Raw genomic sequence first — 57,671 nt, 5'->3', positions numbered from 1 at the left:
CCGATAACTTCCCGATCTGGTCCCACCAATCCTCCGGGATGCATCAGCTCGTTGTCTGGACCGCCCTTGAATCAGAAGGCCTCGGAGCCTCCCTTCAGCATTACAACCCGCTGATCGATGAAGACGTGAAGAACGAATGGAGCCTCCCGCAAAGCTGGAAGCTCATCGCCCAAATGCCATTCGGTAATCCGACAGCCGAGCCGGGTGAAAAGCAGTTCCAACCGCTTGATGAACGCGTGAAGTTTTATAAATAAGACAGATGCACAGCGATCCGGATGATCGCTGTGTTTTGTTTTGTTGATCTGCAGAAGGAACCATACTCCCTATCCAGTAGTATAGCGAAATCCGACGACTCCCGAATAAATAAGAGTCCAAATCGAGATACTGTAGAGGTCACCCAAAACGACCCACTATGCATTCCCGCTAGAAAACTGACGACCGTAAATGGGTATCCCATAAACGTATTACCATCCCCCCTCTTCCCAACCTTCATAGTGCAGTGCAGCGGAGGACGGCCGACTCCTTCGGAAATAGAGGCAAAGTTGAGACCCTGCAGGCGCAGCAGAAGCGGCTCAACTGACTCCCCGAGGAAAGCGGCCGGCCGCAGCGAAACGGAACGATCTCTCTACCACCACTTTCCACTCCAACAATAAGAAATAGACATGTGCGGTTACTCAGAGCCAATCATCGAACAGTGCAGTGCAGCGGAGGACGGACGACTCCTTCGGGAATAGAGGCAAGGTTGAGACCCTGCAGGCGCAGCCGAAGCGGCTCAACTGACTCCCCGAGGAAAGCGGCCGGCCGCAGCGAAACGGAACGATCTCTCTACCACCACTCTCCACTCCAACAATAAGTAATAGACATATGCGGTTACTCAGAACCACCCATCAATTGTCGAACAGTGCAGTGCAGCGGAGGACGGACGACTCCTTCGGGAATAGAGGCAAAGTTGAGACCCTACAGGCGCAGTCGAAGCAACTCAACTGACTCCCCGAGGAAAGCGGCCGGCCGCAGCGAAACGGAACGAACCTCTCACTCCTTCTCCCTCATTAAAAAGTGGCCGGGGTTCCTGACTGAAACCGTCCATGCATGTATCCTCCCCTCATAAAGCACCTGCCGAATCAAAACAGAGAACCCTTCCTCCCTTCTCACCTACAAAAAAATATGCAAATTCACTTAAATCCCCGATTCCAGCACATACTAACCGAAACAACCCCATCCAATTCAATGGACAAAATTCGCCAGCCACCACGATTTTCTGTTACAATAAGTACATAAGTTATCTTTTTATCCAACCGTTTGAAAGGGGTTACATATAGTGGAGGACCGACAAGAACTTCACCCTAAAGTAGAGAAAAGCTTCGAACTGATCGGTAAAAAATGGACCGGCTTGATCATTTATGTTTTAATGAGTGGACCAAAGCGCTTCAGCGAACTGAGCGAAGCCATCCCCGCCCTGAGTAGACGATTATTGACCGAGCGCGTCAAAGAATTGGAAGAACACGGGATTGTCATCAGGGAAGTCATAGCGGATCGGCCGATACGATCGGAATATTCACTTACACAAAAGGGGATCGAACTGGGTAACATCCTCGGACCTATCAGCAAATGGGCAGAAAGCTGGGTCCATGACTAACCTCTAATAGAAAGGGTTGACATCATGACCAACGTTCTCTATATCACCGCTCATCCACTCAGTGAAACTGAATCCCTCAGCATGGCTGTTGGTAAAGAATTTTTCGATACATACAAACAGTCTCATCCCGAAGATGAGATCGTTCACCTGGACCTGTATCAAAGTGATATCCCCTTCCTCGACAAGGATGTTTTCAACGGATGGGAAAAGCTCCGCTCCCAAGCATCGCTTGCCGACCTCTCTACCACCGAACGCCTTAAGGTCGGACGCCTTGCCGAACTTGGCGGGCAGTTCCTGCTGGCGGATAAATATATCTTCGTCACGCCCATGTGGAACTTCTCCATTCCCGCCATCATGAAGGCCTACATTGATGCCGTCACCGTATCCGGAAAGACGTTCATCTACACAAAGGACGGAATCCAGGGAATGCTTGCAGGTAAAAAGGCCATCCATATCCAGTCACGGGGTGATATATATTCCGAAGGGCCGGAAGAACCGCGTGAGCTTGGTCATCGGTATATGGAAGTGATGATGGAATTCTTCGGAGTCGCTTCCTTCGAAAGCATCATCATCGAAGGCCAGATGAAATATCCTGAAAGAACGGAAGAAATCAAGGCCAAGGCGATGACAGAGGCTCATGAGAAGGCTCAAACATTTTAATGGACAAAGACACCCGGATTGGGTGTTTTTTATTTATGTAATCTTTGATGGAACACGATTTTAATCTATTACACATTAAAAAGTCGGTACTAAAAAAACACAAAAAACGGGAGGCAAAATGCCCCCCGTTTTCGTTTTTTCTATTAACCTCTTCCTGCTTGGAAAGAAGGATATTTCGTCATACCACCATCTGCGAACAGTGTGATACCAGTTACATAGCTAGCTTCTTTAGAAGCAAGGAATGCCGCAACGGATGCTACTTCTTCCGGTTTACCGATGTAACCCATTGGAATCATGCTTTCAACGTCAGCACGTTGTTCTGGATCGTCGAATTTCTCAGCGTTGATTGGTGTATACATCGCACCAGGTCCGATGTTGTTCACGCGGATGCCTTTAGGAGCATATTCAAGAGCAAGTGTTTCGGTCATCAATTTGATTCCGCCTTTACTTGCTGCATAGTGAACGAATAGCGGCCAAGGAATCATTTCGTGGACAGAAGACATGTTGATGACATTCCCTTTGATGTCGTTTTCTACCCAGTATTTGATTGCTTCACGGCTACCAAGGAAAGCACCAGTCAAGTTTGTGTTGATGACTTTGTTCCAGTTATCAAGAGAAAGTTCGTGAGATGGAACAGGATTTTCGATACCTGCATTGTTGACCATGACGTCAAGCGTACCGAATTCTTTTACAGCTGTTTGTACAAGGTTGATGACGTCTGCTTCTACAGTCACGTCACCTTGGACGATGATGGCTTCCCCACCGGCAGCTTCTACTTCGTTTTTCGCTTCGATTGCTTCTTCTTCGTTTACATAGTAGTTGATGACAACTTTCGCTTGTTCTTGACCGAAACGGACAGCCATTGAGCGTCCAAGACCAGTTGATCCACCAGTGATAGCAACTACTTTACCTTTTAAATCTTCATACATAATAAATTCCTCCTTAGATTGTGTTGATGCTGTACCTATGGATGATTATTGGCTTTTCGTGATTCCGAGAAGGACACCGCCGATGATGATCAGGATGATTCCGAAGATGATTCCGACCATTTGACGTTTGGTTTTCTTCTCACCTAGAAGGAAGATTCCTCCGAGTGTGGAAATAACGATACCCATTTGTGAGAGGGAGAAGCTTGTTGCCACTCCGACTTTCGGTTGTGAGATGAAGAGGAACATATTCCCCGCAGCCCAGATCAACCCTGGAATGATGTTTTTGATTGCATATTTGTTGAATGGCTTATGTCTGTAAGTAAGAATGATTCCTCCGATGAACATCCCGATTGCTTGTGGGAATAGGGCTGTCCAACCATCAACGTCGAATAGACGTGCAACGACAACATATACAAGGTAACCAATGGTTGAAACGATAAGCGTGATGATCGCTTTCTTGAATTGTTTTGAATTCTCTTCGTTCTTTTGTTCCTTGCTCTCCAGTGATGTCAGTACGATTCCGACGATGATACAGATAAGGGCAATGATTCCTAATATGACAGTGACCGCTGTGGACCACTCATTAAATACAATGACACCGAACAATGCAGTTGAAACAAGCTGCATACCGGTTGAGATCGGCATTGTTTTGGAAACACCGATATATTCTATCGTTTTGAGCTGGTTACTTTGACCTACGGCCCAGAATAGACCCGAAACGATTCCGACGATAAAGATGGTTGGTGTTAGAACCGGATGAACAACCAAGAAGATGACAGCTGAGAAGATCAGCGCACCGATTGTTGTTCCTAGTGTCTGGCTATAAGCGCCTCCACCGAGTTTCACATTGAAAAGTACAATGCTCCCCCAGAATATCGCAGGAAGGATGGCTAAGAAAATATCCATGAATGTGAACCTTCTTTCCTAAACTGTTGATGTATTTGTGAGCGACTATTTGTTCACTCAATGTTACTAATAGTAACTAGGTAGAAAAAAATAGTCAATCGATTGAGCTCCTTTTTTTTCTTACCCATTTTCGTAAATATAAACCCTTTCATTTGTGAAATGTTGAGCGTACGCAACAAACCTTGTCATGCTAAGTAATTCAGGATTTGTCAGAAAAAACGGTGATTCCATTTCCTTACATAAATGTGATAATACACGTAATACTCTGACTACTTAAAGTAACCGTTTTCCTTGAAATGGCGCGGTTTTCAGGGGATTTCAAAAGGTTCGAATCACCGGGGAAAACGTAAAATGTAAGCGTTCGATTCTGTCACAAATAAAAAAAATCCACAAAAAAAAACGACCTTTTTTGGAAGGTCGCTACTCTGAAGAAATTGAATTTTTTTGATATAGAGGATGATTTTACACATAATGCATACGTTTATTCGGCCTGATATGGCTTGGCAGTGTGATTGGTTGTCGTGAGTTCATTTACTTATTCCGATCCCCATTTTCAGGACTGCAGCCACGTCCCTAGATGCACGTTCCAGAAGATGCGTTGCCTGACTGAAAGCCTCGGGCAGTTCCATGATCCCGGATACGATTGAAAACAGGGCATCGATGCCGTGGTCATAGACGACCCTACTGTCATCCGTGAGGGAACCGGCGATACCGATCACGGGAATCCCGAACTCCTTGGCAGCCTTTGCGACTCCGATCGGTGTTTTGCCATAAATGGTCTGTCCGTCGATGCGCCCTTCTCCTGTTATGACGAAAGAAGCATTCTTGACGTTCTCACTGAACTTCAAGGCCTTTAGGACAATATCGATACCGCGATTCAGCTCGGCATTCAGGAAAGCAAGAAGGGCAAAACCGAGTCCTCCAGCAGCACCGGTGCCTGCTTTGCTGGCGATCTCTTCACCGCTTGGCGCAATGGAGGCTAGATGGGCAAGGTTTTGGTCAAGGATATCAACCATTTCCGGATCTGCTCCCTTTTGAGGTCCGAAGATCGCAGAAGCACCGGTGGGACCTATAAGGGGGTTGGTGACATCGCATGCCACTTCCAGCTTGACGGAGTCCAACCTGGAATCCAGCAGACTCAAGTCAATGGAACTTATAGCAGAGAGTGCTCCGCCACCCGGGCCGATTTCTTGCCCGTGTTCATTCAAGAACCTGCCTCCGAGAGCCTGTGTCATACCCACACCGCCATCGTTGGTGGCACTGCCGCCAATCCCCACGATGATATGGCTGACGCCTTCATCAAGAGCTGCACGGATAAGCTCGCCGGTTCCCCTAGAGGTCGTGAGCAGGGGATTTCGTTTCGACGGCTCCACTAGATGAAGACCTGAAGCTGCTGCCATTTCAATGACCGCCGTTTTACCGTCACCCAGTATTCCGAAGAAGGCCGGGACGTCCTCACCCAGGGGTCCTGTGACGGAACGTTCCCTGATGGTTCCACCAGTGGCATCCACAAGGGATTGGACGGTCCCTTCCCCACCGTCGGCCATGGGAAGGAGCTGGTACTCAGCATCTGGAATGACGGCTTTCATGCCTTTCTCAATGGATTGCGCCGCTTCCAGCGCGGTCATGCTTTCTTTGAACGAATCAGGTGCGATGACGATCTTCATCATTTTCTCTCCTCTCAGGTTAACCGAAAATCTTGAATACGCCGAACACTAAAGTCGACAGAATGGCCAATGTGAGTCCGACAAGGGATTCATACGGCATGAGTTTAAGGCGCTCTTTCATGCTCATATTCACGCTACCTGCCGTCGCATGGAAGAAGCTTCCGTGCGGCAAATGATCCAGTACGGTGGCTCCTGCATGAATCATGGCCGCTCCGGCCAGGGCGGACACACCCATTTCAAGGATGGTCCCACTGAATACGCTACTTGCAACTGCGGTACCAGCCGTCGTCGATGCCGTTGCTGCCGACATGAAGATCCCAGATGCCGGTGCGAGGAGATATGCTGGCAGACCCGATGCACTGAGGCCATTGATGATGACATCCTTAAGGGTCGAATTCGCAATGATACCAGCAAGCGTTCCCGTTCCAAGAAGCATGATTGCCACTCCCGACATTTTTCCAAGGCCGGATACTGCGTAGTCGTTGATCTTTCTTGTCTTCTTCATAGCAATGGCCCCGATGATCCCGCCAATCGGCAGGGCAACCATCGGATCGATATTGATATCGAACAAAGGGCGAAGGGCCAATAAGAGGATGGCTACAAGTGGTGCCACAAGTGCTGTAATAAAAAGAGGCATGTTCGAGGCGTCAACCACAGCGCTCTCTTCTTGGATGAAGGTTCCTTTACGGGCAAGCTTCTTGGCCACCATGTAGGTGACTGCGAGACCGAATAGAGCCGGAATGATCCCTGCCATCATGATGGATGTAAGGGGAACACCGAACGCATCCGATGCCGCGATGGCATTCGGGTTCGGTGACATGATGTTCCCTGCCTTCCCTCCTCCGATCATGGCAAGGAGAATGGCCGTCCTGGACAGCTTTGCCCGTTTTGCGATGGCAAGGGCAATCGGTGAAACGGTGATGACGGCAACATCTACAAACACTCCGACTGCTGTCAGGATCATGGTGGCGAGGGCAAGGGCAAGGAGTGCTTTTGATTCACCAAGCTTTTTCACGATCGTTTCGGCAATGGACAGTGCAGCGCCTGACTCGATCAGGACACCTGCGAGAACCCCGGCTGCCAAGATACGAAGGACGGCTGGAATGATTCCCTTTGCTCCTTCCATCATAAGATTGACGGTATTGGCTATATCCACTCCACCGATGAGACCACCGATCAGCGCGCCGGCAACCATCCCATAAGCGGGCGGGACTTTTTTAAGTATTAATATGATAGCGATGACAAGGGCACTCACTGCTCCTAAAGCGCTTACAGTAACATCCATTTCTACTCCCCCTCAGACGAATTATTCTCTATGTGATTAATTGTAAGCGTTTTCTAATTTTGATTCATTGGGCAAACGAACAAAAAAATCCAAATATCCTGTCTGGATATTTGGACACTTGCACAGTTAATGTGATTCGTAAAATAGCTTCGCTATGTAGAGCTCCATCAGATCCCTGATCTTACGGGGATCCTTGCACGTCCACTGGTGAATCTTATCCAGCCGATAGCGCAGCGTGTTTCGGTGAATAAAAAGGCGTTCAGCTGTCCGATTGAGTTCACCGTTTTCCTGGATATAGGCATCCAGCGTTTCCATTCCTTCTGTATGTTCTAGCAGGGGGACGTAAAATGAAAAGCGCTCCATATCAGGATTCCGCTCCATCATTTGCAGCAAGAGGACCTCGATCCGGAACTCTTCGTAGGAATAAACCGGCAATCCCGGCCGCGATCTCCGTCCTAATCCAAGAGCATGCTTTCCTTGCTCATAGGATCGTCGCCACTCCCTTGAACTGCTTGCCACCCCTCCGATCCCGACACCACCCGCTACCGACCTGAGACGCCGCGGAACCTTCAGACCTCTTTCCGCCACTTTGAAAAGGATGATTTCATTAGAAGGAGTGACGCCGAGCACATCTCCTTTATCGAGCTCGAATTCTATAGAGCGAAGGAGTTCCTGCCCCGTCGGATCTGTACGTGCTTCCATCACAATGGCGGCACGGGGAAGATCCAGGTCTATCCCCAATGAACCTGCCTTTTCCACGACGGAATCCCCGCCGGTGCCTGTAATCAGTTGGGTGATCATATCGTTTTGGATCCTTTGCTTCCATTGAAATTGCTCAAGAAGGAAGGACTGCTCAAGGACGAGTTCCGCCGACATCTTGATCAGCTCCGCGAAGGCTTGAATCTCTTCCGGCTCACCGGTGATACCCACGACCCCGACAATTTGGCCGTTAAAGGAGATGGGAAAATTGATTCCCGGCTTTACGCCCTCCCTCTCTTCCTTCACTTCGATCTTCCTTTTCTCCTGGAGGACAAGGAGTGCTCCTTGGTGGACATCCCCGATTCTGTTCATATCACCTGAACCGATGATGACGCCTTCTTCATTCATCACGTTGATGTTCCAATCAAGGATGGCCATCGTCCTGTTGACGATTTCCTGAGCCAGTTCCCGGGTCATGACAGCCATATGTTTCACTCCCTTACTTCTTCTTCCTTGCACTCACAATACCTTGCACCACCGGGAACCGCCAGCTTCCTGCAATGAAAACGACCATTCCGACAAGGATCCCTGCGGAGGTGACAATCAGATCGATTCCTTTTTCCCCCATCGTAGAAGGTACAGCGGCCTCTACACCCTTCTCAACTACCAAGACGACCGCAGCCATGACGGCAGTGATGAGTGCGATGGGAACCAACGAAAGAATCAACTTCCTGAAAGAGAGCCCGACTGCCTTCTTGATATGAAGGAGTGTATACAAGACCGATACGCCCATCCCCGCATAGGTCGCGAGGATCGGTCCAACTTCTTTGAACGGTGGCACAAGAAGGATGTTCAGTCCGACTTTTACAGCGATTCCGACAGCAATGGCCCAAACGACTTTCTTCTGCTCATTGATTCCCTGCATGGTCGCAGTCGTCACCGTAAACAGGGCAATGATGATGGCCGCCGGCGCATACCATTCAAGAATGATGCCGCCGAGGACAGCATCGGATGAGGAAGGAAACATCAGCCTGAAGAGATGGCTCCCCACCACACTGAGTCCGATGGCAGCAGGGAAGGTAAAGAACAACACCAGCTGGAACGTCTGATCGATGCTATCCCTTACTTCCTGGATCCTCCCGCTTTCAAACGATGACGTGATCCTTGGGATCAAGGTCATACCAAAAGCAGTCGCCAGTGAGACGGGAACAAGGACGAGGATCTGGGCGATCCCGATATTCCCATTGATAACCTCGACTTTTGAAAAGGCATAGCCGATGTTCATGAACAGGCGATTGATCGTGAACGTATCGATGTTCTGATAAATCGGGATCGTCAAGCCCGTGATCACAAAGGGGATGGCATATCGCGTCAGCTCCTTGAACATAGGAAACACTGCAATCCGCGCATTGCCTACACTTTCATTCATTTGCCTGCGGATCAGGCGGCGTCTTTTCCAGAAAACCCATAAAAGAAGGACAAGTGAGGCCAGCCCCCCGATGAAGGCGGCAAATGTGGCAATCCCAACGGCCCCTTTTACCGTCCCATTCAACACGTTCAGGATGAGGTAGCCCCCGGCAAGGATGAAGGCAATCCGTACCACCTGCTCGATGACCGTACTCATGGCCGATGGCCCCATGGAATCACTCCCCTGGAAGTATCCCCTCATCAAACTCATGGGGGGCACGACGAGCAAAGCGAAACTGACGAGCCGTACAACATAGATCATATCATCCCGTGAGTTCCCTCCTCCCCCTTCACCGAATGCCACCACCACCCAAGGTGCAGAGACGTATAATAGTAGAAACGAAACGATACCGCTGATGATCATGGCAATCAGGCCATAACGGAGCAGGTTCAGCCCTGCGAGGTAGTTGCCCCTTTCGTTGTATTTCGCTACGAACTTGGAAACGGCAAGGGGCAAGCCGACCGTCGACAGGCTGAGCAGGATCGTATACGGTCCGTATGCGTATTTGTACAGGGCATATCCCGTATCCCCTACCAGCAGGGTGAATGGGATGATGAATAGAAACCCGATGATTTTTGAGATAAAGGTGGCAGAGGTCAGGAAAAATGTCCCCCGCATCATCTTCTTGTCCATATGATACTCCTTCTGTGCTCACATCATGAAAAAGGAAGCCCTCCGCAAAGCGAAAGACCCCCTTTCCTAAATCGCTTCCGCTTTGATGACGAAGCGATGCTGACTGGCATGAAAATATCCATCTTTCTCAATCGTGCGATGGATTTCCTCCAGTTTATCCTGAAATCCCTCTACTGTAAATCCCGGGACCTGCCACGGGATCGCCTTCAAATAATACTGAAGGGCACCGATATCATAAAATCGCTGGCCGGCGGTTTCTTCCCGCTTCCAGATCACCTTGAAGCCGTTGGATTCCAGCTCTTTTACAGCCTGCTCCAGATTCCACCCGGAAAATTCTGAATTCAATGGCACCGCGAATGCATCGTTCAGCTCAAAGCAGTCGCAGCCTCCCACCTGCTGGGTAAGGAAAGTGCCTCCGGTCCGAATCACCCTTCTCACTTCACGTGCAGAAAAGGATTCGTGTTGATTGATAATCAAGTCAAACTCTCCTACGTCAAACGGAAGATCATGATCAGAATCGTAAGCACGCACGTCCACTCCGAGCGGTTCCAGTCTCGCTTTCGCCACGGGTACGTTCGGCGGGTAGCCTTCTGTTGCACATATCCTGGGTGGGAATGGCTTCAGCATAGAGAGGAACTCTCCTCCGCCGGTCCCCATATCCAGCATGGCCGAAGCCTCCCGCATCAGGGGAAGCACCATGCTTCCATACGACCAGGAAAGCCCGTCACTCTTCATTCGACCCGTTTCGGTTATATAAGAAAAATCCCAGCCTTCAAAGGCCTCATCTTGTTTCATCCATTGCTCCATCTTCATATCAGATTCCCTCCATTTTTTTAATCATACCGGGGTATTCCCCAGCCCTGGAGGTCCTCTGATCCATAGACAGCGTTGTTATGGCTCGTACTGATTCGGCATATTGGTCGCTCCTTCATTACATTTATATTTTGGTAGTGAAATTGATTAAGTCCGTCAACTATCGGTTAGTACAGTGGATACAAAAATCAAAACGCCCCATTCTTTGACTCTCCCTTTACTAGGTAGAAAAGTGGATATTATCTACGCAATAAGAAACCAAGCCTCATCTTTTGCACAAGTGCAGTGCAGCGGAGGGAGGCCGACTCCTGCGGGAATAGAGGGAAGGTTGAGACCCTGCAGGCGCAGCCGAAGCGGCTCAACTCCCTCCCCGCCGGAAAGCGGCCTTCCGCAGTGGAACGAAACGTCTCAATATTTCACTAATACTCCAATAGAAAGATTATTTAGAAAAATTATACCAATCCAATCTACTTAACTCAACACCGAACCACTCACCCGCTTTTTGGCTTTAAGGCCGAATAGTCCGGTATAAACCAAGGCCGTACCGATCATGACAAGCGCGCCCATGTAGACCGACATCATGGTCGGGATCAGGAAGGCACCGAGTATGATGGTGGAGCGGGCGATAAGGTCGGCTCCGCTGAATGAAAGGTTCGAGAAAGCGGAGTAAGAGCCACGCTTATCGTCCGGGATCATATTCGCCTGCTCGGCATTCCGGATCGGTGAATAGATCAGCTCTCCGATCGTCGCAATCAGATTGAACAGGATCAACACGTACCAGGTGTTAGCCGATGTGACCACTGCATATCCCAATCCGTAGATCAGGAGACCGATGAGGATACCCTTCCGCTTCGAAATTTTATCGGTCCACCTGTTGACGAAGAAAGTCAAAAAGACAACTAGAAGCATGTTTTCAATGTTCAAGAAGCTAAGCATCCTGACCCCTGCAACTTCAAAGCCACCGACCGTGACGCTCCTGAACTCTTCAGCAAGACGGATACCGATATAACTGTTCAGTGAAAACTCTGCAGCCAAGATGAAGGTGGTGCCTGCGACCACTTTCACGAACGCAGAATCTTTGAACGCAATCCGATAATTGTTGATGAGGTCGACCAGTACATTCTTGTGCTTTTTTTCCAAGAACCCCTTGAACTCGTCCTTCAGCCAGATGCCATAAGCGACGGGAATGATGGTTGAAGTGACGGTCAGCATGATGAACAGTTCCTGTTTATGATGAAGGTATAGCAGCCCTCCAAGGGCGGCGCCGATTGCCATGGATAGGTTGATGAGCCAGTAGTCGAGTGCATAGACGGCCTTCCGGTTTTCAGGAGTCGTCGAATCGATGATGATGGCGTGCATGGCGGGCCAGCCTAGACTGCTCGTGATAATGAATAAGATGTACGCTCCTGCAAACACGATGATCCATTTCTCTTCAGGGAAAAGGCTGACGGTCATAAGGAGGAAGCAGGCTGCATTCAGCCACGAGGTAACGAGGAGCACCCTTTTGCGTGAAAATCGGTCAGATACATATCCGCCAATCAAATTGACGATGAAACCGATGATGACGGTGGCAATCAGGAACATTCCCGCCCATATTTTGTTCATTTCGGTAGCAAAGAATAGGGCCATGAACGGCATGACGGCAGATGAAACGGCACGATTAAAGAACGATGTAATCATCCGTACTTTGATGTTTTGTGGGTATTCCTTCCAACTCATATTGTTCCCTCCTCTTGTTTCTTGTATAGTAAACGAGACAGAGAAAGTTAAAAACGGACAGTTTCCTAGCCACATGTCCCCTTTTAAGGAGGAAACCGATGAATCAGCTCTTATTGAAGCTATGGAAAGCATGCCCCACGGGGGAGGTTCGCATGGAAGAAGTAGCAGACATCCTCGAACTTAGTCGCAAGCAAACGACGAGAAAAATAAAAAAATGGGAAGAAGACGGTTTCCTGATGTTTTCTCCGGGTAAAGGACGTGGACATCTTTCACAACTTGAGTGGAAAGTGAATGTGGAAGAGAGCTTTGAATTGGAAGCCATGAATCGCATGGAGCATGAACCGGTGGAAAGCTTGTCGGCATACTTCACGTACGACTGGTCACCGGATACACGCCATCGTCTCATGGACCAATTCGCCACAAGATTCGGGTATAGCCAGGAAGGACGCGACAAGCTGATCATTCCGAGGCGGCATTTGTTCCGTTCCTTCCATCCTCTGGAGGCCGCCGACGCCCAAAGTGCACATCTCGTCGCCAATATCTATAATCGCCTTGTATCCATTACGGAAAACGGAGAGTGTCTGCCGGAGCTCGCACACAGCTGGGATGAGTTTCCGGATAAGCTACGTCTTTATTTAAAGAAGGACGTACGATTCCATGATGGGTCTACAATGAAAGCAGAGGATGTCCAGCGCTGCCTCGAAAAAATGGGCAAGCACCCTGTCTACCGGGAGTTATGGATGCCTGTGGAAAGGATCTCAATTCCTGGACCGCTGATCATCGAGATCCACCACCCTAAAGGATGCTCCTATGCCTTGCAGTTACTGAGCATGATGTGCGCAAGCATCTATAAGGAGACGGCAGAAGGGCCGATCGGGACGGGCTGTTTTTATCTTGTGGAAGATACGTTGGATAAGACTGTCCTTCTTGCGTTCAGGGATCATTTCAGGGAGCGGCCGCTCCTGGACTCCTTGGAATTCGTCAAGGTGGAGCCGGACTTCCCCGTCCAGTACCAATCTCAAACGGAGGATCCCGCATCCATCGAAGTCGAGAGCGATTCCGGCTTTGGCATTATTGTCATGAACGCTTACAGGGATACCGATATCCGCCGTCAGGAAGTCAGGACCTACCTTCATCACATTTTAAGATGGCATCGCGACCGGATCGTTGACTTTCATCCGAGGATTACACCGATTCGAGGCGGCTGTCTGAAAGGACACGAAGTGAATCCTGATCTACCTGACGTTTCACGTCCCACGTTCACGGCACCGTTGATCATCAGAGCAACAGGCTATACGACAGATTCTACCCGCTGGCTCCAGCAGGTCTTTGATGAAGAAGGGGTACCCTATGAAGTACACTGGTTCACCTTTGATGAGGTGGTCACCAATCACCCCCGGGCATTGGAGTCGGATCTTTTTATCCATGGTGAAATCTTCGAAGAAAATGAGGATCTTTCATTCTATCATTTTCTCATACATGGCTACTCCCCACTCCACCCGGTTCTAAAGCCTCTTGGTGAATGGAAGGAGAGACTGGACGTATACAGCCAGACCCCTTTCACGGAATGGAGAGCCCTTCATGAAGAGAATGAAAGGAAGCTCATGGAAGATTCCCTCATGATCCCCCTTTACTATGTGAAGCGGGCGATCCCATTTTCGACGGATCTTATGAATATCCACATCCGGCATTTCGGATATGTGGATTTCTCCAAGATGTGGATACGCCCCTCTGTACAGGCATGACCATATCCAGAAACATAGCATTACCCACCTGCAGGAAAACGTGATAGATTGGACATACATTACCCAATAGGAGAGATGAATCGTGAGAGTACTGTTTGTCACCCTCCCCCTTGCCTCCCTCCTCTTCACCGGAGGCTGCAGCCTCTTCGAAGAAGGAGAAGAACCGGCTGCACCTATTGTGGAGCAGGAGCTTCAAGAAGCCGAAGGGGTGTTATTCTATGAAAATCCAAAAGAGAAAAAAGCCCTCATCGTGGATGAATCATTTGATGAAGACGATCTGAACCTCCCATTGAAGGAGATCAAGAAAAAATATGATTTATGGTATGTCACGATTAAAGAGCCTGTGATGCTGAAAGATCTGCCTTCTGGCTCACATGTGAAGATCCGCTATCAGGAGATGCTCGGGTCTGATCCTAAATCTACTGCAGCCGAGGAAATTGATGTCGTTCCTGGCTCTTGAGAACACTCTTTTACCCATTACAGTACTGTTTGGATTAGACAAAATTATTAATAAGGAAGTGTTCCATGATGGTTTCTATTCAACTGAGGGAACTGCGCCAAACGGACTGGCAGGCGGTGCACCGGTACGCTTCCATGGAAATCGTCAGCCGGTATCAGCCTTGGGGACCGAACAGCGAGGAAGAGACCCGGCAGTATGTGGATGAGGTTCTGCGGGATGCAGCGAAGAAAGACCGGACGCGTTTTACCTTTGCCGTCATTCTGGAAGTTGAGCTGATCGGATGCGGGGAGCTTACCATTTGTGACCGCGCCAACCTTACTGGGGAAATCGGCTACATTCTCCACCCCGAGCACTGGGGGAAAGGGATTGCGACCCTCCTGGCCAAGAAGCTATTGAACATCGGCTTCCACGAACATGGTCTGCACCGAATTCAAGCCACCTGTGATCCGGCCAATGCCGGCTCCATGAGGGTGTTGGAGAAATGCGGAATGACACGTGAGGGCAGGATAAGGGATCACCTTAAGATGAATGACGGATGGCGGGATTCACTTCTATTCGGCAAGCTGGAGCACGAATAAGGCTGTGCACCCATGGGTGCACAGCCTTTTATTCTTCTATACGATCAATCGATCCGCTGCCTTCTCATCCACTGGGTCGCGGCCCATTTGTCACCGATGATGACGGGTCCTCCACCGTGAAGGGTCATGTCATTGAGCTCCTGGTTATCATAGAAGTACTCGAAGTAGACCGCCATCCCTTTTTGCGGAGACACGGAAAGGTTCAGTTTAGGAAAATACGTTTCTCCCCCTTGTTCCACATCGTTCAGATACATCACAAGGGTACTGATCCGAGGGTTCTTCACCGGTCGTGATGAAGAGAAAAAGTCAAAGTGGGCCTTGTATTCCTGGCCGATTTGATAATTGAGGATCTGTAATCCTTCTCCGTGGCTTTCAGGGATGTTCATGATCTGGGATACGCGTCTTGACACCCGCGAGACCACTTCATTCTCCCCTTCTTCAAGGAACGTACTGCTGCTCGTGCGGATTTGATCCACTTCGCGGACCTTCCCGATCTTGGATCTGTCCATCCGGTCCTTTGATACCTTGATGAGTTCATCGCATTCTTCATGGCTCAGGACGTTCCCGAGAATGACGACAAGCGGCTCTTCTACTCTGGCAATAATGGAAATCTCTCTGTCTTCTGTTACGATCTTATTCCCTACATGAGGGAAGATCGTCTGTTCTTTAACCCCTATTTCCTTTGTGTGCATGATCATCGTTCTCCCTATTCAAATTTCACAAAGACGGCACGCCGCTTTACTAAAAAGCGCTTTCAATTCTAAGTTGAAAGCAGGCCTCGATTCCCCTCTGTACAGGAGGGTAGAGATTAACTTTATTTTACTTCTACCGGAAGATTATGACTATGGTTTTCTTTAAAATAATCAATGACTACTAGGGATTGCTCATGAGGTTGTAACATTTCCAATGTAAAAAAGCATGGTGGCCCCATGCTCATTCTTTGCATTCACCACTCCACTCGCCAAACCATCCGCCTTCTTTTTCAATACTCGGTAATTTGCCGCTGCTGTAACAAGCATCGGCGAAGGCATCTATTTCCTTATGGACCGTATAACTATGGAAAAAGGCATTTCCCATAAAAAAGAAGATACCTAAGGAAAGGACCAATCCCCATTTCTTATCCATTCTCCACTTAGTTGGTTTGATCAAAACCATCATCCTCCACTATTTATGGATATTTATCCCATCATAACATAATGGCACCGTCTATGAAACATTATCTTCCATCTGCCACAATGTGAATATCCATGTTGGAGGACTCCCTCATGATGCGATTGATGATGGACCCTTTGCGGATTTCCTCCCAACGCGACCGTGCGGATTGGCCTAATAGAATCTGGGTGACGTTGTGTCGGAAGGCTACATCCACGATGACGGTCGCTGCGTGTCGTTTCCCTCCATCTTCCACGATCATGATGGCTCCGAACTGATTGGCAAGGGTATGCCACTCCTCGATTTTCTTTTTCTGTTGTGGCGAGAGGGTACTGGCTTCAACGACTGTGAGGATGACCAATTCTGCCTTTAAACGATCCGCCATCCTCCAGCCCCTTCTGATGAGTTTTTCTGCTGTCGGACCATAGTGAACGCAGACAAGGATCCGTTCATGGACGCCGGTCGGGGCGCTCCCCCCTTTCATCCGTCCGTCCACATCATCTGCAAGCTCTCGAAGAGACAGTTCTCTCAGTGCTGATAGATTAGAAGAAGTAAAGAAGTGCGACAGGCTTTGTTCGATTTTCTGCGGGGGGTAGATCCTTCCTTCCCTCATGCGCTTCCTGAGCGTCTCAGGCGTGATATCGATGAGCTGGATTTCCGCCGCCTGCTGAATGAAGGTGTCCGGCACCCTCTCCCGGACCGTGATGCCTGTGATCCTCTGAACGATGTCGTTCACACTTTCAAGATGCTGAATGTTCATGGCGGACCATACATCGATGCCTGCCTGAAGGATTTCTTCCACATCCTGATACCGTTTCACATGCCTCGCACCCGGGACGTTCGAATGGGCCAACTCATCGATGAGGACGATTTCCGGTTTACGCTCCTTGATTCCGGTTACGTCCAGTTCGTGGAACACTTTCCCTTTATACTGTACCTGCTTAAGCTGGACCTGCTCCAGACCCCCGATGACGTCAGCCGTTTCCTTGCGGCCATGGGTTTCGATGAGGCCGACGACTACATCCCTTCCGTCCCGCCTCCACTGGGCAGCATCCTGCAGCATCTTGAACGTCTTCCCCACACCGGGTGCAGCTCCCACATAAAGCTTCAATCTTCCCAGGGAGGAACGGTGGATCTCCTCAAGGATTTCCTCCGGTCTCTTCTTCCTGAAATATGGATTCATACACTTCCCTCCATAAGGATGATCATTCCTTTTTCAGTGCCAGGTTCAACAAGAGCACGTTCACCCGCCTCTCTCCCAGGAACCCCAACTCTCTTCCTTCTGTGTGATCTTCTATCAGCTCTTTGAGCCTGCTTTTGGATATGGATGTAGCACCCGCAATACGATCAACCTGGGCCAGGGCCGCTTCCGGACTGATATGAGGGTCAAGGCCCGATCCGGAATCGGTCATAAGATCCATCGGGACTTGATCGAGCGGCACGCTTGGATTCTCCTTCTTCCATTCTTGCAGGGTTCCCTCTACACGCTTGATCAGTTCCGGATTGGAAGGAGCATAGTTGTTGGAGCCCGATGCCGCTGCATCATATTCAATAGCCGATACCCTGCCGTGAAACAATCCGGGATCTTGAACGTTTTGTCCGATGAGCGCAGAGCCAACCGGGTGGCCGTTTTCATAAATCAGGCTTCCATTCGCCCTTTCAGGCATCAAGAGTTGGGAAATCCCCGTCGCGGCAAGGGGATAAAGCAGCCCCCCAAGGATCATCGTCATGATGCTGACCCGGATGATCGGGCCAGCCAATCGTTGTTCTACCATTTTTCACGCCTTCTTCCGAATAGATTAGATTACAAGGGACATCATCAAGTCGATTACTTTTATTCCGGCAAATGGGGCCAGCATCCCACCGATTCCATAGATCAGCAGATTCCGTCTCAACAGGATATCCGAGCGCACCGGCTTATACGCCACCCCTTTCATGGCCAAGGGCACGAGAAGGGGAATGATGATGGCATTGAAGATCAGGGCTGACAGGATGGCTGCGACGGGAGACGATAGCTTCATGATATTCAGTGCTTCCATCTCTGGGATGGCCGTCATGAACATGGCCGGGATGATGGCAAAATATTTGGCCACATCATTGGCGATGCTGAAGGTCGTCAAGGCTCCCCTTGTCATGAGCAGCTGTTTGCCGATGGAAACCACCTCGATGATCTTCGTCGGGTCAGAGTCCAGATCCACCATATTGGCCGCTTCTTTCGCCGCCGTGGTCCCGCTGTTCATGGCGAGTCCGACATCGGCCTGGGCGAGGGCAGGCGCATCATTCGTCCCGTCCCCGGTCATGGCAACCAGCTTGCCCTGTGACTGTTCAAACCGGATCACCTCGATCTTATCTTCCGGTTTACACTCGGCAACGAACTCATCCACTCCCGCTTCCCTGGCAATCGTTGCCGCCGTCAGCGGGTTATCACCTGTACACATCACAGTCTTGATCCCCATCTTCCTCAGCTGCTCGAATCGCTCCTTCATACCAGGCTTCACGGTATCTTTCAAATAGATCAGTCCGTAAATCCGATCATCCATGGCAACGGCAAGGGGAGTCCCGCCTTCCCCGGCTATGGCTGTCGATTTCGCCTCCAAATCGGCTGGAATGGATCCACCTTGGGCTTTCACCCAGGCCTTCACCGCATCGACTGCTCCTTTTCTTACCCTTCGACCGTCAGGAAGATCCAACCCGCTCATCCTCGTCTCAGCCTTGAAGTCGATGAATGTACCACCTGTGACCTCGGGGATGACGACTCCTCTTCCCTTCAAGAGCTCCAGCACCGACCGTCCCTCGGGCGTCTCGTCTTTCAGGGAACTCATTCCTGCCCAGTAAGGAAGCTCTTCTTCCCCTTCCCCAGCCGGAATGATATCACTTGCCATCCGGTTCCCGAATGTGATCGTCCCTGTTTTATCAAGGATGATCGTGTTGATATCCCCGGCTGCTTCCACCGCCTTACCGGACATGGCCAGCACATTGAACTGTGTGACCCGGTCCATCCCGGCGATTCCGATGGCCGATAACAGCCCGCCGATCGTCGTCGGGATCAGGCATACGAGCAGGGCAATGAGGACTTCGGTATCTATCTGGAACCCAAGGTAGTTCGTGAAGAACGGGAGGGTCATCACCACGAACAGGAAGATCAATGTCAAACTGGTCAGGACGGTATTCAAGGCAATTTCATTCGGTGTTTTTTGACGCTCGGCCCCTTCCACAAGGGAAATCATCCGGTCCAGGAAGGATTCTCCCGGGTTGCTCGTAATCCGGATGGTGATGCTATCACTGACAACCCTCGTTCCTCCCGTCACGGAGTTGAAGTCCCCTCCTGCTTCCTTCATCACGGGAGCTGACTCCCCGGTAATGGCGGATTCATCCACCGATGCGATGCCTTTGATCACTTCTCCGTCCCCCGGTATCCATTCCCCCTGGGATACGATGACAATATCGTCGACTTTCAGTTTGTCAGAAGGCATGTGGCGGATCGATCCGTCCTTCATCCTGACGTTAGCGATCATATCCTGCTTGGACTTCTTCAATGCCCCGGCCTGGGCCTTCCCCCTCCCTTCGGCCAAAGCCTCGGCAAAGTTGGCAAACAATACCGTAAAAAGCAGGATGAGTGCGACCGAGAGAGAGAACCATATTCCCGTCCCTCCTGGGCTTTGTGGTAAAAACACCTGGATGAAGGAGATGAAGAACCCGATTTCCACTACGAACATGATGGGATTCTTGACCATCCTTCTAGGGTCCAGCTTCATGATTGATTCTTTAAGTGCGTTCCATAGTAACGATGAGCCCTTGCTATTCTTTTCAACAGAAGGCGACGGCACCTCTCTTGCCGGTGAGATGATGTCCTCCTCCTGATCCTTCAACAAATGGTTTCCCATTTCTTATCCCTCCAGCTTATAGTGTTAAATATTCTGCAACAGGTCCCAGCACGAGGACCGGAAAAAACGTCAGCGCTCCCACGATCATGATCGTCCCCACGAAGATGGTGCCGAATAGGGGAGAATCTGTACGGAAGGTTCCGATGCTTTCCGGAACAAGCCGCTTCTTGGCCAGGGATGCAGCGACAGCGAGCATGGTAATGACTCCGAAGTACCGCCCGATGAACATGACGATCCCCGTGGAAATGTTCCAAAATGGCGTGGCATCCCCCAGGCCTTCAAACCCTGATCCATTGTTGGCAGCAGACGACGTGAATTCATACATGACTTGCGTCAGTCCGTGGAACCCTTGATTGGAGATGGCATCCGTCCCTGCATGAACATAAAGGGCGATGGCCGATGCACCAAGTATGAGGAGCGGTTGGATCAGCATGGTGACGGCTATGAGCTTCATCTCGCTGGCTTCGATCTTCTTACCAAGGAACTCCGGAGTCCTGCCCATCATCAATCCCGATAGGAAAACGGCGATCAGGACATACATGATGACATTGAGGAACCCGGCACCCACACCACCGAATACGGCATTGAGGAGCATATTGGACAGAGCCAGCATCCCGCTCAAAGGCGTAAGCGTATCATGCATGGTATTGACCGCACCCGTCTCTGAAGCCGTCGTCACCATGGCATACAGGATCGACTCCCCGGGACCAAACCGTACTTCCTTCCCTTCCATGCTCGCCCCATGGATCCCGAGAGCATTCAATTCCGGGTTCCCATGGGATTCCGCCACCATGGCCAGAGAGAGCATGACAACGAACATCATCATCATCGAGACGAATAAGAGACGCCCTTGTTTCTCATTCCCGATCATCCTTCCATACGCGAAGGGAATCGCCGTAGGCAGAAGGAACATCAAAAGGATTTGGAGCATATTGCTGAACGACCCCGGATTCTCAAAAGGATGAGCCGAGTTGACTCCGAAGAATCCACCACCGTTGTTCCCGAGCTCCTTGATTGATAAGAATGAGCCTACGGGACCCCGTGCTATCTCCTGACTCCCACCATCCACGGTCTGCACGGTAACAGATGGTGAAAGCGTCTGTGGTACCCCAAGTGCCACGAAGATCAAGCCGGTGATGAACGCGAGGGGCAATAGCACCCTGGTGATGGAACGGATGAAATCAACGAAGAAATTCCCCGCCCCCTTTCCGGCTAACAACCGGATAAAGGCCATCACCCCGCTCAACGCGGTTGCAGGTGCCGCGAACATCATGAAGAGAACGCCCGCCATCTGGGCGAGATACGACAAACCGGTTTCACCGCTGTAGTGTTGAAGATTGGTATTCGTCATGAAGCTGATGGCCGTATTAAAAGCAAGGGACGCATCCATCCCTTTGATCCCTGCCGGATTCAGGGGAAGTACCCCCTGAAGTCTGAAAACCAGGTACACAAGCGCGATCATGAATACGTTCGTCAGAAGCAGGGAAGCAGCATACCTCTTCCAAGTCTGATTGATCGCCCGGACACCACCGAGCCGGAAGAGGATGTTCTCTGCCGGGAGGAATACCCGGTCAAGGCGCGTCCGCTCCGTATTGAATGCCTGTGCAAGATAGAGCCCTACAGGCTTTGCCAATAGAATGACAATGAACATGATAAGTACAACTGAACCAATCGTGGAAACCACTTTCCTTCACCCCATATCAAAATTTCTCTGGATTTAGCAACACATAACACAGATAGACCACCAGGATCAGAGCGATCGCCAACATCATCATTTCTCTTCATCCTTTCCCGGTTCTGCAATGGATCCGGACCATTTCAAGAGCCCTGCCATCGCCATGGTAAGCAAGCCCATCATGACCATCATCCACAGATCCCCCATCTTGATTCCTCCTTTACTTTTTGGCCCAGACCGAAAAAAATAGACCAACGCACACTTCTTCCCCATGTGAAAATCATGAACATGATCTTCATAGAATTGGAGAAAAAGCACACATTGGTCTACTTAATGCCCAGCAGGCTTCATGCCTTCTTTGCATTCTGTCTTCCACGTATTCTTTTTCGTATAGGCATAATAAAAAGACCTACATACACAGGCTGCCCCTCACGTCACAGATGTCTGCAACAAGAGATGCCCCCTGATTAAGGCGGTCTTGTGGACCTCCTTCGCTTTAGCCGACGAAGTTAGCTGACGGGTAGGATGGCGAAAGAGTTTTCTCATCCCTTCTACACAGTAGAATTAACCCCAAAAAATTGGTTCCTCCGCTCTCTTTCGAGATTAGGCCGGTTGATGCTGTTGTTTATGAAATTGATATTACTCCGAGTTCATTCCGTTGTAAACGAGCAAAAACCTGATAAAACAGTCAAATTCAATCAATACAATAAAAATAACTTCATTTTACTCCCTATTACTCACCCATTCTCATTATTTCTATTCTTTTAAAACATAAAAAATAGGATTGACTTCCCCTACCTTATGGACGTACGATTGTCGTTGAAAAGACGCACGCGGAATTCAGGAGGATCATATGGCAACGAAAAAACGATTAGAGGCCGAGCTGAGCGAAGCCTTCATCAAGCTCCAAAGGGAATTGATCGGGAGGGGACCACAGGAGACGAGGACCTACATCGTCGAAGATATGGTGATCGCACGATTCAAGGGCGTCCTCACCGTAGAAGAAAAGCATCTGGTGGAACATGATAATGGACGGAAGCTCGTGAAGCAGATGAGGCAGATCCTCCGGGAGATGTACGGGGAAAAATTCGAAGCCGTCGTGGAAAAGCTGACGAACTGCCACGTCCTTACAAGTCATAGCGATATCAGCACCAGGTCCGGTGAAAGGATCGAAGTGTTCGTCCTTGACCGGAACCTCGAGAAAGAACTGACTCAATAAAAAAAGCCGCAGGGAACGATCCCTGCGGCTGATTCTGCGTTATTGGTTACCTTGCTTGACCCAGCCAGCGACGGTGACGGTACGTTTTGCCTGATGCTTCACGGCAGGCTCCACGTTTTCGACCATATTGCCTTCCTGGTCGACGGTCACACTCGTACCGTATGGGTTTCCTCCTGTTGTAAAGAGAACAGGATCTGTGTATCCAGGGGATGCCACGATTGCTCCCCAGTGGTGCATCGTCGTGTATAGAGACAGGATGGTTTGCTCCTGGCCTCCATGTGGATTCTGGGCTGATGTCATGGCGCTGACCACTTTGTTGGCAAGCTTCCCGTTGAACCACAGTCCACCAGTCGTATCGATGAACTGTTTCACCTGTCCGGGCACGTTCCCGAAGCGGGTCGGGATGCTGAAGATGATGGCGTCGGCCCATTCAAGATCGGCAAGCGTCACTTCCGGAACATCTTTCGTTGCCTCCACATGTGCTTTCCAAGCTGGATTGGATTCAATGGCACCTTGTGGCGCTGTTTCAGGCACCTTCAGTACTTTCACTTCTGCGCCGGCTTCCTTCGCCCCTTCTTCTGCCCATTGGGCCATCTTGTAGTTGGTACCTGTTGAACTATAATAAATCACTGCTACTTTTACGTTTTCCATCGTTGTTTCCTCCTTTTGTTGTGTTCCGAATAGTTTACTGAAAAATCCCATGTTCATTCTCCTCTGACTCTAGATGTGCTTCCTTCAGTCCGGTCGTTTGATTGTGAAGGTTTCACCGACCCTGGCATAGTCATTCCCCGCCAGACGGCTGACAGCCTGGAGCTTCTCCTTATCGATACGGCCTTTTTCATACAGGTCCTCGCGGATATGGAACTTGACAATCCGACCGATGACAAGATCGGCTCCCCCGGCAGTGACGATCTGCTCCAGCACGCATTCCATCCGTACTTTCGTTTCCTCGACACCTGGGACCCCCACCACCTCACTCTGGATCGGGGTTAATCCGGCAAGCTCCACTTCACTCTCATCCGGCTTCAAGCTGGCTGCCGTTTCATTGATCTTGCTTACGTTGCCTTCATCCACGATGTGGACGACAAATTCCTTTGTTTGTGCGATATTCCTTGCTGTATCCTTCTGTTCACCCGCTTTGCGCTGGACGGCAATGGATACCATCGGCGGGTCCGCCGAAACGACATTGAAGAAGGAAAATGGTGCTCCGTTCACCGTTCCTGACGGCGACTGGGATGTCACGAATGCAATCGGCCTCGGGATGATGCTTCCGATGAGGAACTTGTAGTTATCCTTGGCCGATAGCTGCGATGGATCAATGGAAATCAATGAAATCACTCCCCGATTATTCTAGCTCTTTCACTTCGATCGGGATCAGGGCCTGCTCAATCCTGTCCCTGTGCCCTTCATACTGCTCAGGCAGCATGAGCTTCTCTCCCATTGTTTCCACCGTTTCATCATGCGCAAACCCTGGTGGGTCCGTCGCGATCTCAAAGAGGATTTCTCCATGCTCACGGAAGTAGATCGCGTTGAAGTAGTTTCGGTCCTTCACTTCAGTGACGCCATAGCCGCTTTCGCCGACAAGGCGCTGCCATTGGAGCTGGTCTTGGTCATCTTCCGCCCGCCATGCGATATGGTGGACCGTCCCCACTCCAGAGCGTCCACGGCCGACGGAGGTTTTCTTCACGTCGATGAGGTTTCCGATGTCAGCCGTAGATCGGAAGCGGATATAGTCTCCTTCCTCGCCTACCTTCTCAAGACCCATCACCTGCTCCAGCAATTCAGCCGTTTTTTCAGGGCGTGCAGATAGAAGGATGGCTCCACCGAACCCTTTGATGGCGACGTCGGAAGATACCCCTCCGAACGACCAGCCGTTGTTCTCCCCGCCTTCTCGCTCCACGATTTCCAGATGAAGGCCGTGTGGATCATCGAACGTCAGATACGTTTCGCCGAAACGCTGTGATTCTTTTGCCTCAATGTTGAACGTCTTCAGGCGCTCTTTCCAAAATGCCAGGCTTTCTGCTGGTACGGCATAGGTGGTGACACCTACTTGCCCATCGCCGATCACTCCTTGGCGTGCTCCTGCCCATGGGAAGAAGGTGATGATGGTTCCTGGACTTCCGCCTTCGTCTCCGAAGTAAAGATGATAGGTGCCCGGGTCGTCGAAGTTGACGGTTTGTTTGACGAGGCGAAGTCCGAGGACGCCTGCATAGAAGTCGATGTTTTCCTGTGGATGGCCGACGATGGCGGTGATGTGGTGGATTCCAGCTGTTCGTTTTTGCATGGTGGATCTCCCCTTTGGTTCGGAATGGTTTATATGAATTTTTTGTTGTGAAGTTCATGGTGGATAGATTCGTCCGTTCGTGTTCGCTGCGGGGTGCCGCTTTCCGCGGGGCGGGCGGTGAGCCGCATCGGCTGCGCCTGCTGGGTCTCACCTGCCCGCCTTTCCCGCAGGAGTCGGCACCCCTCCGCTACCACTCACTTTTCGTTGAAATGAAGAGAATGTGTTCATAACAGACTTGATGGGTGTAACTCATTCAAAAACGATTTCTGATTTCTTTTCTGAAATGATCCTGCTCATTCCTTCCACTCTTTCGCAACTGAGATGATACCCAGAGTGCATTGGAGCGGAAGGTACTTGACTCCTACGGGAATAGAGGGATGATCGAGACCCCGCAAGAATGAGGAGGCTCGACTTCCTCCCCGTGGAAAGCAAGTGCCTGCAGCGGAAAGAAACGGTCTTCGTCGTATTTATACTATTTTCAATATTTGCTTCTGTATTCCTTCTTTTGTTTTGAATTAAAATATCTTTAATTCGAGATAATTATATGATGGATGCTCTTTCGATGTCAATGGTTTGGGAGAAAAAACTTTTAATTCGAGATATTTTCTTGTAGGTTTGCTCCTTATTTACTTGGAAAAAGCGTTTATCTTGTATGAATAAAAGGAATCTTATTAGGTAGGTTCTTTTTAAAGGGGTACTTATTGGATAAGAAGGAGGTAAGTAATGATACGATTTGAGAATGTTTCAAAAGTGTTTGACGGAAATAAGAAGGCCGTGAACTCAGTCAGTTTCACTATTCCAAATGGGGAAATCTTTGTGCTGATCGGTCCCAGTGGATGCGGAAAGACAACGACGCTCAAAATGATCAACCGACTCATTGAGTTATCTGATGGAACGATTTATATCAATGATGAGAAAGTCAGTACATACAATGTGCACGAGCTGAGATGGAACATCGGGTATGTGCTACAGAATATCGGACTGTTCCCACATATGACCATCGAGGAGAATATCGCCATCGTCCCTGAGATGAAGAAGTGGCCTAAAGAAAAGACAAGCAAGCGTGTGGATGAGCTTTTACGGATGGTGGGTCTTAAACCCACTGACTATAAAGACCGTAAGCCCGGTGAATTATCGGGTGGTCAGCAGCAGCGGATCGGAGTCGCGCGCGCCCTTGCGGCAGACCCGGAATTCATCCTGATGGATGAACCGTTCAGCGCCCTCGACCCCATCACGAGGGAAAAGCTCCAGGATGATATTCTGTCCCTCCAGAAGGAGATCAAGAAAACCATCGTGTTTGTCACCCATGATATGCAGGAGGCCCTGAAGCTCGGAGATCGCATCTGCCTCATGAAGGACGGCGAAGTCGCCCAGGTAGGGACACCCGAAGAGTTGATCCATCATCCTGCCAATGAATTTGTCCGGGATTTCATCGGAGGGAAAGGACATTCCCTTGAGAATGACTTCAACCTGGCCGATCTCCTCTCACCGATTGAAGAACCGATGGATGTGGACCGGGCATCTATCCCGATCGACAGCACGATTGACGAAACCCTTTCAGCCCTTGCACAGGAAGAGATCGCAATCGTGAAAAAAGACGGGACCCCCGTCGGATACGTTTCAAGGGAAACCATCATCCGGCATCTTGCAGGAGTGAAAGCAGGTGAAACAGGATGAATGGATTGATGGAAACGTTCAATAACCGGAAAGGCGAATTGCTTAACGATCTCTTACAGCATATCGAAATCTCCTTCATTGCCTTGTTCTTTGCGCTTATCATATCGATTCCACTGGGCATCTATTTGACCCGGAAGCAGAAGATAGCTGAAGGGATCATCGGCATCACGGCCGTCTTCCAGACGATTCCGTCGCTGGCCCTCCTCGGACTCTTGATCCCCCTTGTCGGAATCGGGACTGTCCCTTCCATTATCGCTCTTGTCGCCTATGCGCTTCTCCCGATCCTGAGGAATGTGTATACAGGTATCAATGAAGTGGATCCCGCCTTGACGGAAGCGGCGAAAGGACTCGGGATGAACAGCTGGAGACGCCTGGTCAAAGTCGAACTGCCACTTGCCATGCCTGTCATCATGGCTGGGATCCGGACGTCGATGGTCCTCATCATCGGAACGACGACGATCGCCGCCCTGATTGGAGCGGGAGGCCTCGGGGATCTCATCACCGTCGGGATCAGCCGGAACGATACCGATCTGATCCTTCTCGGTGCCATCCCCGCTGCACTGCTGGCGCTGTTCTTCGATTTCCTGTTGCGGATCATTGGAAGGCTATCATTCAAGAAATCCCTGATATCGGTGGCATCTGTCATCGTCATCGCCTTCTTGATCATCGGAGGTTCCGCCTTCTTAAAACCGAAGGAAGCCGATCTTGTTATCGGAGGGAAGCTCGGGCCTGAGCCGGAGATTCTGATGAATATGTATAAACTCCTGATCGAAGATGAAACCAATATCACGGTAGAGGTGAAGCCGAATATGGGGCCGACCACTTTCATGTTCAATGCCCTGAGGTCAGGGGATATCGACATCTACCCGGAATTCACAGGGACGGTCATTGCCGATCTCCTGAAGGAATCACCTGAAAGCACCGATGAGAAAGAGGTCTATACGCAGGCGAAAGACGGTGCAAAGGAAAAACTCGGCTTCGCCTTACTCGAGCCGATGAAGTACAACAACACCTATGCCCTTGCCGTTCCCGAGGAGCTGGCCAAGGAGTATGACCTGAAGACCATTTCCGATCTGAAGGCCATCCAGGGCACTATCAAGGCCGGCTTCACACCGGAATTCCCTGAGCGGGACGACGGCTACCCCGGCATCCAGAAACTCTACGGCATCGAGTTTCCATCCGTGAAGGTCATGCAGCCCGAACTGCGGTACACAGCCATTGATTCAGGGAAGATTAATCTGGCCGACGCCTACTCCACTGACCCAGAAATCGAGAAATACAACCTGAAAGTACTCGAAGATGATAAGGGACTCTTCCCTCCGTATCAAGGTGCCCCGATCATGAAAGAGGAGCTCCTTGAAGAATATCCTGAGCTTGAGGACATTCTCAACAAATTGTCCGGTAAGATCACGGATGACGAGATGAGGGAAATGAACTACCAGGTTTCCGTCGAAGACCGCTCTGCAAGAGAAGTGGCGGAAGAGTATTTAAAAAAGAATAAGCTTATTCAATAAACCAAAAACCGGACCGCCCATGTTGGCGTGTCCGGTTTTATTTTCCTTACTCAATTAAATTTCCTTCCTCATCATAGACTTCTACTTTCACATCATCATAAAAATCCTTCAGCCTATGCATCGTAATGGGCTCTTGAGTATCAAGAGGGAATTCTTCCGATTGACCACCCGCATACACTTTGACATTCCCTGTTTTCTGATCGGGGTGAAGGATGGCGAGGATGGTACTTTCGTTTCCTGCCAGGACAGCGGTCGTCACCTTCTGGCTTTTTTCTACTTCCTTCTGTTTATTTTCTTTGCCGTCAAATTCCATGATCCCAAACAGGCCATCAACGGTCTCATAGGCTGCAATCAGGGAGCTTTCCCCGTCCTGGGGTATTGTCTGGCGATACAGATCCAGGCCATGTTCCACCCTGTATTCCGTGAACTGCTCCAAAAGCTTTTCAGAAGGACTCGAACACGCTGAAAGTACAGAAAGGGTCACGACCAGCAAGGTCAGCAGCACACCGGGTCCAGAGATCCGTAAGAATTTTCTCACTAAATGGCTCATTCTGACCCTTTTCCCTTCATGGCACCCAATAGTTTTTCCAGCTTTTCTTCAACTGCCGCCAACCGTTCCTCTTTTTGATCCGTCTTCTGTCTTCCATTGTTGACCAACCTCACCGCCACTGCTGTGACAAATACCAGTCCTGCCAACAGAGTCAGCAATGAAATTATAAATACACCGTCTCCTCCGGCCATTTCAACACCCCTACAGGAAATATTTTCTATATTATACCATTCACCTTCATTATGTACATCCTTTCTACTTCATTTCCACAGAAAATGCTTTCATCCTTCTCCAGTAGAAAGACCTGCGACTTCCTTCTCCAGCCGGCCGCTACTCCCCCGCAGGACAATGAGGCATACCACAAGCATGCCTCGCCTGCTCCATTCTTATAAGGGTCCCCGACAAACAGGTCATACCAAACATGTAGAACCTTCTCCTGTGTATCCATCCCATTTACACCAAACAGACTTTTATTCCCCTTAAGTCAGACTTCTCCCCACCACAACCTTTTCCTTACACGAAGCCATGTAAGTCGCATATCGGAGACAGGTTTCCCAATCATCTTCCACTTCCATCGGCCACCACCTGATCGCCCCCATCGGCGCATTGGCCGCGTAGGTTTCCACAAGATGCGGGATCCTTCCGGCGATGACGATCTCATGATCTGAGAATCCGGTTTCCATGCCCTCCCTGAGTGCTTCAAGAAGAAGAGTATGATCATACTCTTCTTCTTCATGAGGGATGGGGAATACTAATGAGCTCCGATCCTCCCTCTCATGGATGAGATGAGCCGTCTTGACACCGGCGTCATCCGTTTTCCGCTTCCAAATCCGTTCGTAGGGAATCTCACGGGGCAGTTCAATGGACTCGAGCCTCTGCCCGATCCGGTCCCCATAGTAGTTGTAAAGCTGCTGCACGAGAAGCTGGATCTGCTTGTTCCTTGTAAACGTCGTATTGCTCCCACCTGCGTTCCGGTATTGGATATAGAGAAGGTCCGGGATTGCCACGACACGGGTTGACAGGAACGTGCGGACGAGAAGGTCATAGTCATCTGCCACGAGCAGTTCCTCCCTGTGTCCCCCAATCAGGTGATAGCAGTCCCGCCTCCATGCACGGGGATGGTTCGGGAGGCCGACGAGATGCCTGATGGTCGTTCCATTAAGGGCCGTGTGCTTATTCACATTCTGCCAGCGCTTCATCTTGTGGATCCACACCCGGTAATACAGGTTATAGCCATAGCCGCTGTCCCAGCCGTACCAATGGGCGTGAAGATTGTCGGCATGGACCTCCGTGCAATCCCCATAGGCAAATCCGGCTTCGGGATTCGCCTGGAAGGCCGACACGATTTTCTCCAGACAATCCTCCGTGAGCTCGTCATCATGATCTACCTCCACCAGGATTTCCCCGGTGCATAGGCTTGCCGCATACCGTTTCACCGCTCCGATATATCCGGACGATCCGTCTGGCCGGTAGCGCCTGACCCTTGCGTCATCCAGCCCCATCAGAGCCGTTTGATACGTCTCGCCCCCATCATCGGAGTCATCCACGATGACCCATTCCCAATTCGAGTAGGTTTGCTTCAAGAGAGACTCATAGGGCCGCCTGATCTTGTCTCCCGATCTATAGGCTGCCGTGAACACTGACACGAGGGGGAGGTCGCTCATGGGGGAAGGAAGGAACCCCACCTTCACTTCCGGCAGGGGATCCGTCCGCTTGAACCAGCAGTGAAAGAGATGATCCGCCTCGATTTCCTCTCCCGACTTCACATGGATCCATCTCCTCCGCTCCTCAAGAGGCAGGCCGTTCAACCCTTTGAATTCCTGCCAGTCCTGCCCTATAGATACATACACACGCGGATGCTTTGGATCCACCTCTGGATGTGAAGCATCGGCATCACAAAGAACAATATCAATCCCTTTTTCCATCAGGCGATTGAAGATGATGTGAAGATAGTGATCGGTATAAGAATCAGAGATATAGAGATAGGCTGTGAACATGGAGGGTTCCGCTCCACCCTCCTCGTTGTTCCGCCTCAGGCGTCCGATCCGGTCGGTCCCCCGGTAAACCTCTTCCATTTCTCCTTTCCGGATGAGCATATGCTCTTGCTGGGCATTGGTCCCTTTGGGAAACAGGACACCCAGTCCGTTGCAGTGGGTGAAATCGATGTGAGGATCCCCTTGTCGTTCCGCCCAGAATTTATATACTCCAAAGTCCCTTCCCCTCACATACGTGTCATGGAACAGGACGACCCCGTTCTCCGACAGCTTCGGCAACCACGTGGTGTAATCATGGCTGACGGCTTCATATGTGTGGTATCCGTCAATGTGAAGAAGGTCGATGGATCCGTCTTCGAACTCCTTCAGTGCTTCATCGAAGGTTTTCCTCAGCAGCTTGCCGATCCCGGGGAACTCCCTTTCCGTCACAGCTTTGACGCCTTCATATACATCGTCACCATAATAGCCTGCGTGGGGATCCCCTTCCCACGTATCCACTGCGTGACATGTGGATGTCAGTCCCCCATCCTTCACTGCCTGGCAAAAGCTGAAAAATGACGCTCCATATTGAGTACCCAGCTCAACGATGCATTCAGGAGCAAGGTAGCGTACAAAATCATAAGCAAACCTGCGATGACCTGACCATGGGCCATATCGGATGGCACCTGCAGGCAGTTCCTCCGCTTCGTCAACGGCAAATGTCGCATGGCGATAATCCCAACCTTTCATCGCCCTCCTCCTTTCACAAAAAAACACATACCTCCTTACAAGGTATGTGAAAAAACGTGCATTATATCTTAAACCGATATGGACGCTAGATAGCGCTTGACTGCATTCTTCCACAGAGGGAGGGGCTGCGTTTTATGGTTGCCGAGTACAGAGTATCGTGGTCTGACTGCCTTGCTTGGGTACTCCTCTGAAGAGCAGGGTAGGATCGTTGTCGGGCTACCTGAAAGCCTAATGGCTTCAGCAGCCAGGCCGTACCACGAGCATGCCCCTCCATTTGTGAGATGGAAGGTCCCGAATCGATCCGTTTGAATCAGGCGAAGAATGGCCCCGGCGAGATCTACGGTATACGTCGGGCTGCCCATAATATCGTCCACGACCTTAAGGGTGTCGTTCGTTTTCGATAAGGTCAAGATCTTATTGATGAAGTTCGGCCCCGCTCCGCCGAACACCCAGGACGTCCGCACGATATAGTACCGGGGAGCCGCCTTCCTGACAGCCTCTTCCCCGGCAAGCTTCGACCTTCCATAGGCATTGAGGGGAGCCGGATGATCCCCCTCTTCATACGGGCCCTTCTTCTTCCCATCGAAGACATAGTCCGTGCTGATATAAACCAACACAGCTCCGACTGCACTTGCTGCTTCCGCTATATGCTTGGTTCCCGTTGCATTCACGAGAAAAGCCCGTTCCTGCTCCTCTTCCGCTCGCTCCACATCCGTGAACGCTGCACAGTGGATAATGATATCGGGGGAGCACCGGTATATGAAGTCCTTGGTTTGCTTCACATCCGTCACGTCGCATTCGGCCCTTTGCGGTGCCAGGAACGGCTGTCCCGCATCCCTCAGCTGCCGGATGAATTCACTACCGAGATGACCTGACCCACCTGTGATCATGATCGTCACAGGCCATCACTCCTTTTCAACACCCATTCCCACCACGGGCGGTGCTCCTTATACCATTGGATCGTCTTCTTCAAAGCCGGCTCAAATTCATATTGGGGTGCCCAGCCCAATTCATTCCTGATCTTATCCGAATTGAGTGCGTAGCGATAATCATGTCCGGGGCGGTCATCAACATAGGCAATCCGGTTTTCATCCAATTCGAGCTCCTCCAGGATGAACCTCGCGATCTCAAGATTTTTCCTCTCATTGGAAGAACCGATGTTGTAGACTTCCCCTGCAATCCCTTTTTCAATCACCGCGTCGATGGCGGTGCAATGATCGTGCACGTGGATCCAATCCCTTACGTTTTCCCCGTTTCCATAAAGGGGAAGCGGATTCCCTCTCAGTGCCTCGATAATCATCTTCGGGATGAACTTCTCCGGAAACTGCCTCGGTCCGTAATTGTTTGTACAGCGTGTGATATTGACGGGCAGGCCGAATGTATGGTGATAGGCGAGGACGAGACAATCGGATGATGCTTTGCTGGCGGCATAGGGGCTTCGCGGTGCAAGGGGGGATTCTTCCGTGAAGACCCCTGTTTCCCCGAGGCTTCCGTATACTTCGTCTGTAGAAATATGAATAAAGCGTACATGGTGCTCCCTTGCCACGTCCAGAAGCACCTGGGTGCCGGCTACATTTGTATGGATGAAGGATGACGCCGAGGCAATGCTCCGGTCCACATGGGACTCAGCCGCAAAATGGACGATCAAATTGATGTTGTGCTGCCTGATCAGATCATCGACGAGCTCCCGGTTGTTCACATCCCCCTGCGCGAATGTATAGCGTGGAGGCCCCTCCAACTCTTTCAACGCCTCAAGGTCTCCTGCATAGGTGAGCGCATCAAGATTCACGATCCTGTCCTCCGTCCCTCTCAATCTATGTTTGACGAAGTGATGACCGATGAATCCCGCTCCCCCAGTAACAAGGATCGTGTGCTTAATCAAAGTCGGCATCCTCCCAACGTGGCAGGCTTTCATCTTTGCCAGAAAGAATCGGCACATCCGCCGGCCAGTCGATGGCAAGATGGGGATCATCCCAGCGGATCCCCCGGTCGGACGCGGCGTGATAAAAGGAGTCCGCCTTGTAAAGGACGGTGGTTTCCGCCTCCAGCGTGCAAAAGCCGTGGGCCATCCCTTTTGGAACGTAAAGCTGCCGTTTATTCCGTGCACTGAGGACCGTCCCGAACCAGCGGCCAAATGTCTCCGATCCCTTACGAATATCCACCGCCACATCAAAGATCGATCCCGAAGCCACCCTCACCAGCTTCGCCTGAGCATGTTCCCCGATCTGATAGTGCAACCCCCTCAGGACACCCGCCTTCTCTGAAAAGGATTCGTTATCCTGGACGAACCTCGCCGTCAATCCATGCGTGCCTACTGTACGCTCATTGTAGCTTTCGAAAAAATATCCCCGATGATCCCCGAACAAGAGTGGTTCAAGCACCACCACGCCATGGAGATCGGTCTCGATGACCTTCATCCTGCACTCCCCCTTCCAGCCACCCTGATCAGATACTGTCCATATGGATTATGGCGTAACGGATGACCAAGCTTCATCAGCTCTCCTGCTGTGATCCACCCCTTGCGGAAAGCTACTTCCTCGATACATCCGACCTTCACATTTTTCGTCTCTTCCATCGTTTTGACAAACTGCGACGCCTTGAATAGGGACTCATGGGTACCTGCATCCATCCAGGCATCATGTTCCCCGAGGAGACGGACCGAAAGTTTCCCCGATTGCAGGTAGATACGGTTGATATCCGTAATCTCAAGCTCTCCACGCACGGATGGCCGCAGGCTTTTGGCAACTGCCACGACATCGCTGTCGTACACATATAACCCTGCGACAGCATAGTTGGACTTCGGGCAGGCCGGCTTTTCCTCGATTGACTCCACTTGCCCTTCGCTTGAAAAGCCCACCACCCCGAAACGCTCCGGATCTACTACATAAGCACCAAAGACAAGAGCATCATCCCCGTTCCACACGGGATCCTGAAACCCCGGCCCATAAAACACATTGTCTCCAAGAATTAACGCCGTACGCTCTTCTCCTATGAAGGCTTCCCCTATGATAAAAGCCTGAGCGATGCCCTCCGGTTTCGGTTGCAGTGCATACTGGATTGAGATCCCGAGCGTACTCCCATCACCGAGAAGCTGCCCGTATCGACCGATATCCTGCTCCGTCGAGATGATCAAGATTTCACGGATCCCTGCTTCCATCAACGTACAGAGGGGGTAGTAAATCATCGGCTTATCGTAAAGGGGAAGGAGATGTTTCGAGATTGATTTAGTCAATGGATACAAGCGCGTACCGCTCCCCCCTGCTAATATGATGCCTTTCATATGGAACGCTCCCAACATAAGAAGATATTTCTGCTGTGTTATCGTATGCAAGGCACAAAAAGAAGGTCCGCTGAGCACACATGTGACCAAACAAAAAAAAGGAAAATATCTATTACTGTCGAATATTTAAGAATCACGCTTAATCAGATGATGTAAAAAGGAGAAACCAATGCGCAAAAAGAAAAAAATCCTGTTGTTAGTGTTCCTTTCTGTAGCGGTCTTGATCGCCCTTCCTCCCTTCCTTGCGCCCGTTGTACACAGCCAAAGCTCGCCTGAATCTGCTTTGAGGGCACACATCTATCAAGAAGGCCATCCGTACCAAAGCTTTTTCGCATGGATCAACGAGAACGACTACGTTGATGCTGAATTAGGGCAGCTCTATGATGTGAAATGGTTCGATTTTAATAGTCCGACCGGAGATACTTCCTCTGTCTGCTATGCACCCAAACAGGATGGCACTTACATGATCCAATGTGGCACTGGCCCATGAATGGAGGAATCGTGTATTTTTGTAGAGGACATTTACAAAAAAGCTAGGTCCATGGAAAAGATAATCGCTGTACAATACAGGGATCATCTTTTTTGATTGCATATCGGCAATGAATAGCTGATTTTTTGAATGATCCTTTAAACGCTTGGTTAATTCCAATATTTTCAGCAAATAATAGAGTGGCTAACCAGTTCATAAGGGGGATTTATATGCCACAGGATCGAAAAGCAGACACTCAAAGCGATACATACGGAGGAAAAGAAATCAAGCCCTATCAGCAACAACGATTACCGCATCACATGGAAATGGAGCTTCCACACGAACTCTCCATAAACCCTCTCTTTGCCCGCGAAGGAGAATCAACCATTCCCCGCTTTCAACTGGCGGATGGGGGCATGCTACCAGAAACAGCCTATCAAATCGTCCATGATGAAATCACGCTTGATGGCAATGCACGCTTGAATCTCGCTACATTCGTCAGTACGTGGATGGAGCCTGCCGCAGAGCGCTTATATGCCCAATCATTCGACAAAAACATGATAGACAAGGATGAATATCCACAAACAGCCCAAATCGAGGAGCGATGTGTCCGCATTCTAGCCGATCTCTGGCATTCACCCGAGCCCCTGAAAACAATGGGGGTATCCACAACGGGATCCTCGGAAGCCTGTATGCTTGGAGGTCTTGCATTGAAAAGGCGCTGGCAAAATGCACGCAAAAAGGAAGGAAAACCGACAGATCGCCCCAATATTGTGTTTAGTTCTGCTGTTCAGGTCGTTTGGGAAAAATTCGCGAACTATTGGGAAGTGGAACCTCGCTATGTAAAGGTCACACACGATCATCCTCAATTGAACCCTGAGGGAGTCCTCGCTGCAGTGGACGAAAATACGATCGGGGTTGTCGCCATTCTTGGGGAAACGTATACCGGTCTATACGAGCCCATTGCCGCCATTGCGAAAGCATTGGATGATCTGCAGGAGAAGTCCGGTCTCAATATTCCGATGCATGTGGATGCAGCTTCAGGAGGATTTGTCGCACCGTTCCTTCAACCTGATCTGGTTTGGGATTTTCAACTGCCGAGGGTGAAGTCCATCAATGTATCCGGACATAAGTATGGATTGGTCTACCCGGGATTGGGTTGGATCATCTGGAGGGAAGCCAAGGACCTCCCTGAGGAACTCATCTTCCGCGTCTCCTATCTCGGCGGGAACATGCCGACTTTCGCCCTGAATTTCTCCCGCCCCGGCGCACAAGTGCTGCTGCAATATTATAATTACCTGCGTCTGGGGAAAGAAGGGTACTATGAGGTGCAAAAGGCTTCACAGAACGTTGCCCGCTTCCTGAGCAAGGAGATTCAGAATATGGGACCGTTCGAACTTTTATCCGATGGTTCCGATATACCCGTCTTCGCTTGGCGACTGAGAGATGATGCCACATCCCATTGGACCCTATTTGATTTATCCAGACAAATGCGTGTGTTCGGCTGGCAGGTCCCCGCCTATCCATTGCCTCCTGACATGGAAACGGTGACGATAATGCGGGTGGTGGTTCGGAACGGTTTCTCCATGGACCTTGCCCATTTATTTTTGGTGAACCTCAAACAGGCCGTTGCGTTTCTAGATACCCTGGATGCACCTATGCCAAATGATACGAAGTATGATAATGGGTTTCATCATTAGAAGGTAAACATGAGCAGATCTACTGAGTAGTTCCTGGTACTACACAAAAAAGCACCCTATAGGCAGACTCTCGTCTGTTCTGTAGGGTGCTTTTAATAGTCCCGGGAACTTTGGAATGTTATATGGACTTCACCATGCCTCCATCTACAAGGAAGGAGCTTCCGGTCATATACGTGTTGGCGTCTGATACAAGGAAGGTGACGACGTTGGCGAATTCTTCCGGTGTCCCGTAGCGTTTCAACGGGATCTTCGCCTTCGACTCTTCCTCCACCTCTTCCACGCTCTTCCCATGCTTGTCCGCATTGACCGAATCGAGATGGGCGACGCGGTCGGTGGCGATCCTTCCAGGGGCTACGGTGTTGATCAGGATGCCGTACTCTGCGAACTCATCGGCAAGGGTCTTCGCCATGCCGATCATCCCCGTACGGAACGTATTGGAGAGGATCAGTCCCGGGATCGGCACCTTGATGGAAGAAGAAGCGATATTGATGATCCGCCCTCCATCCTTTTTCAAGTGAGGCAGCGCCTCCCGGATGAGACGGACATAGCTCAATAGATTGAGCTGAAAGGCATTCGTCCAGTCTTCATCGCTGAACTGCTCGAAGCTTCCTGTAGGAGGACCCCCTGCATTGTTGATGAGAACATCGATCCCCCCAAAAGTGTCCACCGTCTGTTCCACAAGGCGGGCTATTTCTTCCGGCTTTGTAATATCTGCAGAACAATACTCCACCGTTCCATGAACACTCAGCTCTTCCTTGACCTCTTTCAGTGTCCCCTCATTTCTGCTCGTGAGCATGACCCGCATGCCTTCTTTGACAAATTGGGTCGCAATCGCCTTGCCGAGCCCCTGGCTTGATGCCACCACCAGGGCCACTTTTCCATTCAAATTCAAGTTCATCCTTCTTCCTCCTTCTATGTATCCCTTCTATCAATCTATAACCTTCTCGGTTCAGGATGAAACTTCCTTCCCGACCCGATGGAAAGATTCCGCTGTTACATCAGATGAAGCGTGAGAATGGGAGGAAATGACTTTTTTCTTTCGCAGTTTGACTGTAGGATCAAGGAGTCCTTCCAGTCCTTTCGTTGTCGCGGTCAAGGCAATGATGGCCAACGAGAAGAACAGCATCGGTGTCATGAAGATCCACCATGAAATATAGATTTCATGGTAGTTCGTCCCCATGATGCTTGCCCACTCCTGGACGAACGGTTTAGGTGGATCACATCCGGCCTGATCATAGCATACATCCGTCCCACCAAAGTAAATCGTGAAGAATCCTAGGTGGGCGATGATCAAGAGTGCCTGGATGACGAGCTTCGGGAAGAGGATGAACAGCCGCCCCTTCAGATGGGGGAGCACATGCTTCCAGAATAGGAAGAACCGGCTGCCGCCGAGGACCCGCGCACCTGCAATGAATTCCTTGCCGAGGATTTCTTTTGTTTCGTTGGAAATCAGGATGGCCGTCGTCGGCAGCATGATGAAGGCCAGCACCAGAATTGTCCAGACGATCCGCTCATTCAAGGTGGTGGTAAAGCCATCCTCCGTCTCCCACAGCAACGGATACAGGACGTTGTAGGCGATGATGGACTGCGGGATGAAATAAAAGCCCATGAGTACCTTATCCGAGTAGCGTCTGAATGCCGGCTTCCAGAATCCCATGAGGACACCGGCAAGAAACGCCAAAAGGAAGGCCACCAGGGAAATGGCAATCGCTGCACCGAGGGTATACACCGCTCCGTCCACCACCTTATAGAACATATGGTAGCCGTCCCGGTCGGTCCCGAACATGATCTGGGATGACGGGCTGAACGGAGCTGCGGCAAACCCCTCATCTCCGTTTGTCATGACGGTCTTAGGAATCTTGGATCCTTGGGAATGGAAAAGGATGCTCCACCCCAGCATCAAAAGGATGAACCCTGCTCCAAATCCTATCAGTAGCCAATTTTTCAACGTCGTCATAAACTCATCTCCTTCCCGATCCGGTGCTTCACCGTGAACTGCATCGCTTTCAGCACCCCATAGATCGGGAGAAAGAGCAGAATAGACGTGATGGCAAAGATCGCCGGCGTATTATAGGTGAACAAGAACGACGTGACACCGAAGACATTATACAGATACTCGAGGATCAGCAGGTTTGACAGCATCATCCACACAATCTGCTTGCCGTGATACGTCAGGCTGACAAGGATGTTCCGGATCATATGGATGAACAGGATCCGGTATTTTGTCAGTCCTTTGCTCCGGGCGAGCTCCACATACGGCAGATCTTCCTCTTCTTTCACGAATGAAATCATCAGACCGAGGAAGAAGAAGGTCGGCAGTACGCTCAGGGTGACGGCCGGAAGGAAGATGATTTCATTTGGATCAAGGGAGGCCACATCGCCGAGGAGAATCCCCGTCTTCTTGAAAAACCAGATGATGAAGAGCTGCAGTGTGGCAATGACAAAGATATCCGGCACTGACTCGAGAACGGCAGCGACTGATTTGATCCCATTTTTCACGATCCGCCCGGACACCGTATACATGATTAAGAGAATAAGAGAGGCACCAAGGGATATGACAATCGCCAGAAAAAGGATCCGCATACTGCTCCATAGTGCCAGCAGGATGAACGGAAACAGCGGTCTCTCCGTTTGCGTTATGGTATATACGAGATCAAACGGATGAGAGAGATCCCCCCACATACCCAGGAAGGTTTGTCCGTACGATGCGAAGGAGAGGGATTGGGTTTCAAACAGGCCGGACCCGGCACTGACCAGTAGAATTCCTGCAATGATCAAAACCGGCTCGAGCAACCAGGCGAATCGCTTCATTATATTCAAAATTAATCCTCCAATGCCTTTTTTTGTCATTATACCACATCAATTTTTCAAAAAAAGACTTTTTAGTGGGGTATCCACAGCTTAGAAAAATCGATGTGACTGAAAGAATGAAATGTTACGTCTTTAATCATCGGGTGGAAGGTTCTCTTTTTAATCGGATGATAAAGGAAGATTAGAAGATTTTTATGTCTAATGTGTTCTTCAATTCTTTCCATGATGGCTTCCCTGCCTGGCCAATCCTCCTTCTTGAACTTTTCAAGTTCCTTGTCAATCCATTCAATTGAATCAATGGGAAACATTTTTCTGAAGTATAGGAAATCATTCTTGAATGCACCCAGAAAAGAGAGATGTGAATCGAGCGATGATACTTCTCCAATTAAAACGACGTCTGCCATCTGATCAATGTTTGACTCATAAAAGTCCTTGTAAGAAAAAGGATGTAATTCAAATAAGATACCAAACTGGGCACCTCTCATCTTCAGCCATTCTGCAGTTTGAATGCCTTTACCGTAGTCGAGGTGATACAACTGTATCGCTTCACCACTATAACCAGACTCCTTTAGTAATGGATAGATTTTTTCTGACCGTTTTTCTTGTCGACATGACCTGGATGGTACAAAACTACTCGCCTCAACCCATTCTCCCCACCCTAGATCATTCCCCATTTCATTGATATCCACTAGATGATACAACGCTTTTCTAAATGAATGTTCTTTAATAATCGAATCTCTCTTACCATTACACAAAAGAAAGCGGAAACCCGATTCAATGGCTTGCTTGCTCTTCACCTGATCAGGTTGTGAATCGTCCAAATTGTAATTGACAATGGAAGCAGCTTCTTTAGTAACTCCATAAAAATGCAGTTCGTCCAAGAGCGGTCTCTCCAGAAAATAATGATCAAATGCCTCCAGAACAAGCTTGCTTGTCGTCCTTTCTTTTATTGCAAATGGACCACTGCCTATCCACTCGTACTCATTAAATATCATGGAAGCCGGAAGAATTGAAAAATGGGGAGATGCGATATATCTAAGGAAGAATGGATTGGGATTACGGAGAACAATCGTGACCTTATACGGACCCTCGCATTCTACCTCTTGAATATCGTCTGCCAGCCACTGACTCGCCGATCCTCTCGCATCCTTGATTCGGCTAACCGTTGATTCTACATCCCTACTCGTCAACTTATCATGGCTATGGAATAATACTCCTTTTCTAAGATAGAACGTAAACCGACGTTGCTCATCATCCACTTTGAAATGGTGAGCAAGATGGGGTAGAATTCGATCTTCTCCCACATCATACTTAACCAGTGTGTCACCAAGGTATTCAATCAAATGGGATTCAAATGTAATAGAGACATTGACGGGATTCAGTGTAGTCAGGTCCCGCTCAATGAATCCATGAAGGATGTCCTTGGACTCATTCCCACTCTGATACCCAAATATCTCCCGTATATCTGAAGATGCCTTCATAATCCATAGTTTAGGAATGGGTAAACGCAACAGATGAGCAGTGGCATCCAGCTGTCCCTTTTGCACGCAGTCTTTTATGACCTCCTCTACCTCACTTTGAAAATCATTTGAAAATAGGAGACGAGAAGAATTCCCTCTCCCCTCGCCAGGAAGGTACATAAGTTTGCCACGATCTTCGAACTGATGGAGAATCCGTTTTACATTCTTCCGTGAACAGAACCACAGCTCCTCCAGCTCTTGCAGTTTAAACGTACATGCTCGTTCTATTTCTCGCTCAAAAAACTGTGCTCGCATCGAAAAGTAGCGCTCGTCCATTTAATCATCCTCCTAAAAGGGGAAACTTTATCCATTATTGTACCCTTTTTACCCCTTTTCACCAATAGCATAATAGGGAGCAAGGAGGCGTTTAGCATGTTACGTACACTACATCCCAACATTCGAATTAGAATTTATACTACATTCTTAAGCAAAATAGGTGGGTCCACTGTCTTTCCATTCATGGCCATTTACTTCACGAGGGAGTTTAACGCCTCAGTAGCTGGAATTCTGGTCCTTATTCAAATAATTGCCCAGTTTGCGGCAGGTCTGTACGGTGGATATTTGGCAGATCTGCTTGGCAGGAAAAAAATCATGGTGGTAGGTGAATTCATGAAAGTGGCAGGGTTCATAGGCATGTTCGCTGTGAACTCTCCTCTCTTCATCTCTCCGACTATCACATTCCTTATGATGTTATTGACCAACGTCGCTTCCGGCTTGATCAGCCCCGCTGCTGAAGCGATGCTGATCGATGTAAGCACAAAGGAGACAAGGGCATTCATGTACTCTATCAATTATTGGGCGGTCAACCTCTCTGTCATGATCGGATTCATTGCGGGGGGATGGTTTTTTGAACATCACTTTTTCCAGTTGATCGGTGTGTTGATAGGGATGGGCCTCTTGACTCTATGTATGACGGCATTCTTCATTAAAGATACCTATCAGGTCCAAGTAAAGGGAACGAGCGGTCAATATGGGGTGAAGCCACTGATCAAAAGCTATGAAATTGTAATGAAGGATTGGACCTTCATGGCTTTTTCCCTTGGAGGAGTCGCTATTCTGGCTCTTGAATTCCAGAGGAATAATTTTATCTCCGTACGATTGAAGGACGAAATCATCCCTAGGACCGTTCACTTCTTCAATGTATTTTCATTCGACCTCGATGGAATTAAGCTTCTTAGCCTGCTGACCGTCATCAATACCCTCATGATTATCCTCTTCACAGGTATTGCTGCAAAATGGATTAGAGAGAAGAGGGAAGAACCGATTATGTATGCCGGTTTCACCCTTTTTGGGATAGGATTTTCCATCCTTGCCTTCAGCACATCCATTCCCGTTCTATTTTTAGCGGTTGTCATCCTATCGGTCGGGGAGTTACTCTATGTCCCAACACGCCAGTCCATGCTGGCAGAAATCGTCGATGACTCAAAGCGAGGTGCCTACATGGCAATGAACGGTCTCGTTGTTCAAGTCGCTAAGATGATGGGGGCGCTTGGACTAATGATCGGGACCTCCTTAGGTGGGGTGGTGATGGCACTTGCTTTCCTATTACTTACGTTTGTAGGAATCGTCATGAGCAGGGTTGCACTGCTGAAGACCAATAGACAACTTAAAAAGGCTCTATCGTAAACAAAAGGCGCAGAAACCGCTTTAAGCGGAACTGCGCCTTTATCAGTCTTCATTAATGACTGCCAATATCAGATGATCCTCCCACGCCCCATTAATCTTTACGGACTTTCGCGAAATGCCTTCCTTCTCAAACCCGGCTTTCTCCAACACCCTGATCGAACCGCCATTCTTTGGCATCACTCCGGCCTCGATCCGGTGAAGACCGAGGACGTCGAACCCATAGCGGACCAGTTGCCGAACGGCCTCGGTCGCATATCCCTTGCCGTTATGCTTCTGGCTCAGGCTGTAGCCGATGATGGCCATCTGCCTTGGCCCCCGTTCGATGCGGAACAAACCGATCGTGCCGACCAGTTCATCCCCATCAAGGAAGATACCAAAATGATAGTCCTGGTCCTCTTCACTCTTCTCCAGTCTTGTTTTCAGCATATCCCGCTGCCCTTCCAGCGTATAAAAGTCATCCGGTCGATGGACACTGAATTCTTGGAAGAACGCCCGATTCTCCTCCTCGAATGCCAACAGGCTTCCTTCGTCTCCTTCTTGCAGCAATCGTATCGATAGGTTCTCCATCCCTTTTCCTCCTCTTGTCTATGTAGTAGGCATCCCCATCACCCGATCCAATGATCGTCTTCATGTATGTGCTGCGGGATATCCTTGTGTTCCATCTCCCCTTCTTCTCCGAGGTAATAGTGGCGGAGAGGGGTGAGATCATCATCCAGCTCATAAACAAGTGGGATGCCGTTCGGGATATTGAGCCCGGCCACTCCGTCATCCGGTATCCCGTCGAGATATTTCACGAGGGCCCTCAGCGTATTCCCATGAGCGGACAGAATGACGCGCTCGTTTTCCAGAAGGCACGGAACGATCTCATCCTTCCAATACTGAAGGGCACGCTTTTCCGTATCAATTAAACTCTCCGTCATGGGGAGGTCTTCGTCGCTGACCGACGCATACTTGGGATCGTCACGATCCTTTCGGTGGGCATCATCCGTCACGGCAGGCGGCCTGACATCGGCGGACCGCCTCCATTCTGTTACCTGCTCTTCCCCGAACTTCTCCGTGATCTCATCCTTATTCAACCCCTGAAGCCCCCCATAGTGGCGCTCATTGAGCTTCCAGGATTTATACACCGGTATCCAGACGAGGTCCATCTCATGAAGCATGATCCACAGCGTCCGGATCGCCCGCTTCAATACGGAGGTGTGTGCGACATCGAACCCTATTCCGTGCTTTTTCAGGATGGCTCCAGCTTTTCTCGCTTCTGCGTACCCGTCGTCCGTCAGATCCACGTCGATCCAGCCCGTGAAGCGGTTTTCAAGATTGTACTGACTTTCTCCGTGCCGAATGAATATAATTTTCTTCATTTGTCATCACCCACGTTTTTTTTACAGTATACACCTATTGAGAAAGATTTATGGAGTAATTTGCATGGGAAAATCCCACACTAAGGGAAACTTGGAATTGAAAGGAGATAGGATCATGTTCAAACAAACGGCAGGGGAAAAGCTCATTGATATGCTCATTGAATGGGGCGTCGATCATATTTACGGCATGCCGGGAGATTCCATCAACTCCCTCATCGAACCCCTTCGGAAAGCACAGGATAAAATCAAATTCATCCAGGTCAGGCATGAGGAAGCGGGTGCCCTTGCTGCTGCCGCCTATGCCAAGCTCACCGGGAAACTCGGGGTCTGCATGGCCATCGCAGGGCCGGGTGCCATCCACCTCTTGAACGGCCTGTACGATGCCAAGCTTGACCGTGCACCGGTCCTTGCCATCACAGGTCAAGTGGAGTCCGACCTGATCGGGACCGATTCCTTTCAGGAGGTGAATCTGGAGCGGATGTTCGATGATGTGGCCGTTTATAATCAACGGATCATGTCGGCCGAGCAGCTACCCGCCGTCGTGAATCAGGCGATCCGGACCGCCTATGCCAAGAAAGGGGTATCGGTCCTCACGATTCCCGACGACATCCCGCGGTTCGAAGTCGGGAAGGAAGCCAGGGTCACCGCCCAGTTCACGGCTAAACAGGTTGTCCTTCCTATGAAGGAGGATCTCCTCAACGCGAAGAAGATCCTTGAAGAGGCTGCGAAACCGGTCATCCTCGCCGGTCGTGGTGCCCATGGACACCGTGATACCCTCCTCTCATTCGCGGAGAAGATCGGAGCCCCGGTCGTGCTTACCCTGCCCGGAAAAGGAGTCATCCCCGACAAGCATCCGTACTGCATCGGGGGACTCGGCCTGATCGGTACCAAGCCGTCGTATGAAGCCATGCAAGAAGCCGACACCCTCATCATGATCGGCACCTCCTTCCCGTTCACGGCGTTTCTACCGGAGCACGCGAAGACGATCCATCTCGATATCGATCCTGCCCAGATTGGGAAGCGTTATCCCGTCGATGTGGGTCTTGCCGGAGATGCCGGTGCAACCCTCTCCTGGCTGACGGATCATCTGGCAACGCAAGAAGATCGCTCATTCCTGGAAAAAAGCCAGGATCGGATGAAACACTGGCTGGCAAAGCTTGATCATCAGGAAGAAGACGGGTCCGTCCCTTTGAAGCCCCAGCGTGTCATCCATGCCCTCCAGGAAGTGGCGGCCGATGATGCCGTCCTGTCCGTGGATGTCGGGAACGTCACCGTCTGGATGGCGAGGCACTTCCATATCACCCATCAATCCTTCGTGATCTCGAGCTGGCTCGCCACACTCGGTTGCGGTCTGCCTGGCGCCCTTGCCGGCCAGATCGCCCACCCCGATAAACAGGTGTTCGCCGTGTGCGGGGATGGAGGGTTCGCCATGACCATGGCCGACTTCGTCACAGCAGTGAAATATGACTTGCCGATCGTGGTCATCGTCTTGAACAACCATAAGATTGCCATGATCAAATTCGAACAGGAGGTCATGGGGAATATCGAATTCGGGACAAACCTCCAAAACCCCGACTTCGCCCGCTACGCAGAAGCATGCGGTGGGGACGGGTACCGGGTGGAACGACCTGAACAGCTGCTTCCTGCCATCCAGCAGGCCGTCCAGAACCGCAAAGCCTGCATCATCGATGTCCTTGTGGATCCGGAAGAAGCTCCGATGCCGGCCAAGATCCAGTTCTCCCAGGCAGCAGGGTATACGAAGCATATGATCAAGGAGTTGTTTGAGGAAGGGAAGATCGACTTGCCTCCTCTTTAAAACCTAAAGAAGACTGCGGGCATCCCATCCGCAGTCTTCTTTTTTCTATCGTGTAGCCGGCCATCCTCCCTGCATCTTCCTGGACTGCATGATCTGACCCGTATGATACGCATCGTGGATCAGGATATGATACAAGTACTCGGCCACTTCGTTTTCTTTCATCTCTTCCTCTGACATTCCCTGAAGGATTGCCTTCAATCTGCCTTGGGCCCTCTCCGCCCGGTCGACGAGTGCCTTCCAGGCCGCTTCATCCTCCCGGGGCTCCGTCAGCTGAAACGTATCATGCCCATCTAGCGGGTTCTCCCACGGTTCACCGAGCAGCTTGGCCGCATGCCGCTCTTTATAATACGTCAGATGGTTTACATTTTCCCAGATGGAGTTCATGGCACTTCCCTCCGGCTTCCAGACGGCCATGGACACCGTCACCCCGCTCACGGTATCCTTGAACGGCGCATACCAGCTTTCCAGATCGTACGTATGGTCGAGCATCCTGATCAATAAGTCTTTACTTATCATGGTTTCCCCTCCACGTTCTGTATTCATCTCTATACATTCCCCTTTCCACCGTGCAATTCCTCCCCCTATACGTTTACATTTATTTCATAAACCTCTATCATGGACATGAGGTTCCATATATTAGTAGCAGTGAGGTGAAAAAGATGAAAAAGCATTTTTGGGTGGGAATCTTACTCACAATTACCCTCCTGCTGATCGGGGGATGTTCATCTGATGAAAAAGGAGCAAAACCTGCTGATGATGACAGGTCAAACGAAGAGACCGTAACGGAAGAAAGCACGAGTGAGGAAAACGAGTCCGATTCTGCTGTCACGGAGGATGATCGTGAGGAGGAGGTTAACGAAGAAACACCTGCCGAGCCTTCTGACGAAGAGGAAGAGACCGTTGATCTAGAGGATCAAGAAAACGAAGAAGAAGCAACTTCGACTCCTCAGACGATCGAGGACAATGCCACCCAGGACGAAAAAGACAAAGCGGTGGCCATCGTCACCGATTATCTGAAGGAAAAAGGGGAACTGGTGGAGGACAAGGATCACTTCGTCCAATATGACGGAACGTTCGATACCTATGTCATCGTCCGCTACTCAACCCTCGTATCAGGTCATTCTTCAACCAACGGACGATACGTCGTGGATCTTAAGACCAAGAAAGTGCAAGACTTCGACACTATCATGGATTCTATTACCGAATGAAGAAAAGAGGAGACCCGATGCGGTCTCCTCCTTCTCTTACCTGACAGTAGAATAAATGCATGTATCCGTCAGCTTTGTGCCGTCAACAGACGGCGACTCATTCCTGAGGATCCCTTCCAACTCGTAGCCAAGCTTCTCCGGAATCGCCCTGCTCTTAACGTTCATCGACTCACAGCGGATCTCCACCCTCCTGAAGCCGATATGGCTGAGGGCAAGTTCCGTCAATCCTTTTACCGCTTCCGTTATGTATCCGGCACCACCATGCTTTGTGTCAACCCAATAGCCGATTTCACCCTTTGGCACCTCCCAGTCCACATTATGAAACCCGGTGGACCCGATCAGTTCGCCGGATTCCTTATGAAAAATCAGGTAACGGAACGCTTCCCGTTTCCGGAAGCGGACATACGCCTCCCGGAGATTGATTTCTGTCTCTTCCACGGTGGGAGCAACCTGGGCAAACCCGAGCCAAGGCTTCAGTTCGTTCAGGGAACGGTTAATGGCTTCATTCACCACTCTTCCATCTCCCTGCGGAAGAGGTGCCCGCAACGTCAGCCTTTCCGTTTCAAATGATAACGGGACCTCTTTTAATATCGGATTCATATCCGTTCTCCTTTCGCTCATCATGTGCGCTGGATTGCCTCCACCCTTAATTGAAAATAAGGGCTACCAATCTACAAATTATAGAAATAACACTAATTTATTCTATCATTTTCATATTCACACTGCTCATGATTACAGGCTTTATGCGGGCGTGAGGATCATTTCCATATTCCATATGTTTTTGGGATACGACCTCATGACTGCCGATGGGAAAGAGTTCATCACAGGCACGATCCTGCCTGATTTCTTCTTTTTGGGATTCTTGTTCCTTGGCGCTTTTTTATATGATAAGCACAAAACGATACTCTATGGGCTGTGCGGGTGCTTATTTGTCCTTTTGATGGGTCACACTGCTCCCTCGTTTTACGGCAGCAAAAGAGTACACCGTCATCGACGATGAACAAGCATCAGAGCAATATGCCATCACCTATTACTCTTTTACCTTATCGGGAAAAGAGTACTCAGGTCACACCATTCATGTTCAAGCAGATGGGAGAGTATACAAACAAAACGAATCAGGCAGCTGACATGACCAGCATTGTTTATAACAAGGAGTATCTTATTGACGGCGATTATTTACTAATGGGGGAGTTAAAGATCCCCTTACACTAAAACAAGACAGCAGATGGCTGTCTTGTTTGTTTTCATCTGAAAGATTTTACGAACCGGTCGACTTCCCGACTCATTTCCATCGAACGGGTCCAGTGGAGATAGTGATGGCCATCTAGAGGCACCACCCTACTTGTAGGGGCACTCGTCAGCTGCGTTTCAAGGAATGTGACATTGTTCTTCCCGTCAGCAGTCGTCTTGCCCGCTTCCTTCGTAAAGAATAATACCGGCATGTCTGCAGGGAAGGCCATATCCTTTGTCTGATCGATGTTCTTCTTGATCGCGTTGGCCTCGGCTACGACATTGCGGTTATATCCCTTCCAGGCTGAGATCGCCTTGGTCTGGTCGAGGTTTTCTTTTGAATATGTCCCTTCACCGGCCTCTGGTAAAAAGTTTCGGGAATCGATCATTAGTGCCAGCCTTCCGATTCCAGACGGCGCTACATACTTCAAGAATCCCGGCATGGATGGCGGTGATTCATTGAAATAGTCCAGTGCCCCCGGCAGCGTCGGGTCAATCCCGATCACCGCCTTCACTTCCTCCGGGTATTGATCCGCATAATACATGCTATAGATGCCTGACACAGAATGAGGCATGAGAATGTAAGGTCCCTGGATATCCGCCTTGCTCAGTGCCGCCCTCATCTCCCGTACAATGTTTTCCACCGTGCGATCCGTCTCGGCCAGGTCGCTCCATCCGTACCCGAATGGCTCCACGACCACGACTCGATGCTTCTTGGAAAGTTCATCAATCAGAGGGGCGAAATCTAGGACAGGCGCAGCCGTCCCCAATCCGCTCATGAGGACGATCGTTTCCTCCCCTGTCCCCTTTGAATACACATGCATCTTCTTCCCGTCCACTTCCACCCGTTCACCCGGCGGATGATAAGTCCCCTGCTCATATGCCGTCATGATCGTGCTGAACACCGACCACCCGATGCACAGGATGACGAGGATCGCTAGTCCGTTCCTCACGTACACCCATCCCCGTCTTCTCTTTTTCTTCATGATTTTGTCCTCCGCTGTAAGATGATTTCATCTTACCAAGTGGTCCTCAATAAGAAATGGAAACGGAGGAGTATCTTTTCCTACGTCTAGAGGCTGATGGACTTCTCTCTCTTTTCATTAATCGCCTCACACCAACCACGATTATCAGTAAACCCCGTGAAAAAGTTCCAATCAATCAGCAGATACATCTTACGGTCACCATGAGTCACGACCAGTGGCTCCCCTTTCCCAAAGAACCCGAGGCGGTCACTTGAATTCACAGTGAACCGACTAAACGCCTCATCATACTCGCAGGCCACGCGCTCGATCTCTCCCAGCGCCAGGTCTTCCCATCCATCCAATCTGAGTGTGTCCTCCGTCAGTTCAATGCTTCCGGTATGAGGGAATCTATACTTTGGATGGATCGTACCACTAATTTTATCTATCAACCCGTTTGTTTTCAGGTCTTTAGCTGTTGTGCCATAGTAAGTTGCTTTCATTTGGTTCTCCCCTTAAAAGTTCCATTTACTAGAAAATACACAAAAATAAGGAATGAAGGAAAATGAAGTTTGAGATGTAGGGCACTGCATTCATTAGTGAACACCCTTCAAATCCTACAGTCCTAGTCTTTGATCCAGTTCATACTTTTGACGAAGATGATGATGGAAATGCATCCCCACAAGTTCATACCATTCCTGTGCGTTTAACCAACCAAAACCTCCATGTGCTTCTTTGTTATTCGAATTTACATCCTTCAGCTTCCTCTCCAACCTCTCCATTCTCGTCATCAAGTGATCAAGCTCTCGCATCAGATCTTCTTTGGATGTCGGATTGTCGGGCGTTGCATTGAGTTCGGGTGGTAATTGAATCTTTATGGGAGGAAAGCAGCCGATATTAAATAGATATTCTCCAAATTCGGTTTTTCCTTTTTCTTGTTCTCCTTTGCCTGTGGCACAAGCTTCTGCACTATCCAAGTACTCATGGGCCACGCAAATTAGGTGGTTATACATTTGACCGATCGACCACACACCTTGCTCTGGTATATCGTTCAATTGCTCTAGGGAATACTTCTGTAAAAATCCTTTGTAGGTCTCTATCAGCTTCAGATCATTCATGGGGATATCCCTCATCCAATATAAGATTTTTAGTACTTTATCCTAATATCTTGGCAGCTACCTAATCTATTCAATGAAAGAATCGAATATCCTTGTAAAGAAATTTTCCGTAAAGAGTGTTGCATGTGAGGATAACAAAAAGCGATTAACTTCTTATGGTATCATCTAGTAAAAGCCCTATTTGTCTGAGCCTTATCCCCTTCACGAAATACCGATGTTGATGTGAAATATAGGATAAGTTTTGCAAAGAGAAGTTTGTATAGGATAGGAGATTCCTTTGAAAAAACAATTGATTAGCCAAATAATTATTTCGATTAGTATTCTGCTCATTTTATTCAGTCAGCTACGTTCTTTTCAGCATTGGAGTGACTTATCTTCCATGCGCCAATGGGCTTACATCCTCATGATCAGTCTATGGGGACTGCACCTACTAGTCTTTCTAACCATGGCGGTACTCAGCAACAGAACTAGATCAGTTTGATAAAAAAACAATCAGAAAACGACCCTTTCTCAAGGGTCGTTTTCGTTTCAGCATTCACATATAAACTTCCTTTTACCTTTGCTCTGAAGCTTCCTGTCTTTTTTTTAGAATCTGAAAAAATAAAATAAGCGCCAGGACAAAGCTAAGATTCAATAGCCGGAAAACAATATGGACACCATCAAACATATCCAATAATCCATGTGCCACAATAATGTACATGGTAAATAATACGATTGTACTCTTCACCATGACCTCACCCCCAGACGACGTCTTCATATATTTAAAATCAGAAACCTCATTACAACCCGTTGTGTTCACGATCCCTTTTTAACGACCTCGGCTTGCTAAAGAAGAGGGCAAGAATAAAAAAGAGGAAGGTCAACCATATTCCAAGCCACGCTTTTCCGGCTGTGTGTAATAACGGAGTGATTCCTGCTGAAATAGAGGATAAAAGAAAGAAACATTTCATCAAAATAAACAGACTCCCAGCTACAAGATTTTAAAAGAATCCCATCCTTAAAAATGAGAAATCTTTGTTTTTGTTTATATGTAAATATTTTACACAAAATCCAGTCACCACACAAGCCTTTACACAAAAAATCCGCTACCCGTTCCCCGGCAGCGGATTTTCCCATTAGTGTTCATGGCCATGCTCCATATCACAAAGAATCGCGGAATCATGGGGATTGTTTTCAGTTTCGAATTGCATCGTGATATGTTTGATGCCGAAGTGCTGCAGACGAGGTTCCAAGCGTCTCAGTATATCTTCTGTACTTTTAACGGTAATGTCTCCCCCTACCACCGCATGACAGGACATGGCGATGAATCCACTTGTGATTGCCCAGATATGGAGATCATGGATGTCGTCGATTCCCTCTTCCCGTTTGATCACATCGATCACCTCTTGGACATCAATCTGTTCGGGTGTTCCTTCCAAGAGGATGTGAAGGGATTTTTTCACGACCCGGTATCCGCTGTTCAAGACGAGGATGGCGACGATGACGCTTGCCAGTGGGTCGGCCCAGCCCCAGCCGAAGAACATGATGAGAAGGGCTGCAATCACCGCTCCAACCGAACCGAGCATATCACTGATGACGTGGAGGAAGGCACCCCTCATATTCAGATTCTCTTCCGTATCGCCTCCACGCATCATGATCCACGCCACCAGGACGTTGACGAGAAGACCGATGATGGAGATGATGAGCATGCCGATTGTAGCAACCTCAGGCGGATGGGTAAATCGCTTGATGGCTTCATAAAAGATGAAGAGTGCGATACCGATCAAGGTAAGGCCGTTCAAGGTGGCTGCGATGATCTCAAACCGCTTGTAGCCGAATGTATTGCGATATGTAGCTGCCTTCTCCCCGAGCTTAAATGCGATCAGGGCAATCCCCAGGGATAGGGAGTCACTGAGCATATGACCCGCATCTGAGAGCAGGGCCAGACTGTTTGTCACATATCCTCCGATGGCTTCCACCACCATATAAACGGTTATGATGATAAATGAGATCAGCATGGTTTTCGTATTGGCGTGATGAGTGTGATCACTGTGATCGTGTGCCATGGGTATATTCCTCCTCTTCGGCTATGTTGTTTAACCTAGTTAGTTCTTCTTACGTTACCCATTTTCCTATTTATGCAACCTCAAAAACTTATGTATGACTATATATTCATATATTAATTCAATTGCTTTCAACTGTCAACGTTCGCAAAAGGAAGGGAAGCCCTCAAAACTAAGGGCTTGCCTGTTAGGTGAAGCTATTCTCATTCCCCTACCTTTTCCCCCCGCACGACCAATCGCTCTTCAAATTCATTCGTGGTCCAGTTATAGGTTTCACACGTGATCAGTGTGATCGTCTGATCCTCCGTATCCTCCAGGACCGACAAATCATCAGGTGATACCATCCTTTGTTCCGTCACTTTGTACGTAGTGGTTTTTCCGTTGACATCCAGTTCCATTACATCCCCTTCAGTCAGCTCATGAAGCCGATTGAAGAGGACACCGTATGCATTCATCTTATGTCCCGCAATGGAAATATTCGTTGCGGAAAAGGGAGTGTCCTCCTCGATGGTCGCGACTCCATTCTTGAGATGGGGTTCACTTGCCCCCTGGAAGATGGGCTCCTCTAATTCGATAGATGGAATACGGAGGACCGCCTTGATGTCAGAGGTCTCTACATCCGCGGAATCACTCAAGTATAGCTTCTCAAACATGGTTTTTTTCACTTCCCCCTTCCCTTCACTCGCTGCGACGAGAAGTTTTTCGTTGAACCCTTTATAGACTCCACCCTTGATTTGGCTATGAAACAAAAGGGGAAGGGACATCAGAATGATCAAGATGCCAATCACTTTCTTCATTTATAGACCTCCTCTTTTGGAAAGTCTGACGTCAGGATGCCGTATTTCCGTTTGAAACGTTCCAGGATCCGAATCCACCCCATACTGAACAGCCCTAGGAAAAATACGTTTGATAATGCATGTGCAAGATCAAAGTAAAAGCTAGCGATATAAGCCGAGACGAACACTTCCCAAGAGGCATCACCAAGGAAGCCCAGGAGGAACCACAAATTCATGAACCACCCGAACAAAAAACCTACGACAAATCCATATCCCATCAACCCCCATTTGGTATTGATGATCACTGTATTGCGAAGGAAACCGGCCATCATGCCTGCCATCCCCCAGGCATACATTTGCCAAGGGGTCCATGGACCTTGACCCAAGAAGATATTGGAGACGATGGCCGCCATCGCTCCTATCAAAAATCCCGCTTCGGGCCCCAGAACGATGGCGCTCACAATGATTACGAAGGTAGTCGGCTGCACACTCGGCAGGGGAGCAAACGGTACCCTGCTCATGGCTGCAATAGCTGCAAGTACCGCCAGCAAAACGATTTCCTTACTTCCGATCGCACGGAGTTCGAATCTCGCAAACAGCGGGATGACCGTTACGATCATGATGGCGATACAGATCATCATATAAGGCTTGTCGTCAAACAGAATGGCCGAGACGAATAAGAGAATCAAGGTGATGACAGAGGAGGTGATCAGGACGGCACGTGAAGATTCCATGTCTCATATGCCTCCTCTACCGTCAGGACCGTTGGAACATCGGCATTCTGACTCACGCGGTTGATCGTGGTGGTATAGAAGTAGTGATGGTCCAACACCTCCCTCACCGTTCCGTCTGCCGTGATGCGACCGTCAAACAACCACGCGCATCGTGAAGCATGCCTGGCCGCAAATTCGATGTCATGGGTCACCATCAGGATGGTCATGCCATCTTGATGAAGATCATCCAACATGACCGAGAACTGATCTTTGGACACCGCATCCATTCCCTTCGTCGGTTCATCGATCAAGAGTAGATCTGGTTCAATGAATAATAGGGTGGCAAGTGCCGCCTTCTGCTGTTCTCCCCCACTGCAATCATGAATGTGCTTTTCCAGGATCGACTCAATGCCGAGACGGGTCGCGATGGACCTCATTCGTTCTTCCGGAAGCGGGATGTCGTAACGGAAGGCAAGCTCAAGGATTTCTTCCTGTAGCGTTTCACACATAAAGCAGAGCAACGGGTTTTGAGGAAGATAGCCCATTCTGCAGGATGACTTTTTCGAAACATGCTTCCCATTCAGCTTTACCTTTCCGCTATATGGCTTCAGAATCGACGCAATGATTTTCAGGAGGGTCGTCTTTCCTGAGGCGTTTCCTCCCACCACAGTAAGAAAATCCCCTTTCCTCACCTCTAAGCTGATATCCTTCAGGATCATGGGTGCACGCTTTGCATACTTGAAGCTTACATGGTTCATCTCGAGAAGGGGTGACGCCTGCTCAGAAGAGACTTCTTGCTCTTGCTCCACCATCCCGATGGATAGATCCGATAGCCAGCGCTGAGCCTCTTTGACAGACAGGGGCACCCCCGTATCGTAAGACTGACCGGCAAAGGTATAGTATAGCTTGGCGATGGCCGGAAGGAACGGAAGAAACGTGTTGTCCTGGTTCTTCCACACAGTGGAAACGACTGTCCTTGCCGGCCCTTCATAGGCCACGCTTCCTTTCTCCATGAGGATCACCCGATCCGCAATGGGATAGAGCTCTTCCAATCGATGCTCGACCATGATGATTGTCATCCCGAATTCTTCGTTCAGACGCTGGACAAATTGGATCAGCGCTTTTGCCTGGACGGGGTCGAGTTGGGACGTCGGTTCATCCAATAATAGCAGGTCAGGTTTTTGCAGGAGGACACCAGCCACGTTCATCAACTGCTTCTGTCCGCCAGAAAGATGTTTTGTATCCTGTTCGAGCAGGTCTTCCATACCGAAGAAGTGAACCATTTCCGCCACGCGTTGCCGCATCTCCTCAGTACCCAATTGCTCGTTTTCCATGCCGAATACAAGTTCACTAAGGACGTTATCCATGACAATCTGATTTTCCGGGTCCTGAAACACGAATCCTACTCCCCTATCTGACATCCTGATCAGTCCTGTCATCCTGCCTACCGGCGTGAGTTCCTTTTTCAACAGCTTCAGAAGGGTTGTCTTCCCACAGCCTGAAGGACCTCCGATCACAATGAAATCCCCTTTATCCACGGTAAGGGAAAGGGCGCGGATGGCTGCTTGTTCTTCCTCTGGATAGTGAAAGCTTAGTTTGTCGAGTTCAATACATGCCATCGAAGTTGACTGCCTCCTTCAAGTAAAATGGGGAATGCCATCAAACAAATGAACAGGATCAAGATCAGCCAGTCCGAAGGGGAAAATGAGAGTGTCCCCAGCTGGGGATACACATTGAGGGTCCCGATTCCGTTCTGTGCAGAATACACACACACGCCGGCTATCCCTGCTAAGACGATGGACGCTCCCCAATCGGAATAGCGGAATGGGAACAGCTGATAATGCGACCTCTTCCGCTCCCCGAACCCTCTTGCATTCATGGACTCAGCCGTTTGAAGCGCCTCTTCCAACGACCACGTGAGGAGCTTTTGCATATAGAGCATGCCCGTCCTGCTCCGCTTCTTAACGCTTCCTTTGAACATATCGTGTCCCCTGAGCTTTTGCGTGTGATACAGGTCCTTCCACCGGGTAATGAGCAGGGGTACGAAACGCACCGTAATCATTAGTAGGAGGGCGAGCTGTGGCCACACTTTTGAAAAGAGAAATAAGAATTTCCGCCCGTGGATCACATCGTTGAATGAAATGAACAGGATGAAGATCCCCCATAGACTCATGGCCATGATCATCCCGTATGCCACTCCTTCCAATGTCACGGGATTATGACGGAAATAGAACAGCACGGTGGCTCCCCTTCGGACGAAAAGGGGATTCATGACGATGATGATGAGCCCCATGCAAGCGATCGCAGGCATAGATCGGATCAGTTTCCCCCAGGTTCCTTGAAGGATATTCACCCCGACCAGGATCAAGATGGATACAGACAGGAACAACGGATGGGTGAACATCATCATGCACACACCCGCACAAACGTAGTAGAGAAAGCTTACGAAGGGGTGAAGTTCTTTCAATCTGATTGTCACGTTGCGTACCCCTTTCTTCTAGCGGAACGGCTTCAGCTCCGCTCCGAGATCTTTTCCGAGGTCGATGGTGTAAAGCCACTCAATGCGATCTCCGTCCTGGAGGGGAACCACTCCAGCCCCTCTGTTAGGGAAGATCCCATTCACCCGGTACATCCAACCGCTTCCAGATCCCCGGTCAAACTCAAATAGGTTGTTGATTCCTTCTACATAGGCATTCGCCCCTGTACCACCGCGGAACGACATTGGAATTCCTTGAGAACGTGTCACCTCGATGAGCACATCAAGGACCGTATCCCCATCCTCGATTTCGACTGAAGTCGGAGGGAGCACCGTAGCCATTTGACTATCTGCCACAATGGAATAGGTGACTGTCGACGTTGCTCCCTGCTTTTCTTCCTTTTCAGGCTTTGGAGCGGGTGCAGGCTTTTTGGAAGGTTGAGGTACCGGTGACTTGCTTTTTGGTTGTGGTGATCCGGCACGTTCAGAGTCGGAAGGAGCTTTGGATTCTTTTGGGCTCTCTGCTTTTTGGTTTGACTCTGTCTTTGCTTCTTTCGTTGATGTAGATGATTCTTGTTTGTCTGGCTTTCCTTCTGATTCAGGGCGTTCCTTTGTTCCGTTTCTTTCTTCTTGTTGCTGAGGATCAGCCTTGCCGTCCTCTTTTGTGCTTTTAGTGGTTGTGCTGTC

57 protein-coding genes, 1 pseudogene and 1 riboswitch (2 of these 59 running past the window's edge) are annotated in these 57,671 nt (G+C 49.7%); of the genes and pseudogenes, 14 read left to right on the top strand and 44 right to left on the bottom strand.

Annotation, left to right across the window (positions count from 1 at the left end):
• From ABJ225_RS14805 to ABJ225_RS14795, 3 genes are all read left to right on the top strand, one after another.
• Positions 1-254: the 3' end of a nitroreductase family protein gene (locus ABJ225_RS14805; protein WP_056540827.1), read on the top strand. Its footprint begins 346 nt before the window's first position; 254 of the gene's 600 nt are visible here — the last part of the coding sequence; the start codon falls outside the window, past its left edge; the stop codon is at positions 252-254.
• A gap of 1,064 nt (positions 255-1,318) precedes the next feature.
• Entirely contained in the window at positions 1,319-1,636 is a 318-nt protein-coding gene (locus tag ABJ225_RS14800; RefSeq protein WP_048007138.1) for a winged helix-turn-helix transcriptional regulator, read from the top strand.
• Positions 1,637-1,660: 24 nt separating this feature from the next.
• Positions 1,661-2,296 (top strand): NAD(P)H-dependent oxidoreductase, encoded by a 636-nt coding sequence (locus ABJ225_RS14795; RefSeq protein ID WP_347320925.1) that lies wholly within the window; start codon positions 1,661-1,663, stop codon positions 2,294-2,296.
• A 143-nt stretch (positions 2,297-2,439) separates the two neighbouring features.
• On the opposite strand, the gene gdh is transcribed toward ABJ225_RS14795, so the two are convergent.
• The 8 genes from gdh to ABJ225_RS14755 all read right to left on the bottom strand — a co-directional run bounded on the left by gdh (position 2,440) and on the right by ABJ225_RS14755 (position 12,415).
• The gene (gdh, locus tag ABJ225_RS14790) at positions 2,440-3,225 is read right to left on the bottom strand and encodes a glucose 1-dehydrogenase (protein WP_056540823.1); all 786 of its coding nucleotides are present in this window, start codon (positions 3,223-3,225) and stop codon (positions 2,440-2,442) included.
• 45 nt (positions 3,226-3,270) lie between these two features.
• Positions 3,271-4,131, bottom strand: coding sequence for a RhaT/GlcU family sugar-proton symporter (locus ABJ225_RS14785; RefSeq protein WP_048007141.1), 861 nt, complete (start codon positions 4,129-4,131; stop codon positions 3,271-3,273).
• Between the two features lie 527 nt (positions 4,132-4,658).
• Positions 4,659-5,798: a glycerate kinase gene (locus ABJ225_RS14780; protein ID WP_347320924.1), complete on the bottom strand. Its 1,140-nt coding sequence runs from the start codon at positions 5,796-5,798 to the stop codon at positions 4,659-4,661.
• 19 nt (positions 5,799-5,817) lie between these two features.
• The gene (locus tag ABJ225_RS14775; RefSeq protein ID WP_347320923.1) at positions 5,818-7,083 is read right to left on the bottom strand and encodes a GntP family permease; all 1,266 of its coding nucleotides are present in this window, start codon (positions 7,081-7,083) and stop codon (positions 5,818-5,820) included.
• A gap of 126 nt (positions 7,084-7,209) precedes the next feature.
• The gene (locus tag ABJ225_RS14770; RefSeq protein WP_347320922.1) at positions 7,210-8,268 is read right to left on the bottom strand and encodes a CdaR family transcriptional regulator; all 1,059 of its coding nucleotides are present in this window, start codon (positions 8,266-8,268) and stop codon (positions 7,210-7,212) included.
• A gap of 13 nt (positions 8,269-8,281) precedes the next feature.
• A complete protein-coding gene (locus ABJ225_RS14765; protein WP_347320921.1) occupies positions 8,282-9,883 on the bottom strand; it encodes a putative polysaccharide biosynthesis protein in 1,602 nt (533 codons plus the stop codon).
• A gap of 66 nt (positions 9,884-9,949) precedes the next feature.
• A complete protein-coding gene (locus tag ABJ225_RS14760) occupies positions 9,950-10,696 on the bottom strand; it encodes a class I SAM-dependent methyltransferase (RefSeq protein WP_347320920.1) in 747 nt (248 codons plus the stop codon).
• A 471-nt stretch (positions 10,697-11,167) separates the two neighbouring features.
• On the bottom strand, positions 11,168-12,415 hold the full coding sequence (locus tag ABJ225_RS14755) for an MDR family MFS transporter (RefSeq protein ID WP_347320919.1): 1,248 nt from the start codon (positions 12,413-12,415) through the stop codon (positions 11,168-11,170).
• Between the two features lie 98 nt (positions 12,416-12,513).
• Between ABJ225_RS14755 and ABJ225_RS14750 the strand changes: the two genes are divergently transcribed.
• From ABJ225_RS14750 to ABJ225_RS14740, 3 genes are all read left to right on the top strand, one after another.
• Positions 12,514-14,160 carry an ABC transporter substrate-binding protein gene (locus tag ABJ225_RS14750; protein WP_290032122.1) on the top strand — a complete coding sequence of 549 codons (1,647 nt, stop codon included), beginning with the start codon at positions 12,514-12,516 and terminating at the stop codon, positions 14,158-14,160.
• A gap of 82 nt (positions 14,161-14,242) precedes the next feature.
• Positions 14,243-14,620: a DUF3221 domain-containing protein gene (locus tag ABJ225_RS14745; RefSeq protein ID WP_347320918.1), complete on the top strand. Its 378-nt coding sequence runs from the start codon at positions 14,243-14,245 to the stop codon at positions 14,618-14,620.
• A 65-nt stretch (positions 14,621-14,685) separates the two neighbouring features.
• Complete coding sequence (locus ABJ225_RS14740; RefSeq protein ID WP_347320917.1) at positions 14,686-15,198, top strand: GNAT family N-acetyltransferase; 513 nt, start codon at positions 14,686-14,688, stop codon at positions 15,196-15,198.
• Between the two features lie 44 nt (positions 15,199-15,242).
• On the opposite strand, the gene ABJ225_RS14735 is transcribed toward ABJ225_RS14740, so the two are convergent.
• From ABJ225_RS14735 to kdpF, 7 genes are all read right to left on the bottom strand, one after another.
• A complete protein-coding gene (locus tag ABJ225_RS14735) occupies positions 15,243-15,890 on the bottom strand; it encodes a 2OG-Fe(II) oxygenase (protein WP_347320916.1) in 648 nt (215 codons plus the stop codon).
• 241 nt (positions 15,891-16,131) lie between these two features.
• Positions 16,132-16,323 (bottom strand): hypothetical protein, encoded by a 192-nt coding sequence (locus ABJ225_RS14730; protein WP_142245887.1) that lies wholly within the window; start codon positions 16,321-16,323, stop codon positions 16,132-16,134.
• 91 nt (positions 16,324-16,414) lie between these two features.
• On the bottom strand, positions 16,415-17,533 hold the full coding sequence (kdpDN, locus tag ABJ225_RS14725; protein ID WP_347320915.1) for a KdpD-like non-kinase potassium sensor: 1,119 nt from the start codon (positions 17,531-17,533) through the stop codon (positions 16,415-16,417).
• 22 nt (positions 17,534-17,555) lie between these two features.
• Positions 17,556-18,125 (bottom strand): potassium-transporting ATPase subunit KdpC, encoded by a 570-nt coding sequence (gene kdpC, locus ABJ225_RS14720; protein ID WP_290032117.1) that lies wholly within the window; start codon positions 18,123-18,125, stop codon positions 17,556-17,558.
• A 24-nt stretch (positions 18,126-18,149) separates the two neighbouring features.
• On the bottom strand, positions 18,150-20,234 hold the full coding sequence (gene kdpB / locus ABJ225_RS14715; protein ID WP_347320914.1) for a potassium-transporting ATPase subunit KdpB: 2,085 nt from the start codon (positions 20,232-20,234) through the stop codon (positions 18,150-18,152).
• A 16-nt stretch (positions 20,235-20,250) separates the two neighbouring features.
• Complete coding sequence (kdpA, locus tag ABJ225_RS14710) at positions 20,251-21,885, bottom strand: potassium-transporting ATPase subunit KdpA (RefSeq protein ID WP_347320913.1); 1,635 nt, start codon at positions 21,883-21,885, stop codon at positions 20,251-20,253.
• Positions 21,886-21,934: 49 nt separating this feature from the next.
• Complete coding sequence (gene kdpF / locus ABJ225_RS22405) at positions 21,935-22,003, bottom strand: K(+)-transporting ATPase subunit F (RefSeq protein ID WP_353852463.1); 69 nt, start codon at positions 22,001-22,003, stop codon at positions 21,935-21,937.
• 389 nt (positions 22,004-22,392) lie between these two features.
• Positions 22,393-22,529: riboswitch (cyclic di-AMP (ydaO/yuaA leader) on the bottom strand.
• A 233-nt stretch (positions 22,530-22,762) separates the two neighbouring features.
• Here kdpF and ABJ225_RS14705 point away from each other — a divergent pair.
• Positions 22,763-23,128, top strand: a complete 366-nt coding sequence (locus ABJ225_RS14705) for a Na-translocating system protein MpsC family protein (RefSeq protein ID WP_048007155.1) — start codon at positions 22,763-22,765, stop codon at positions 23,126-23,128.
• Positions 23,129-23,167: 39 nt separating this feature from the next.
• On the opposite strand, the gene wrbA is transcribed toward ABJ225_RS14705, so the two are convergent.
• Genes wrbA through ABJ225_RS14690 form a run of 3 tightly spaced genes read right to left on the bottom strand, consistent with a single transcriptional unit; the run spans position 23,168 to position 25,412 of the window.
• Positions 23,168-23,830, bottom strand: coding sequence for an NAD(P)H:quinone oxidoreductase (wrbA, locus tag ABJ225_RS14700; protein ID WP_048007156.1), 663 nt, complete (start codon positions 23,828-23,830; stop codon positions 23,168-23,170).
• A gap of 33 nt (positions 23,831-23,863) precedes the next feature.
• Complete coding sequence (locus ABJ225_RS14695; RefSeq protein WP_347320912.1) at positions 23,864-24,457, bottom strand: flavin reductase family protein; 594 nt, start codon at positions 24,455-24,457, stop codon at positions 23,864-23,866.
• Positions 24,458-24,473: 16 nt separating this feature from the next.
• The gene (locus ABJ225_RS14690; protein WP_347320911.1) at positions 24,474-25,412 is read right to left on the bottom strand and encodes a ring-cleaving dioxygenase; all 939 of its coding nucleotides are present in this window, start codon (positions 25,410-25,412) and stop codon (positions 24,474-24,476) included.
• 723 nt (positions 25,413-26,135) lie between these two features.
• Here ABJ225_RS14690 and ABJ225_RS14685 point away from each other — a divergent pair.
• Together ABJ225_RS14685 and ABJ225_RS14680 are read left to right on the top strand one after the other, a co-directional pair.
• Positions 26,136-27,089, top strand: coding sequence for an ABC transporter ATP-binding protein (locus ABJ225_RS14685; protein ID WP_347320910.1), 954 nt, complete (start codon positions 26,136-26,138; stop codon positions 27,087-27,089).
• Complete coding sequence (locus ABJ225_RS14680; protein ID WP_347320909.1) at positions 27,086-28,603, top strand: ABC transporter permease/substrate-binding protein; 1,518 nt, start codon at positions 27,086-27,088, stop codon at positions 28,601-28,603. Before ABJ225_RS14685 ends, ABJ225_RS14680 begins: the two co-directional genes overlap by 4 nt.
• A 46-nt stretch (positions 28,604-28,649) precedes the next feature.
• Here the strand turns inward: ABJ225_RS14680 and ABJ225_RS14675 are convergent, their stop codons facing one another.
• From ABJ225_RS14675 to rfbA, 9 genes and pseudogenes are all read right to left on the bottom strand, one after another.
• Entirely contained in the window at positions 28,650-29,153 is a 504-nt protein-coding gene (locus ABJ225_RS14675) for a hypothetical protein (protein WP_347320908.1), read from the bottom strand.
• The gene (locus tag ABJ225_RS14670; RefSeq protein WP_347320907.1) at positions 29,150-29,311 is read right to left on the bottom strand and encodes a hypothetical protein; all 162 of its coding nucleotides are present in this window, start codon (positions 29,309-29,311) and stop codon (positions 29,150-29,152) included. Before ABJ225_RS14670 ends, ABJ225_RS14675 begins: the two co-directional genes overlap by 4 nt.
• A gap of 59 nt (positions 29,312-29,370) precedes the next feature.
• A complete protein-coding gene (locus ABJ225_RS14665; protein WP_347320906.1) occupies positions 29,371-29,601 on the bottom strand; it encodes a hypothetical protein in 231 nt (76 codons plus the stop codon).
• A gap of 31 nt (positions 29,602-29,632) precedes the next feature.
• Positions 29,633-30,817: a glycosyltransferase gene (locus tag ABJ225_RS22400; protein ID WP_481900631.1), complete on the bottom strand. Its 1,185-nt coding sequence runs from the start codon at positions 30,815-30,817 to the stop codon at positions 29,633-29,635.
• A 393-nt stretch (positions 30,818-31,210) separates the two neighbouring features.
• Positions 31,211-31,876: pseudogene (locus ABJ225_RS22395) on the bottom strand (class I SAM-dependent methyltransferase); the annotation flags it as partial.
• A 68-nt stretch (positions 31,877-31,944) separates the two neighbouring features.
• Complete coding sequence (gene rfbD, locus ABJ225_RS14655) at positions 31,945-32,766, bottom strand: dTDP-4-dehydrorhamnose reductase (RefSeq protein ID WP_347320956.1); 822 nt, start codon at positions 32,764-32,766, stop codon at positions 31,945-31,947.
• Positions 32,767-32,771: 5 nt separating this feature from the next.
• The gene (gene rfbB, locus ABJ225_RS14650; protein ID WP_347320904.1) at positions 32,772-33,767 is read right to left on the bottom strand and encodes a dTDP-glucose 4,6-dehydratase; all 996 of its coding nucleotides are present in this window, start codon (positions 33,765-33,767) and stop codon (positions 32,772-32,774) included.
• Positions 33,751-34,293 (bottom strand): dTDP-4-dehydrorhamnose 3,5-epimerase, encoded by a 543-nt coding sequence (rfbC, locus tag ABJ225_RS14645; protein ID WP_347320903.1) that lies wholly within the window; start codon positions 34,291-34,293, stop codon positions 33,751-33,753. The genes rfbB and rfbC overlap by 17 nt, the downstream gene beginning before the upstream one ends.
• Positions 34,290-35,156 carry a glucose-1-phosphate thymidylyltransferase RfbA gene (gene rfbA, locus ABJ225_RS14640; protein WP_347320902.1) on the bottom strand — a complete coding sequence of 289 codons (867 nt, stop codon included), beginning with the start codon at positions 35,154-35,156 and terminating at the stop codon, positions 34,290-34,292. The genes rfbC and rfbA overlap by 4 nt, the downstream gene beginning before the upstream one ends.
• A gap of 169 nt (positions 35,157-35,325) precedes the next feature.
• Here rfbA and ABJ225_RS14635 point away from each other — a divergent pair, with 169 nt between their 5' ends.
• Both ABJ225_RS14635 and gad read left to right on the top strand, forming a co-directional pair.
• A complete protein-coding gene (locus ABJ225_RS14635; RefSeq protein ID WP_218246518.1) occupies positions 35,326-35,646 on the top strand; it encodes a hypothetical protein in 321 nt (106 codons plus the stop codon).
• Between the two features lie 209 nt (positions 35,647-35,855).
• Entirely contained in the window at positions 35,856-37,325 is a 1,470-nt protein-coding gene (gad, locus tag ABJ225_RS14630) for a glutamate decarboxylase (protein ID WP_347320901.1), read from the top strand.
• A gap of 118 nt (positions 37,326-37,443) precedes the next feature.
• Here the strand turns inward: gad and ABJ225_RS14625 are convergent, their stop codons facing one another.
• The 4 genes from ABJ225_RS14625 to ABJ225_RS14610 all read right to left on the bottom strand — a co-directional run bounded on the left by ABJ225_RS14625 (position 37,444) and on the right by ABJ225_RS14610 (position 41,932).
• Positions 37,444-38,223: an SDR family oxidoreductase gene (locus tag ABJ225_RS14625; protein WP_347320900.1), complete on the bottom strand. Its 780-nt coding sequence runs from the start codon at positions 38,221-38,223 to the stop codon at positions 37,444-37,446.
• Positions 38,224-38,274: 51 nt separating this feature from the next.
• Positions 38,275-39,282, bottom strand: coding sequence for an ABC transporter permease (locus ABJ225_RS14620; protein WP_148985602.1), 1,008 nt, complete (start codon positions 39,280-39,282; stop codon positions 38,275-38,277).
• Positions 39,279-40,136, bottom strand: a complete 858-nt coding sequence (locus tag ABJ225_RS14615; protein WP_347320955.1) for an ABC transporter permease subunit — start codon at positions 40,134-40,136, stop codon at positions 39,279-39,281. The genes ABJ225_RS14620 and ABJ225_RS14615 overlap by 4 nt, the downstream gene beginning before the upstream one ends.
• 71 nt (positions 40,137-40,207) lie before the next feature.
• Positions 40,208-41,932: an ABC transporter substrate-binding protein gene (locus ABJ225_RS14610; RefSeq protein ID WP_347320899.1), complete on the bottom strand. Its 1,725-nt coding sequence runs from the start codon at positions 41,930-41,932 to the stop codon at positions 40,208-40,210.
• 96 nt (positions 41,933-42,028) lie between these two features.
• Here ABJ225_RS14610 and ABJ225_RS14605 point away from each other — a divergent pair, with 96 nt between their 5' ends.
• Positions 42,029-43,282: an MDR family MFS transporter gene (locus ABJ225_RS14605; protein ID WP_218246512.1), complete on the top strand. Its 1,254-nt coding sequence runs from the start codon at positions 42,029-42,031 to the stop codon at positions 43,280-43,282.
• Between the two features lie 42 nt (positions 43,283-43,324).
• Here ABJ225_RS14605 and ABJ225_RS14600 read toward each other — a convergent pair whose 3' ends face one another.
• Both ABJ225_RS14600 and gpmA read right to left on the bottom strand, forming a co-directional pair.
• Entirely contained in the window at positions 43,325-43,849 is a 525-nt protein-coding gene (locus ABJ225_RS14600; RefSeq protein ID WP_347320898.1) for a GNAT family N-acetyltransferase, read from the bottom strand.
• Positions 43,850-43,887: 38 nt separating this feature from the next.
• Entirely contained in the window at positions 43,888-44,643 is a 756-nt protein-coding gene (gene gpmA, locus ABJ225_RS14595) for a 2,3-diphosphoglycerate-dependent phosphoglycerate mutase (protein ID WP_347320897.1), read from the bottom strand.
• Positions 44,644-44,758: 115 nt separating this feature from the next.
• On the opposite strand from gpmA, the gene ABJ225_RS14590 reads away from it, so the two are divergent.
• Positions 44,759-46,459: a pyruvate oxidase gene (locus tag ABJ225_RS14590; RefSeq protein ID WP_347320896.1), complete on the top strand. Its 1,701-nt coding sequence runs from the start codon at positions 44,759-44,761 to the stop codon at positions 46,457-46,459.
• A 45-nt stretch (positions 46,460-46,504) separates the two neighbouring features.
• Here the strand turns inward: ABJ225_RS14590 and ABJ225_RS14585 are convergent, their stop codons facing one another.
• On the bottom strand, positions 46,505-46,975 hold the full coding sequence (locus tag ABJ225_RS14585; RefSeq protein ID WP_148796419.1) for a DinB family protein: 471 nt from the start codon (positions 46,973-46,975) through the stop codon (positions 46,505-46,507).
• 143 nt (positions 46,976-47,118) lie between these two features.
• Between ABJ225_RS14585 and ABJ225_RS14580 the strand changes: the two genes are divergently transcribed.
• Positions 47,119-47,667: a hypothetical protein gene (locus ABJ225_RS14580; RefSeq protein ID WP_347320895.1), complete on the top strand. Its 549-nt coding sequence runs from the start codon at positions 47,119-47,121 to the stop codon at positions 47,665-47,667.
• 36 nt (positions 47,668-47,703) lie between these two features.
• Here the strand turns inward: ABJ225_RS14580 and ABJ225_RS14575 are convergent, their stop codons facing one another.
• The 10 genes from ABJ225_RS14575 to ABJ225_RS14530 form a co-directional block, all read right to left on the bottom strand.
• The gene (locus ABJ225_RS14575; RefSeq protein ID WP_218246508.1) at positions 47,704-48,267 is read right to left on the bottom strand and encodes a GNAT family N-acetyltransferase; all 564 of its coding nucleotides are present in this window, start codon (positions 48,265-48,267) and stop codon (positions 47,704-47,706) included.
• A 644-nt stretch (positions 48,268-48,911) separates the two neighbouring features.
• Positions 48,912-49,883: an alpha/beta fold hydrolase gene (locus tag ABJ225_RS14570; RefSeq protein WP_347320894.1), complete on the bottom strand. Its 972-nt coding sequence runs from the start codon at positions 49,881-49,883 to the stop codon at positions 48,912-48,914.
• Between the two features lie 86 nt (positions 49,884-49,969).
• Positions 49,970-50,362, bottom strand: coding sequence for a hypothetical protein (locus tag ABJ225_RS14565; protein ID WP_148796412.1), 393 nt, complete (start codon positions 50,360-50,362; stop codon positions 49,970-49,972).
• A 114-nt stretch (positions 50,363-50,476) separates the two neighbouring features.
• Complete coding sequence (locus tag ABJ225_RS14560) at positions 50,477-50,977, bottom strand: DinB family protein (RefSeq protein ID WP_347320893.1); 501 nt, start codon at positions 50,975-50,977, stop codon at positions 50,477-50,479.
• Between the two features lie 1,115 nt (positions 50,978-52,092).
• Positions 52,093-53,022 carry a cation diffusion facilitator family transporter gene (locus ABJ225_RS14555; protein WP_347320892.1) on the bottom strand — a complete coding sequence of 310 codons (930 nt, stop codon included), beginning with the start codon at positions 53,020-53,022 and terminating at the stop codon, positions 52,093-52,095.
• A gap of 200 nt (positions 53,023-53,222) precedes the next feature.
• On the bottom strand, positions 53,223-53,816 hold the full coding sequence (locus ABJ225_RS14550; protein ID WP_347320891.1) for a class D sortase: 594 nt from the start codon (positions 53,814-53,816) through the stop codon (positions 53,223-53,225).
• Positions 53,813-54,436: an ECF transporter S component gene (locus tag ABJ225_RS14545; protein ID WP_481900630.1), complete on the bottom strand. Its 624-nt coding sequence runs from the start codon at positions 54,434-54,436 to the stop codon at positions 53,813-53,815. The genes ABJ225_RS14550 and ABJ225_RS14545 overlap by 4 nt, the downstream gene beginning before the upstream one ends.
• A 68-nt stretch (positions 54,437-54,504) precedes the next feature.
• Positions 54,505-56,127 carry an ABC transporter ATP-binding protein gene (locus tag ABJ225_RS14540; protein WP_347320889.1) on the bottom strand — a complete coding sequence of 541 codons (1,623 nt, stop codon included), beginning with the start codon at positions 56,125-56,127 and terminating at the stop codon, positions 54,505-54,507.
• Complete coding sequence (locus tag ABJ225_RS14535) at positions 56,100-56,987, bottom strand: energy-coupling factor transporter transmembrane component T (protein WP_347320888.1); 888 nt, start codon at positions 56,985-56,987, stop codon at positions 56,100-56,102. The genes ABJ225_RS14540 and ABJ225_RS14535 overlap by 28 nt, the downstream gene beginning before the upstream one ends.
• Before the next feature lie 18 nt (positions 56,988-57,005).
• On the bottom strand, positions 57,006-57,671 hold the 3' portion of the coding sequence (locus ABJ225_RS14530) for a DUF4430 domain-containing protein (RefSeq protein ID WP_347320887.1). 261 nt of this gene lie beyond the right edge of the window; the window shows 666 of its 927 coding nt (coding positions 262-927); its start codon lies beyond the right edge, outside the window — the gene reads right to left on this strand; its stop codon occupies positions 57,006-57,008.

It is taken from the genome of Rossellomorea sp. RS05, assembly GCF_039822645.1.
Lineage (GTDB): Bacteria > Bacillota > Bacilli > Bacillales > Bacillaceae_B > Rossellomorea > Rossellomorea marisflavi_B.
The sequence above is the reverse complement of the archived record's forward strand: the minus strand, read 5'-3'. Positions and strand labels throughout refer to the sequence as shown.

Excerpts from the sequence above, each read along its gene's own strand:
- ABJ225_RS14555 (WP_347320892.1), bottom strand. The coding sequence starts at position 53,022 with ATGGCACACGATCACAGTGATCACACTCATCACGCCAATACGAAAACC.
- ABJ225_RS14550 (WP_347320891.1), bottom strand. The coding sequence starts at position 53,816 with ATGAAGAAAGTGATTGGCATCTTGATCATTCTGATGTCCCTTCCCCTT.
- ABJ225_RS14760 (WP_347320920.1), bottom strand. The coding sequence starts at position 10,696 with ATGAAGATGGAGCAATGGATGAAACAAGATGAGGCCTTTGAAGGCTGG.
- ABJ225_RS14600 (WP_347320898.1), bottom strand. The coding sequence starts at position 43,849 with ATGGAGAACCTATCGATACGATTGCTGCAAGAAGGAGACGAAGGAAGC.
- ABJ225_RS14635 (WP_218246518.1), top strand. The coding sequence starts at position 35,326 with ATGCGCAAAAAGAAAAAAATCCTGTTGTTAGTGTTCCTTTCTGTAGCG.
- ABJ225_RS14570 (WP_347320894.1), bottom strand. The coding sequence starts at position 49,883 with ATGAAGAAAAAGAGAAGACGGGGATGGGTGTACGTGAGGAACGGACTA.
- gdh (WP_056540823.1), bottom strand. The coding sequence starts at position 3,225 with ATGTATGAAGATTTAAAAGGTAAAGTAGTTGCTATCACTGGTGGATCA.
- ABJ225_RS14680 (WP_347320909.1), top strand. The coding sequence starts at position 27,086 with ATGAATGGATTGATGGAAACGTTCAATAACCGGAAAGGCGAATTGCTT.
- wrbA (WP_048007156.1), bottom strand. The coding sequence starts at position 23,830 with ATGGGATTTTTCAGTAAACTATTCGGAACACAACAAAAGGAGGAAACA.
- rfbB (WP_347320904.1), bottom strand. The coding sequence starts at position 33,767 with ATGCCGACTTTGATTAAGCACACGATCCTTGTTACTGGGGGAGCGGGA.
- ABJ225_RS14675 (WP_347320908.1), bottom strand. The coding sequence starts at position 29,153 with ATGAGCCATTTAGTGAGAAAATTCTTACGGATCTCTGGACCCGGTGTG.
- ABJ225_RS14590 (WP_347320896.1), top strand. The coding sequence starts at position 44,759 with ATGTTCAAACAAACGGCAGGGGAAAAGCTCATTGATATGCTCATTGAA.
- ABJ225_RS14795 (WP_347320925.1), top strand. The coding sequence starts at position 1,661 with ATGACCAACGTTCTCTATATCACCGCTCATCCACTCAGTGAAACTGAA.
- ABJ225_RS14690 (WP_347320911.1), bottom strand. The coding sequence starts at position 25,412 with ATGCAAAAACGAACAGCTGGAATCCACCACATCACCGCCATCGTCGGC.
- ABJ225_RS14585 (WP_148796419.1), bottom strand. The coding sequence starts at position 46,975 with ATGATAAGTAAAGACTTATTGATCAGGATGCTCGACCATACGTACGAT.
- ABJ225_RS14605 (WP_218246512.1), top strand. The coding sequence starts at position 42,029 with ATGTTACGTACACTACATCCCAACATTCGAATTAGAATTTATACTACA.
- kdpB (WP_347320914.1), bottom strand. The coding sequence starts at position 20,234 with ATGGGAAACCATTTGTTGAAGGATCAGGAGGAGGACATCATCTCACCG.
- kdpA (WP_347320913.1), bottom strand. The coding sequence starts at position 21,885 with ATGTTCATTGTCATTCTATTGGCAAAGCCTGTAGGGCTCTATCTTGCA.
- ABJ225_RS14620 (WP_148985602.1), bottom strand. The coding sequence starts at position 39,282 with ATGACGACGTTGAAAAATTGGCTACTGATAGGATTTGGAGCAGGGTTC.
- ABJ225_RS14755 (WP_347320919.1), bottom strand. The coding sequence starts at position 12,415 with ATGAGTTGGAAGGAATACCCACAAAACATCAAAGTACGGATGATTACA.
- rfbC (WP_347320903.1), bottom strand. The coding sequence starts at position 34,293 with ATGAAGGTCATCGAGACCGATCTCCATGGCGTGGTGGTGCTTGAACCA.
- ABJ225_RS14740 (WP_347320917.1), top strand. The coding sequence starts at position 14,686 with ATGATGGTTTCTATTCAACTGAGGGAACTGCGCCAAACGGACTGGCAG.
- rfbD (WP_347320956.1), bottom strand. The coding sequence starts at position 32,766 with ATGATCACAGGTGGGTCAGGTCATCTCGGTAGTGAATTCATCCGGCAG.
- ABJ225_RS14735 (WP_347320916.1), bottom strand. The coding sequence starts at position 15,890 with ATGCACACAAAGGAAATAGGGGTTAAAGAACAGACGATCTTCCCTCAT.
- ABJ225_RS14685 (WP_347320910.1), top strand. The coding sequence starts at position 26,136 with ATGATACGATTTGAGAATGTTTCAAAAGTGTTTGACGGAAATAAGAAG.
- ABJ225_RS14580 (WP_347320895.1), top strand. The coding sequence starts at position 47,119 with ATGAAAAAGCATTTTTGGGTGGGAATCTTACTCACAATTACCCTCCTG.
- ABJ225_RS14785 (WP_048007141.1), bottom strand. The coding sequence starts at position 4,131 with ATGGATATTTTCTTAGCCATCCTTCCTGCGATATTCTGGGGGAGCATT.
- ABJ225_RS14625 (WP_347320900.1), bottom strand. The coding sequence starts at position 38,223 with ATGAACTTGAATTTGAATGGAAAAGTGGCCCTGGTGGTGGCATCAAGC.
- ABJ225_RS14560 (WP_347320893.1), bottom strand. The coding sequence starts at position 50,977 with ATGAATGATCTGAAGCTGATAGAGACCTACAAAGGATTTTTACAGAAG.
- ABJ225_RS14610 (WP_347320899.1), bottom strand. The coding sequence starts at position 41,932 with ATGGACGAGCGCTACTTTTCGATGCGAGCACAGTTTTTTGAGCGAGAA.
- ABJ225_RS14730 (WP_142245887.1), bottom strand. The coding sequence starts at position 16,323 with ATGGATAAGAAATGGGGATTGGTCCTTTCCTTAGGTATCTTCTTTTTT.
- ABJ225_RS14615 (WP_347320955.1), bottom strand. The coding sequence starts at position 40,136 with ATGAAGCGATTCGCCTGGTTGCTCGAGCCGGTTTTGATCATTGCAGGA.
- ABJ225_RS14780 (WP_347320924.1), bottom strand. The coding sequence starts at position 5,798 with ATGAAGATCGTCATCGCACCTGATTCGTTCAAAGAAAGCATGACCGCG.
- ABJ225_RS14765 (WP_347320921.1), bottom strand. The coding sequence starts at position 9,883 with ATGGACAAGAAGATGATGCGGGGGACATTTTTCCTGACCTCTGCCACC.
- ABJ225_RS22400 (WP_481900631.1), bottom strand. The coding sequence starts at position 30,817 with ATGAGCGACCTCCCCCTCGTGTCAGTGTTCACGGCAGCCTATAGATCG.
- kdpC (WP_290032117.1), bottom strand. The coding sequence starts at position 18,125 with ATGGTAGAACAACGATTGGCTGGCCCGATCATCCGGGTCAGCATCATG.
- ABJ225_RS14540 (WP_347320889.1), bottom strand. The coding sequence starts at position 56,127 with ATGGCATGTATTGAACTCGACAAACTAAGCTTTCACTATCCAGAGGAA.
- gpmA (WP_347320897.1), bottom strand. The coding sequence starts at position 44,643 with ATGAAGAAAATTATATTCATTCGGCACGGAGAAAGTCAGTACAATCTT.
- ABJ225_RS14770 (WP_347320922.1), bottom strand. The coding sequence starts at position 8,268 with ATGGCTGTCATGACCCGGGAACTGGCTCAGGAAATCGTCAACAGGACG.
- rfbA (WP_347320902.1), bottom strand. The coding sequence starts at position 35,156 with ATGAAAGGCATCATATTAGCAGGGGGGAGCGGTACGCGCTTGTATCCA.
- ABJ225_RS14565 (WP_148796412.1), bottom strand. The coding sequence starts at position 50,362 with ATGAAAGCAACTTACTATGGCACAACAGCTAAAGACCTGAAAACAAAC.
- ABJ225_RS14750 (WP_290032122.1), top strand. The coding sequence starts at position 12,514 with ATGAATCAGCTCTTATTGAAGCTATGGAAAGCATGCCCCACGGGGGAG.
- ABJ225_RS14545 (WP_481900630.1), bottom strand. The coding sequence starts at position 54,436 with ATGATGATCTGTATCGCCATCATGATCGTAACGGTCATCCCGCTGTTT.
- ABJ225_RS14575 (WP_218246508.1), bottom strand. The coding sequence starts at position 48,267 with ATGAATCCGATATTAAAAGAGGTCCCGTTATCATTTGAAACGGAAAGG.
- ABJ225_RS14775 (WP_347320923.1), bottom strand. The coding sequence starts at position 7,083 with ATGGATGTTACTGTAAGCGCTTTAGGAGCAGTGAGTGCCCTTGTCATC.
- gad (WP_347320901.1), top strand. The coding sequence starts at position 35,856 with ATGCCACAGGATCGAAAAGCAGACACTCAAAGCGATACATACGGAGGA.
- ABJ225_RS14665 (WP_347320906.1), bottom strand. The coding sequence starts at position 29,601 with ATGGATACACAGGAGAAGGTTCTACATGTTTGGTATGACCTGTTTGTC.
- kdpDN (WP_347320915.1), bottom strand. The coding sequence starts at position 17,533 with ATGAATCCATATTTCAGGAAGAAGAGACCGGAGGAAATCCTTGAGGAG.
- ABJ225_RS14705 (WP_048007155.1), top strand. The coding sequence starts at position 22,763 with ATGGCAACGAAAAAACGATTAGAGGCCGAGCTGAGCGAAGCCTTCATC.